The organism is Vibrio neptunius (assembly GCF_000967495.1).
Classification (GTDB): Bacteria; Pseudomonadota; Gammaproteobacteria; order Enterobacterales; family Vibrionaceae; genus Vibrio; species Vibrio neptunius.
On the sequence record NZ_JXXU01000021.1, the window covers coordinates 1 to 56,237 of the forward strand.

Genomic DNA, 56,237 nt, shown 5'->3' on the forward strand with positions numbered 1-56,237 from the left:
AGTGCGATCCCGCCCTGGGGCAGTCCCGATTTCACCAAGTTCCCAAGCACTATCACGCACGGCGGTTTGACTGCTACATGCACGCTTGCCACTAATTGAGCAAGCGTGACACTTTTTCGACCAAATTCTTGGCTTTTGTGAACCTTACACTCAGATCGAAAGTACTCGGCTCACCGCAGAGCTAATCTCCGCGTCACTGGCATTAAGGCTTAGAGAGAAAGAGACGTACTGATCACCACGCATGCTCAGTGAACGGTCGACTTCCGCCAGACAATGCATAACGCTGCCATCCAATATAAAAGACAACTCTATTTCTTTCTTGTTGATGAAACCACTGTTGCGGAATTCTATCTCCTGATAGCAACCCGATTTAGATGAGAAGTTGCTGCCTCGCAAATGCCCTTTCTCCACATCAGCCTTGACCATATTGAAACCCGCTTGTTCTATGGCGGAGATCACTTTGGAAGCGACTGGCAGTGCTTTTACTTCGACGAAATCCCGATCTTTGGGGTCAATTGCGAAATCAATATCCAGCGATGTTTCCACCCAAACATGGCACTGATTCTTTGTTGCAGTGAGTGCCGTAATTGGCGTTTCATCATCTAACTTTAATTCAAACGGAACCTGTTTATTTTCTTGAGGTTGAATGATAAACGGCTGGACCGCCTGAAGACGACCAATGGTGAAGTTCTGATAGCTTACACCGTTGTCACTCTCCACTTTCACCTCAGTACAAAGCTTGAGATTAATCGCATCAATTTGCTGCTCGACATCGCCCCCTTGAATATGAACAACGCCCTTAAGAGTGTCTCCCTGAAACACAGACATACTCTCCAGAACGGTATCTACTTTCGCAGCACCAATTCCCAGTGACGCTTTCAACTTACTAAACATAAGGTTTCCTTTTACTTTCTATGTCGTTATTGTTTCTGATTAACATGGGGTATTAGCGCGTCGCAAGATATTTCTCTGAATAATGTGTCAACTATCGTTTCGACTGCTCAATCCATCACCAGAGTTGCAATTCCATGACAGATGAATCACTATTTGTATAGTCAAATAAGCCAATTGTTAAAGCGTTATGAGTCAATCACCATTATATCTTCAAATTAAGCAATACATTACTGACAACATCGATTGCGGACATTGGCCTGTTGGGCAGCGTATATCGACAGAACTGGAGCTGACCGAACAATTTAAGGTGAGCCGGATGACCGTCAATAAGGCAATACGCGATTTAGTCGCCGAAGGTAGGCTGCAAAGGCGACCTAGAGTAGGGACGTTTGTTTGCGCTCCCGATGACAAAGCGGAATCGCCATTACTGGATATTCAGAATATTGCTGAAGAAGTGAAATTACGCGGCAAGGTCTACTCAAGTAAGGTGGTCAAGCAAGCGTCGATGCGTGCCGATGCAACCGTGGCTACCAAGTTGGGAGTGATGTTGAACAGCCCGATTTTCTATAGTGAAATCATTCATTTTGAAGACAACTCCCCTATTCAATATGAGCTGCGCTGGGTCAATAGCGCTTACGCGCCTGCTTACCTGGAACAGGACTTTAGTCAGATCACTCCAAACCAGTACCTCTCTGAAAGCTGCCCACTGAGCGCCATTGAACATACAGTCGAAGCCATAGTGGCAGACGACGAGGTGCGTACCGCTTTGAGACTTGGGGTTAATGAACCTTGCCTACTGCTCAACAGGAGAACTTGGAGTCAGGACAAGCTGGTGAGCTCTGCCCTGCTCTATCACCCCGGGACTCGATACAAATTGAGCTCCAAGGTATTACTAAGTTAGCGAATCCGATACTTTTTGCTGATCACATTTTTGCAACAAGTTCCTTGATCAATTGTCATACCTGAACAATTATTTGTATATACATTTGAACTTATGGACGTTATTACATGCTTGGAAGCGCTTCTTCATCCTTACAAACCAACCGCCGAGAGTTGTTGCTCACCAATGCAAGACTGGTTTCTATGGTCGCTGGATCGCAAGGGTATTCCGTTTCTGAGCCAAGTCACCTTTTGATTAGGGACGGAAAGATTGCGCATATCGGCGCGACCAAGCTGTCTTGCCTAAATTCATATGATTGTAAAAACCAGCTGGTCACACCCGGCTTTGTCGATTGCCACACTCACCTAGTGTATGCCGGCAACCGCGCCAATGAGTTTGAAATGCGTCTCAATGGCGTGCCATACCCAGAGATAGCCAAACAAGGTGGCGGGATTCTGTCTACGGTTCGAGCGACACGAGCTGCAAGCGAGGAAGCGCTGATTAATCTCGCCTTACCACGATTGGACGGCTTGATTCGAAGCGGCGTAACATCTGTCGAAGTAAAATCTGGCTACGGTCTAACTTTAAAAGACGAGATCAAAATGCTTCGCGCCGCAAAAGCACTAGAAGATCACCGTAAGATTAGAGTCACGACCACTTTGCTCGCGGCGCACGCATTGCCGCCAGAGTATGCCGGGAAAGCCGATGACTACATCAAGCTTGTGTGCGAAGAAATCATTCCTCTTGTCGCAGAGGAAAAGCTGGCCACCAGCGTCGATGTATTCTGCGAATCGATTGGCTTCAACTTGGCCCAAACGGAAAAGGTGTTTGCCGCAGCGAAGCAATACGGTCTCGATGTAAAAGGCCACACTGAGCAACTGTCTAACTTAGGTGGCACAGCACTAACCGCTCGCTATCAAGGTTTGTCAGCGGATCATATCGAGTATCTCGACCAAGATGGCGTCAAAGCACTCGCTGAATCAGCAACGGTTGCCACTCTGCTACCCGGGGCATTTTACTTCTTACGAGAAACCCAGATGCCGCCCATTGAGCTACTTCGTCAACACAATATTCCAATAGCTATTGCAACGGATCTTAATCCAGGTACCTCGCCTTTCTCAGATTTGACTATGATGATGAATATGGGCTGTACACTTTTTGGGCTAACGCCAGAGGAGACCTTGCGTGGCGTCACTTGCCATGCTGCTCAAGCGCTAGGCTATGGGGATAGCCGAGGGCAGATTCAGCCAGGCTTTGATGCTGACCTTGCGATTTGGGACGTCAGCCACCCAGCTGATTTCAGCTATCAGCAAGGGTTGTCACGCTTGTCGGCCCGAATAGTAAACGGAGAGCTAGAACATGTCTAACCTACCGACGACTAACCAGGATTTTCACTGGCAAGGCCGACATGACGCCGAGGATGGTGCCTTGGGTAAACGGGTCCACCACGCCATCAAGCAACTTCAAGTTGAGGATCTTGAGCCTTATCGAAACGCGGTCAGCGTTTTGGGTTTTGCCTGTGATGCAGGTGTAGCGCGAAATAAGGGCCGAATTGGAGCTAAGAAAGCACCCGACTTGATCAGACGCGCCCTAGCCAACATGGCATGGCACAAAGAAAGTGCCTTAATTGATTTGGGTAATGTCGTCTGTGAAGATGATTTGCTGGAGCAATACCAGTCAGAGTGCGCTGATGTTATCGCTGAGGCACTGCGTTCTACTCCGGTCATTACCCTTGGTGGAGGCCATGAGGTCGCTTGGGCTTCTTTCCAAGGGTTGGCTCGCTACTTGGAGTACTTAAACCCATCGAAGCCTCCTAAGATCGGCATCATCAATTTTGATGCTCATTTCGATTTGCGTGCCTTTGAAAGCAATAACGCCGATGTCAAACCCAGCTCTGGTACACCATTTAACCAAATTTATGATTACTGCCAAAAGCATCAATGGCCATTCCATTATGCTTGTTTGGGGGTAAGCAAGGCCAGCAATACACGAGCCTTGTTTGAAAAAGCCAAACAGCTGAATGTGTGGTTTGTCGAAGATAAAGATCTCTCTCATCTAAACCACATCTATCATCTAACCCAGTTGCAGCATTTCATCGATAATTGCGATTACATCTATCTGACCATAGATCTGGATGTCTTCCCCGCAGCGACAGCTCCGGGCGTCAGCGCTCCCGCCGCCCGTGGCGTCAGTATGGATACGCTGGCACTCTTTTTAGACCGAATTTTACACTATAAACAAAAATTGGTGATTGCCGACATCGCCGAGTATAACCCAACCTATGACGTCGATAGTCAAACGGCAAGGTTAGCTGCGAGGCTTTGCTGGGATATTGCCAACGCCTTTTCCGAAAAATAGAAAAAACAGAAAGGAAAGCGACCACATTGCATGAGGGCCTAGCTCTCGTGCTGGCCGCTTTCAACCTGAAAACGTGAAACACAAGGAGTCTTACCATGACGGAACGCCAAGTAGAAGATATGCGTCTCGATACCACCCGCACGATTCGCGCACCACACGGCACGGATCTGAGAGCAAAATCTTGGCTGACGGAAGCGCCGCTTCGCATGTTAATGAACAACCTGGATCCAGACGTTGCTGAGCATCCTCACTCTCTGGTGGTGTACGGTGGTATTGGCCGTGCAGCGCGAAACTGGGAATGCTTCGACAAGATTGTTGAAGTGTTAGAGCGCCTAGAAGACGACCAAACATTACTGGTTCAGTCAGGTAAGCCGGTTGGTGTTTTTCCAACGCACAAAAATGCACCACGTGTTCTTATTGCTAACTCTAATTTGGTCCCCCATTGGGCCAACTGGGAGCACTTCAATCAGCTCGATAAAGAGGGTCTGATGATGTACGGCCAGATGACTGCTGGCAGCTGGATTTACATCGGTTCACAGGGCATCGTTCAAGGCACATACGAAACCTTTGTTTCTGTAGCCAAGAAGCACTTTGATGGCAAAGCCAAAGGGCGTTGGATTCTGACAGGTGGTCTTGGCGGTATGGGCGGGGCTCAGCCTCTCGCTGCGACCATGGCAGGTTTCTCCATGATCGCGGTTGAGTGTGACGAGTCTCGTATTGATTACCGTCTGCGCACAGGCTACGTCGACAAAAAGGCTACCAGCTTGGACGAAGCACTGGCAATCATTTACGAATCTGAAGAACCTGTTTCCGTCGGGCTACTTGCCAATGCCGCAGATGTCTTCCCTGAGTTGGTCGAACGTAACATCACACCGGATGTTGTGACAGACCAAACTTCAGCGCACGACCCACTCAACGGTTATCTTCCTATTGGCTGGTCGATGAAACACGCCTCAGATCTGCGTAAGCAAGATGAAGCAGCCGTTGTTAAAGCGGCTAAAGAGTCAATGGCGATTCAGGTAAAAGCCATGCTTGAGCTGCAAGAACGCGGCGCAGCTACTCTGGACTATGGCAACAACATCCGCCAAATGGCCCTAGAAGAAGGCGTGGAGAATGCGTTTGACTTCCCGGGTTTCGTTCCCGCTTACATTCGTCCACTTTTCTGTGAAGGTATTGGTCCATTCCGCTGGGCAGCGCTATCTGGTGACCCAGAAGACATCTACAAAACCGATCAGAAAGTCAAAGAGTTGATCCCAGACAACCCACACTTACACAACTGGCTAGACATGGCTCGTGAACGTATTCAGTTCCAAGGTCTACCTGCTCGTATTTGTTGGGTTGGATTGAAGGATCGTCAACGTCTCGGCCAAGCGTTCAATGAAATGGTTAAAAATGGCGAGCTTAAAGCCCCCGTTGTTATCGGCCGCGACCACTTAGACTCTGGTTCAGTCGCCAGCCCGAACCGAGAGACTGAAGGCATGATGGATGGCTCTGATGCCGTATCGGATTGGCCTCTATTAAATGCTCTGCTGAATACAGCAGGCGGTGCTACTTGGGTATCACTTCACCACGGTGGCGGTGTCGGAATGGGCTTCTCTCAACACTCAGGCATGGTAATTTGTTGTGACGGCAGCGATGATGCCTCCGAGCGAATCGCACGCGTGCTTCACAACGATCCAGGCACCGGCGTGATGCGTCATGCAGATGCTGGCTATGACATTGCCAAGCAGTGCGCAGCAGAACAAGGGCTCGATCTACCTATGCTCAACGAAGCACTGAAGAAGCTTAAGTAAGCATACCCGAGGAAAGGAAAGACAAAATGTTAAATTTAATGCTAAAGCCGGGAAATATTAGCTTAAAAGAACTCCGTCAGGTGAGCCGTTCTCCTGCAAGATTAACCTTGGATCCAGAAGCCATTGCTGCTATTGATGAAAGCACCAAGGTAGTTGAGCAAGTGATTGCCGAAGATCGCACCGTTTACGGCATCAACACGGGCTTTGGTCTGCTGGCGAATACTCGAATTGCACCAGAAGATCTTGAGACGTTGCAAAAGAGTATCGTATTGTCGCACGCGGCTGGCATCGGTGAGTTTATGTCAGATGAAACGGTTCGCCTGATGATGGTGCTCAAGATCAACAGCCTAGCTCGCGGCTTTTCAGGTATTCGCCTTCGCGTCATTCAGGCACTGATCGATCTCGTGAACTCTCAAGTTTATCCGTGTGTACCTCAAAAAGGTTCAGTCGGTGCTTCTGGTGACCTTGCTCCATTAGCGCACATGAGTACCGTATTACTCGGTGAAGGTCAGGCACGTCATAATGGTAAGATCATCTCCGGTCTAGAAGCGATGAAAATCGCGGGTCTGGAGCCAATTACACTGGCACCTAAAGAAGGCCTCGCACTGCTCAATGGCACTCAGGCATCAACCGCTTTTGCGCTTGAGGGCTTATTTGCTGCTGAAGACCTATTTGCTTCTGCAACGACCTGTGGCGCAATGTCGGTAGAGGCAGCACTTGGCAGCCGTCGTCCGTTTGACCCTCGTATCCATCGCGTGCGCGGTCATCGAGGCCAGATGGATGCCGCACTGGCCTATCGCCATGTATTGGATGCCGATAGTGAAATCGGCGACTCGCATACTGGTTGTGAGAAAGTTCAGGATCCTTACTCTCTGCGTTGCCAGCCTCAAGTGATGGGCGCGTGTTTACAACAAATCCGCAATGCGGCTGAGACTCTGGAAGTGGAAGCCAACTCTGTCTCTGACAACCCGTTGGTTTTTGCTGAAGATGGTGACATTATCTCCGGTGGTAACTTCCATGCTGAGCCTGTCGCTATGGCTGCAGATAACCTCGCTTTAGCTATCGCTGAGATTGGTAGTCTGTCTGAGCGTCGTATGGCACTGTTGATCGACAGCGCACTCAGCAAGCTACCGCCCTTCCTTGTTGACAACGGCGGAGTTAACTCAGGCTTTATGATTGCTCAGGTCACGTCGGCGGCCCTAGCTAGTGAGAACAAAACTCTCGCTCACCCCGCCTCTGTAGACAGCTTACCCACATCGGCAAACCAAGAAGATCATGTTTCTATGGCCACGTTTGCAGGCCGACGTCTACGTGACATGGCGGAAAACACTCGCGGCATTCTTGCGGTCGAATATCTTGCCGCCGCTCAGGGGTTAGACTTCCGTGCTCCAAACAAATCATCGGCCAGAGTCGAACAAGCGAAACATATTTTGCGCGAAAAGGTCCCGTTTTATGATAAAGACCGCTATTTTGCGCCGGATATCGAACAAGCAAACAGTTTGCTTAAACTCGCCGTACACAATTCTCTGATGCCAGACGCGATTCTACCTAGCTTCTAAGCGTCTATATGAGGGCTCCCAATCGGAGCCCTTTGTGCATTTTAGTGTCAGTATTCAGTAATAAAACCACTGGATGGACCATTCAACATAATTCGTCATATATAATCCCCCTCTGTTTTGGCTATTTACCGTAAATTATGTTTTTGAAACCATATTTTTCTAACAACGACAAGCAGTTCCAGTTCACTCGTCAACAAGCAAGCCATTTTGCAAAAATGGTCGCTGGCGACTTCAACCCAATTCACGATGAAGACAATAAGCGCTTCTGTGTTCCGGGTGACCTGCTTTTCGCTGTTTTACTGCAAAAAGAAGGCGTCAGCCAGAAAATGCGTTTTGATTTCTCTGGCATGGTCAGCGAAGGCGTAGCACTTCACATCGAAAACAAGTGTGAGAAACAAGCCGCGGTTGTCGATGAAAACGGTAAAGAGTACCTGCACATGACGCGTGAAGGTGAAGTGAATCGTGACGCTGCGTTCATTGAGCATGTAGTCACCAATTATGTCCAATTCTCGGGCATGAACTTTCCACACATCATGGTTCCACTGATGGACGAGCAGCAGATGATGATCAACTGCCAACGTCCTCTGGTGATTTATGAGAGCATGGAAGTGGAATTCACTCGCTTAAACCTCTCACACCCAGAAGTAGAATTCGCAGGTGCCACGTTTGATGTTGAAGGCAAACGTGGAGTCGTGACATTAAACTTTGATTTCAAAGAAGGCGAAGAGACGGTCGGTAAAGGCGTTAAACGCATGGTTGCGAGTGGTTTAAAACCTTACAATCAAGAAGATATCGACGGTTTAGTCACACGCTTCAATGAGCGCAAAGAAGCCTTTCTAGCACAGTTCACCAAAGCAGCATAACGCAACCAAGATTTTTGAACCTAACCCCGCTCCAATGAGCGGGGTTATTTTATATCCAACGACGGACTCGCTGTTTGTAGTCCAAATAAGCCGCGCCAAAAAGTTCTTCCAGCGCGCGCTCTTCCGGACGAATCTGAAAACGATTCATGTAAAAGACAAACCCAAAAGCAAGCGCGACGCACAACACGTTTTGCAGCCAATAAGCAAGCCCGAACAATAGTAAGAACAACCCTAGGTACATGGGGTTTCTTGAGTAAGCAAACACGCCCGTATCCACCACTTGAGCCGCATCCTTTACCCTGAGAGGGTTCACCGTCGTATTCGCTTTGCGAAATTCGTAAACCCCAGCCAAACCAACAACAACGGCAATCATAAAACAGGCGAATAAAACAAACCAAGGTGCCGGTAAGCCTAGCGAGAAAGTACGGAACTCATGGCCAACATGGTTCATCACCACACCAAGAAGGATAAATAGAGCAACAGGGGGGATTTTTCTTTCTAGTTTTTCCACAGTCTTCAATAGTCTTACTGACGTTTCTAAAAAAGTAGCCCAGCTTTCAAAGCTGGGCTAGGTTTATTTATACCATTTGCAGTAGCGCTTGTAAGGGGTGCTTCGCTTTGACATCCTCAAAACGCTTAACCTGACTGCGACAGGAGTACCCTGTCATTAAGCATCGTTCTTTCGGCAGTTGCTCTAACTGAGGTTTCCAACTTAATCCATAAATGTCTCTCGACATCTGCAATTTGTCGACTTCGTGGCCAAAGGTCCCTGCCATGCCACAACAGCCTACAGGCACCGCATTCAGGCGAGAGCCAAAGTGTGCGAATATAGCTCCCCACTCTTTCTCTGCGTTGGGCATTTTGGTTTTCTCTGTACAATGAGCCAGCAAATACCAAGATTGTTGTGACCTCGCCTCAGTAACCTCAAACTCATGCAGTCTAGGTTGCAGCCATTCATGGACTGTCAGCACTTCAAAATCACCACGTTTATCGCCAAGTACTTCGTTGTATTCATCGCGATAACACAAGACTAACGCTGGATCGACACCCACCATAGCAATATCCAAATCGGCCACTTGTTGTAAGAACATCGCCGTGCTTTGGGCGCTTTTGGCAAACCGCTGTAAGAAGCCTTTAACGTGTTGGGCCTTACCGTTAGGTTTAAAAGGCAACAAAACTGGTATTTTACCAAGCTTAGTCAATAGCTTGGCAAAGTCTTCCACCACTTCAGCGTCATAGTAGCTGGTAAATGGGTCCTGTACGATCACTACATGGTTGGCTTTATCTTCATTTGACAACGCCGCCAGATATTGCAGATCAAAAGGTCGCTGGTGCTGCAATCGTGACTTTAACGTTGGCACTGACATAAGGGGTGCATCAGTGTAACCTACTGCAGAAGCGGTGAGACTTTGCACCCACTTTTGACTCAGAACGCCATTGACTAACTTCGGCACCTTCGCCATCACAGGTAGGACAGATTCTATATTCGCGACCAGATAATCTTTAGCAGGACGCTGATAGCGAGAATAGTAAATATTGAGGAATCTGGAACGGAAGCTCGGTACATCAACCTTAATCGGGCATTGACTAGCGCAAGCTTTACAGGCTAGGCAGCCACTCATTGCTTCGTAGACCTCATGGGAAAAGTCATACTCATGGCGTTTATTTAAAGAATTACGCACTCTGTCCAGCATCGACTTGATCGATGATGTTTCTTCTAATGCCTGCTTCTCTAAATCGAGGATATCAACCCCCTGCTCCGTCAGTTGGCGAAGCCACTCACGAACCAAGCCAGCACGACCTTTGGGTGAGTGGCGACGATCGGCGGTTACTTTCATCGAAGGGCACATTGGAGACGACGTATCGTAGTTAAAGCAAAGACCGTTACCGTTGCATTCCATCGCCTGTTTAAAGCTGTCCCGCACCTGAACGTCTATCTGACGGTCAAAGTAACCTCGTTTCGTGTCCGTGACCTTAACCAATTGCGCGTCGCTGTCTAGCGGCGTACAAATTTTCCCCGGGTTCATCTTATTGTTCGGATCAAATGCTGCTTTGACTCGTCTCAACTCGGTAAAAAGCTCTTCACCAAAGAATTCTGGACCATATTCAGAGCGATAACCTTTGCCATGTTCACCCCACATCAATCCACCGTACTTGGCAACAAGCTTAACCACTTCGTCAGACACTTCATGCATCAAGGCTTCTTGCTTGGGGTCGCACAAATCTAACGCTGGTCGCACATGAAGGACGCCAGCGTCAACGTGGCCAAACATACCGTAACTGAGAGATTTGGAATCCAGTAACTCTCTGAACTCGACGATGAAGTCAGCAAGGTTTTCAGGCGGTACACAGGTGTCTTCTGCGAATGCCACAGGTTTAGCTCTTCCTTTCGCTGCACCCAATAAACCTACTGCTTTTTTACGCATATTATAAATGCGACCGATGCTAGCAACATCAGTACAAATTTGGTAACCAATAATGCCAGCTTCATTGCTCTCCATCATGGCATCTAGACGCTTCGACAGGGCTTCGACCTGCTGCGCAACCTCATCGACATCTTGACCGGCGTACTCCACCATATTGATGCCCTGCATGTCCATGCCCGGGACATCGGTCAGCAAATCGCTCACGGTATGCCAGACAATGTCTTGTTTGGCGAGGTTAAGCACTTTTGAGTCAATGGTTTCCACAGAGAGCGCATTGGCTTCAACCATAAATGGCGCACTGCGCAACGCTGAATCAAAACTGTTGTATTTCACGTTAACAAGCGTGCGAGCTTTCGGAATTGGCGTAAGGCCAAGCTTAGCCTCTGTAATAAACGCCAACGAGCCCTCTGCGCCGCATAAGACTCTGGTTAAATCAAAGTTCTGCGTCTCTTCATCGATAGCATTCTTCAAATCATAACCGGTCAAGAAACGGTTCAGTGGCGGAAACTTATTGTTTATCTGTTCGCGTTTATCGCGGCACACCTGCTCTGTGACCTGCAAGGCTCGGAAAGCGTACTCCCCTTCCTCAGGGCGCCCCTGAGACATATCGGACTCAAGCACTGAACCATCGGCAAAAACAGCTTGTAAAGACAACACATGATCAGACGTTTTGCCGTACTTCAAAGAGCCTTGTCCGGAGGCATCAGTGTTGATCATACCTCCTAGCGTTGCGCGGTTACTGGTCGAAAGGTCAGGAGAGAAAAAATAGCCGTAAGGTCTGATGATGTCGTTAAGCTTGTCCTTCACCACGCCAGTCTGCACTCTTACCCAGCCTTCCTTTTCATTAATCTCCAGCACCTTATTCATGTGGCGAGACAGATCAACCACGATACCCTTAGTCAATGATTGGCCATTAGTACCCGTCCCCCCACCGCGTGGAGAGAAGGTAATACGTTCATATTGAGATTGGGTACTAAGCTTACCGATAAGAGCGACGTCTTGAGTAGACTTAGGGTGGACAACCGACTGAGGGAGCTGTTGATAAACACTGTTATCAGTCGCGACAGCCAGACGGCTGGAATATTGGCTTTCAATATCTCCGGTAAACCCCGATTGACGGAGCGCTTCCAGAAAAGTCAGTACGACGGGGTCCACATCAGATTGAGAGTGTAATCTTGGTAACATTTGCTTCCTGCCCCTACTGCGCTGATCCTATCAGCATTGGGTTCAATATAATGAGTAGTATTTTTTTGATTTTCGTCACTTTACAACATTTGAAAGAGTGAATAAAACAGAAATACAGTGTCAGAATGGCACAAATCGCAATTCTTACCCACACTTAGTAATTAGTAGTGAAATTAGTAGCGAAATTAGTAAGTGCCTTTTTATGAGCGAATCATCAATGAAAAAAAATAAAATTATCACCACAGAAGACATTCTATTAAAACTCTGTCAGTCAGTGTCTAGTGTACTGACTTCCGCAACGAGCTCAGATATCAACTATTCCGCCATGGTGCAAAAAATCACTAAAACCAGCCTGAAACCTGACTTCGGTTGCTTTGTATTGTTTGATGGTGGTTTTTCTGGATTAGTTGTTATCAACTTCACATCAAAAGCCGCTTTAGAAGTTTATACGAACTATATGCGTAACATGGGCATGCCAGAAGAAGAATTAGCGGTCCTGCACACTTCAGACGAAGTGGGTGATGTTCTGGGCGAGCTGATGAACCAATTGGTCGGTGACTTTACTAACCAAGTGAGAAAAGATCTTCAGACCAATATCACCCAAAACCAACCTAAAATGCTCACCTTAAACAAACAGGTTATCTTATCAGTCGATACCAACTTAGACCGTCCGCAAGCGCGTCGAGTCACGTTCTCGACGGAGCAAGGCAATATTTTCTACCTTGAACTCGCGATGGACAAAACTGAGTTTATTCAGCTTGAGGAATTCGAAACGCAAGAAGACGAAAGCCCAGATTCTATCCTTGAACAAGCTCAGAAAAAACTCTCATCGAAAAAAGAAGCGCCGAAAGAAGAAGCAGATCCTAACGGCAGTGACTTATTAGATGAGCTTGGTATCTAATATTGTGAGCATGTAAATCGGCGAAGCCGCTGTACTTATGCGGCTTTTCCCCGATGGCTTGCACACAGTTCAAAACAAACCTAGCTATCACATCAGCTAGGAGTTTCGTTTTAGTGTCAGAAACGTTAAAATGGTCGACTTCATTTAAGTCAGTGAGATTTTCTGTTGTCGATGGATAAACAAAAAGCCCTCAAAAAAATAGCTAAGTGTCTTGAACTTGGTAACTCAGCCAACGTTAATGAAGCGGCGAATGCGATCAAAATGGCGCATCGTCTTATGCTCAAATACGGCTTAGATAAAGATGATATTGAGTTCATCAAGATGGGGAAAACCAAATCGACGCACCTGCTGCCATCCAACGTCAGCTCTACGCTGCTGCGTATTATTCGTGGTATTAACACAAGGTTTGGCGTTGAGGCCGTGCTGACAAACCACAAAGGGTTAAAACGCGCTGAGTTTATAGGTGAAGCCGATCGCGCCATTTTCGCCGCCTTCGCATTCGACATCATTTATCGTGAACTCAATGAGCAAACAGGAAAATTCCGTAACAGCTTTGCTGGTACAGGCACCGCAACAAATGAAGTTTCTCGACGCGTCAACTCGTTTGTTTCTGGCTGGGTCGAAGGGGCATTAGAAAAGCTGCCTATCATTAGCCCAGATGACGATTCAAACAAGAAAATCGACGACTACATAGACAAAGAGTTTAAGAATATTGATCGTGAGACGTTCAAGAAACAGCTCCAAGAGGCGATGAAAAACCTGACGGAAGACTATGAAGTGGGCCTGAAAAAGGGTCGTTCAGTCTCCGTAAGTCGCCCAATTGATGGTGCACAGGCACCTAAAATGCTTCGCTAATCCTGCCCTTCTAGCACTTAATCTGGCTGAATAACCACCATTAAGGTTCAGCCAGCGTTAATATTCAGTCAAAAAATACCTCCCAAATTGACATAAATAACATTAAAGGGTTATTTCTACTTCCGCTCACTCCCCGAGTCAATTTTGTCTTCGGCGGAAAATGAAAATAATGGATACATGGAGATGTTTTCGTGAAAAAAATGACTTTGGCGCTAGCGGTGGCAATTGCGTTAACTGGCTGTAAAGCAACACAGCGAGAGAATGCAACTACAGGTGAATCAGAAACTAACTCAGCGACCAAAGGCGCTCTGCTAGGTGCTTTAGCTGGAGCTGCCGTTGGATTGGCAACAGGCGACAACGCCACTGAACGTCGTCAACACGCCTTAATCGGTGCCGCTGGCGGAGCTGCTGTTGGCGGCGGTGTCGGTTATTACTTTGATCAGCAAGAAGCAGCACTAAGAAAAGAATTACTCAACTCAGGCGTTCAGGTAGAACGAGTCGGTGACAACCAGCTACTGCTGCGTATGGAAAATGGCATCGGATTCCAAACAAGCTCGCACCGTTTAGACCCTAGTATTCACAACACTTTGCAAGGTGTCGCTAAGATTCTAGTTGAGTATCCTGATACCAGCTTAGTCATTGAAGGACATACAGACAGTACAGGCAGTGAGACAACAAATCAGTTATTGTCGGAGCGCAGAGCCGAATCCGTTCGTACCTATCTGCTATCACAAGGCGTGGCAGCAGGACGAGCGATCGCGCGCGGCAACGGCGAACGTTTCCCGCTATGCACCAATAGCAGTTCGCAAGGGCGTGCTTGCAATCGAAGAGTAGAGATTAAAATTCTACCGCTCAAATAATCGGTGAATTCTCAATAAAAAATGGCTTCTTGGGAAGCCATTTTTTATTTGTCAGATAAATACATTACACTATAAGCTAGGTACGTCAGTTTTAGTGGATTGGGAACATCTTGAAATTTATCAGCCTTTTATTGTTACTGCTTTCCCCAATCACGTTGGCAGACTCCGTTGAAGCCTTAACCAGTAAAGCTCAGAGTAATGACATAGAAGCGCAACTCCAACTCGCCAACCAATACCTCAACGGAGAGGGAGGCCAACCTTCACTTGACGACGCAATCTACTGGTTTGAGCAGGCGGCTAATAATGGTAGTAATCAAGCCATCGCCCGGTTGGCTTCTCTCTATCTTCAACCAGACAACAACAACGCTCACGAAGCAACATATTGGCTGACACAACTCGCCGTGGCAGGCAACGTAGATGCACAGTTAAATCTAGGCAAAGTGTATGAAAGCATGGCCCACTCACCAGACACATTGAGCTTGGCAGAGATCTGGTATCGCACCGCTTCACCACAAAGTGAAGACGCCGAGCAAGCCTACGCCAGAGTGTTAGAAAAAAAATTCAATGCTCGAAGAGCAAAGCTGGTTTCCTCAATTGACCAACTGCAAGTCGCTTTTGATGATTCAAGTATTCAACTCAGCCCAGTCGCCAAGAGCAAATCCAGTGCTAACCAGCGCAGTTATAACATCATCTATTCTTTGCTTGGGCTTTCAGCAGTACTTGTTGTAATAACGATCTCGCTAGGCCGAAAGGTGCGCAAACTAAAAACACAATCAACACTTTCGCACAATGACTTATCCTCCGAAAAACGAAAACTAGAGACGCAAATAAAGGACCAAAACAACCGCTTAAAACAACAGAAGAAACAGTTAGAAACCTTGTACAGGCAGTTTAAAAAACTGCAGTCATCGCAAGGTCATAACACGCCGAAACGACGTTCTGAGCCCCCTGCTGCTGAACAAAAACTCTCACTGGCGTGCGCTTTGTTTGGATTTAAAGTCGAGGCAATTCCAACTGAGAAAGAAATCAAAGTCAGATATAAGCAGTTGTGTAAGATTTATCATCCGGATTTAAAAGGTAGTGACGAGGAAATGAAACGACTTAATAGCGCGTTGAAAATCATTCTTAGCTGTGTTAATAAATAGTTACAAATTTAGGTGCGAGACGTATAAGTCGCTCACAGGTCCCATTTTAGCTCAATTGCGCAATCGATCCCCCTCCCAGTTCACGTAACAAATAGTTAACTTGGATTCCGCATATATGTCATAATCTGCGCCGAGAATAACACCTGGTAAAACAAGGTGAGGAGAAATCTATGTTTACTATCGAAGGTACTTGCGACTGGTGCAAAAAACCTAGCCTAGTTACCAAACATGAGTATATTGATGGCCTCTGCCACCACTCTTGCATAGAGTGTAACGACCTAGCCAAGCTGGACGTTCGCCAATTCAATATCGCAGAGAGTCAGCAACGTGAGCGCAGCTCTCAACCTTAGCCGTCGCAATTCGCTTTCTCGATGAGAAGAAACAGCCACCGTTTGACGGTGGCTTTGTTGTTTTAACAGTGGAGAAAGTTAACTTGCTACGGCATCAGGCTGGTTTTCGGGTGCTGCGGCAATGAAAGCGGGATGCCGACAAAGTGACGCCGTCACCTTTCGAATGATAGGGTAACGGTCCAAATCGACACTGAATCGCTCGGCATTGTATACTTGAGGGACCAAACAAACGTCGACCAAACTTATTTCATCTCCCACACAATACGCACCATGTGTCTCAGACAGTTTTTTCTCTAAACTATGAAACCCAACATCAATCCAATGGCGATACCACTGCGATTTTTGCGCCTCGTCGACTGACAACTCGTTACTCAAGTACTGTAAGACACGTAAGTTGTTGATTGGATGTATGTCTACTGCGATGTCCTGCGCCAAAGCTTTAACTAAAAAGCGACTCTGTGTTTCTAAAGGCGTTAAAAGGTAGCTTGGATACTGCTCATCTAGATAGTCTATGATAGCCAGTGATTGATTCAGCCTCACAGCTCCATCTATGAGTACAGGTACCAGCTCGCTTGCGTTGAGAGATTGAAATTGGACGGAGTGTTGCTCCCCGCCATTGTTGACCAGGTGGATAGACCGTTGCTCATAAGGCAACTGTTTTAAATTGAGCGCAATTCTCACCCTATAAGCGGCAGATGATCGCCAATATCCATACAAGGTCATTTCCGACATCAGTATTTCACCACTTTCTGATTAATCGAGCCAAAAATAGATGCCCCAAACTTGTCCTTCATTTCGATCTTGATGCGGTCACCAAACTTCATAAAGCTAGTTGAAGGCTTACCATCTCGAATCGTTTCAATCATACGGACTTCGGCAATGCACGAGTAACCCACGCCACCTTCGGCAATAGATGTGCCGTATTCCGTGCCTTGCTTGTTTGAGACCGTACCCGAGCCTACGATAGCACCCGCCGACAATGGGCGAGTTTTGGCAGCATGCGCGACCAACTCAGGAAACTCAAACGTCATATCCACACCAGCATTCGGACAACCAAATGCTTGTTCATTGTAGTACGACAATAGAGGCAGAGTGACTTTACCGCCATCCCATGCGTCACCTAATTCGTCAGGTGTTACGGCTACTGGAGAAAATACCGAGGAAGGTTTTGACTGGAAGAAGCCAAAGCCTTTTGCCAACTCATTCGGAATCAAACCACGCAGTGAGACATCATTCACCAACATCAATAAGCGAATCGAACTCGCTGCTTCTTCTGAAGTCACGCCCATAGGGACATCGTCGGTAATCACTGCGACTTCCCCTTCAAAATCAATACCCCATTCTTCACTGCCCAAAGGAATATTGTCTTGAGGTCCGATAAACGCATCCGATCCGCCTTGATACATAAGAGGATCGGTCCAAAAACTGGCGGGCATTTCTGCACCACGTGCTTTGCGAACCAGTTCAACGTGATTAACGTAAGCGCTGCCATCAGCCCACTGATAAGCGCGCGGCAATGGAGATTCACATTGGCTTTGTTCAAAAGGTATTTCGGTCACCAGTTGACCTTCATTCAAGGCTTGATAGACCTCAGCGAGTTGAGGTTCTACTTTAGACCATTGGTCGAGTGCCGACTGCAAGGTAGTCGCAATGTCTGGTACCGCTGTGCATTTAGTCAAATCTTTGCTGACCACTACCAATTGGCCGTCTCGCGTATCATTTTTCAGGGTCGCTAACTTCATTATTGTTCCCTTTTATTCTTCTGGATGTGATTTCCAACTGTAAACATATTCTGGATTTTCTACCGCGTGAGCTTCATCGCTAAAGTATAAAGCGTGCCGGGTATCGATCATCACAGCAACTTCATCGGTAAACTTCTTCTTGTATTGCTGGCCCGCTTTAAAGGCTTTCGGGTGAGGGCCATGAGTAAAACCTGCTGGATGGAAAGTGACCATGCCAGCTTCAATGTTATCCCTGCTGAAAAAATCGCCCGCGTGATAGAAAAGCACTTCATCGTAGTCATCGTTGTTATGATAGAACGGCACCTTAAGCGCACCTGGATCACTTTCAATCGGTCTTGGTACGAAGGTACAAACGACAAAACCAGCCCCTACGAAAGTGGTATGTGCTGAAGGCGGTAAGTGATAACGATGCGACATCAATGGACGAATATCTCGCCAATTCAGCTTCACAACCGATAAGTCGCCGTGCCATCCGATAGCATCGAGTGGATTAAACGGATAAGTGATCACACTCACTTGCTCGTGCCTTTTTACTTGCACTTGAGTTTGATTTTCCGAGTACTGAGCTTTGAAATGGTCATCAATTGAAGGAATTTCCAACACCGCCGGATCAAACACCGCATGATTGCCAACCATGCCTTTTTCAGGCAATGAATACACGGCATCGGTATTTTCGACCATTAGAATGAACATTGGCTCAGAAGGCTCTAGACGCCAATTCGTTGAGCGAGGAATCATGACATAATCCCCTTCGCCAACCTCTAGATGACCATAGTCACAATACAGATCCGCTTTACCCTGATGGATAAACAGCAGTTCATCCCCATCCGCGTTTCGTACAAGAAAATCCATCTTGTCATCCATACGCCAGATACGAATTTTACAGTCATTATTATGCAAGAGATTGGGCACCGCCCATGGTGAGGCCTGAGCAGCTTTCTCAACCAGATTAAAGTTAAATGCGCGAGGTCTTAACTCCCCTTCCCATTCTGTCCAACCTGTTGGTGCATGTTGGTGGTGGAAGTGAGCTGCTGGACCGAAGAATCCACTTCGGCCTGCTTCACGCTCATAAATTGCCTCTTCCGGAAAGTCGGCGTGTGCCTGCTTGGAGCACACTCCCTCCCGGTGAGGGAATGTAATCCATTTATGCATCGCTCAATACTCCTCGACGAATCTGATCTTCTTCAATCGATTCAAACAGGGCTTTGAAGTTACCTTCACCAAAGCCTTCGTTACCTTTGCGCTGAATAATTTCAAAGAAAACCGGACCAATGACCGTTTGGGTAAAGATTTGCAGCAAAATGCCATCCTTCATCGGCGCACCATCGATCAAGATCTGCAGATCTTTTAATTTCTCAACATCTTCCGTGTGGCCTTCTACTCTCGAATCGATTTTTTCGTAGTAGGTGTCCGGCGTTGGCATAAAGTCCATACCACGGTCACGCAGTGTTTGTACTGTTTGATAGATGTCATCCGTTGTCATCGCAATATGTTGGATACCTTCACCGTTGTATTCACGGATGAACTCTTCAATTTGTGATTTATCGTCTGAAGACTCATTGATTGGGATGCGAATCTTACCACATGGCGCTGTCATTGCTCGGCTAACCAACCCTGTTAGCTTTCCTTCAATATCAAAGTAGCGGATCTCTCGGAAATTACCGATACGTTCATAGAAACCAGCCCATGTATCCATGTTGCCCTGTTTAACGTTATGCGTCAGGTGGTCAATTTCATACATGCCTACGTCCGCTTCTTTCAAACGAGCTTCAGCATCGTGATAAAAATTGAAATCAACATCATAGATGCTCTGTTTTCCATAACGGTCCACGAAATACAATAGACTTTGACCGATGCCGTACACCCCAGGAATACTCAATTCCATTGGTCCGACTTCGGTTTTATACTCTTCTGCCCCGTTTGCAACCGCATGCGCCATTGCAATACCAGCATCTTTAACACGAAATGCCATTCCACAAACCGAAGGTCCGTGAATTTTGGCAAACTCCTCAGCCTGACTATGCGGTTGAGCATTAATGATGAAGCTAATATCTCCCTGGCGGTAGAGCCACGCCTCTTTAGAACGGTGCTTGGCTATCTCCGCAAATCCCAGAGAAACAAACAACGCCTTCAATTGCCCGATCCCTTCATCTGTCGCAGCGGTATACTCGACAAATTCAAATCCATCAGTTCCAAGTGGGTTGTGTGTTTGAGTCATTGTTCTTCCCTCAGTGATTGGTTACGTCCTTTGTTATTAACTTGAACTAACTTGATGACGAAGGGAATAAATACGCGTCAAATCGTTCTAGAGGCCCTTCTCAAACATTTTGTAAACAAAGCGTAACAGATAAAAAACAACACCATAAACCACTGATTTAAAAAAGATTAAATAATAAAATAGTAACATTTAATTTACATTCAATCTGTAAACCAATGAATCTGATTACCGATATGCTCCGTTTACATGCACAACGCTCTAGCAACTAGATCAGTGAAACTAAACAGACTGCCTAGTCGTAAATCTCGGATTTATCTGCAAAATGAGTAGATAAACCAAACAAGTATAAAGCGCCCAAATATCACTTTTAGTGTCTGGAAATTTCGCTTCCTACTCCCTCATTTGTTGATTTAACTCAGAGACGAAAATCTACAGGCAAGGATATGGTGAATGCCACAATTTCCGGAAAGGCTAAACAACAATGAGTGATATAAACCGCGAACGCCTGATAGCGCATTTCTTTCAGTTGATAAAGGTGAACAGTGAATCATGTAACGAGAAACAAATAGCTGAACTACTCGCTGAGCAGCTTGCTACTATCGGATTCACAGTACACAAGTTGCCTGTGCCCACAGAGGTTTCCAATGGCTTCAATATCTACGCCAGACTTGAAGGCAGCCTTGATGGTAGTATTGTTCTAAGTAGTCATATGGACACCGTCACTCCAGGGGTTGATATTGAACCTGTCATTGAAAGCGGTATCATTCGTTCCAAAGGCGATACTATTCTTGGCGGTGACGACAAGTCCGGCATTGCAGCGATCTTTGAGGCTATTCGCTGTATTCAATCTTCTGGCGTCGAACATAAAACCATTGAGATCGCTTTTACTGTCCATGAAGAAGGGGGCCTCTTTGGTTCACAGCACTTTGACATGTCATTCATCACATCACGCAATGCGATCGTTCTCGATACAGGTGGCCCTATCGGCACCATAGTCAATGCTGCACCAGGGCAACAAAAGATCGTCGCAAAAATTAAGGGGAAACCAGCGCACGCTGGCCTAGCGCCTGAACAAGGGATTAGTGCAATTCAGGTTGCCGCTGATGCCATCAGCAAAATGAAGTTACTTCGTATTGACAGCGAGACCACAGCAAACATTGGCATTGTCGAAGGCGGGAATGCCACAAATATCGTAATGCCAGAACTCAAAGTCGTTGCAGAAGCTCGCTCTCTAAAGGATGAAAAATTGGCCCAACAAGTGTCTCATATGATCGAAACATTAGAGCACACATGTCAACGATACGGAGCCAACGTGGAGATTGAATCTACCCGCGCATACAACGCTTTTGTCATTGCAGATGATCACCCGCATATTGAGTCCATCAAACTATCATTCGAAGCCATTGGCGCATTACCTTACACCAAAGGCACAGGTGGCGGCAGCGATGCCAATAACTTTAACGCGAAGGGGCTAACAACGGTTAACGTCTCAACGGGCATGGCAAAAGTTCATACTACTGAAGAATATATTGCTATTGATGACATGGTAAAAATAACACAATTTGTTAAACATTATCTAACTCATCAATAATGTCCAATTTGGAGCCAGTTTATATTCCTGGCCCCACTCTATTTTTTGTTCGAAAAATAATCAAAAAGTGATAATTTATATCTAATCGTCAAATCTAGTATTATTTTTTTAGTTATTTATAGTTAATAATATTGATAGAAAAGTATAGATGGTTAAAATGAACCGTCTCAATAACAATAAAATTGCTATTAATGTCTATAAAAACCGCATTACTCATCCTGCTTTGTACGTTTTCACCATTATTACTTGCCGATACATCGCAAAACGGAACCTCAGAACAAATTTATCATTCTGGGAGCAACTACTTATCAGAAAGCTACGACGTATTTTCACCAAACAACAAAACATTTAGGCTAATTTTAAAAGATGTTAAATCAGATAAATGTTTGGTATTCCAAAAAAGTGAAAACTCAGATTTAGTTCGTGTCTATGCCATCAACCTCAACAAGAGCCACTACGTTACTCGACCGATATCAGGCAAGATTCAAATTCGCTTTAGCGAAGACCCAAACCTCTATGATCTTACAACAAATAGACACTACATCAGACCAACCCTGACAAGATTGAGTAAAGAGAGAGATGCCGCGTTGTTTGAAAGTTTAAGCGTACAGGATGTGATGTTCGTCAAACTCGATGTGTTAGGTCAAGAACACGTGTTAAAAATCAATATTGAGGACTTAGAAGAATTACTAAAAATAGGGACATTTATCTAGATAGCTTTAATTTCATCGATGAGCTTATATGAGTATATTTCATCACCTATAAGCTCTTTAAATAACCGCCAATTCATATCGCAATCGTTTTACTTGATAACGTTCAGCTTATCGTTAATAAAAATACATTTAAAATCTCGACTATCTAACCGAATATAGAAACATCGTAATTTAAGCATATTATCGAACGCTGTATCTAAATTATGACGCCATAATCTTAACACCAAGAAAAGTAAATAGGCCTCCAGTTAAACAGTCCATGACGACTGATATTCTCTGATATATAGATTTCGCAGAGCGATGAGAAAAAGCAACGGCTAAAAATAGATGCCAAACTAATGTGATCAATGACATGGTCAGCATGATAACTACCATCATCGGAAGCGTTAAAGCTTGTGGCATAGATACCGAAAACAGACTTACGACAAAGAAACCTGTCTTAGGGTTCAGAATACTGGTTAAGAAGGCGGAAAAGAACACCTTTTTCTCGGAGGGGGCAATGGCGGAATCACTATCCAAGGCTCGACTACCACGCTTACGTTGCAATGACTTATATATCTGGCCAAAACCCAAGTAAAGCAGATACAGCCCACCGATAACTTTTAACGCTGAAAACAGTTGTGGAAAATGAGCCAGCAGTAGCACCAACCCTAAGCCACCCATAAGCCCCCAGAGCATCACGGCAACACTGACCCCTAATGCAGAAAACATCGCCAACTTACGCTCGTATTGTAAAGAGGTATTGATAGTCAGTAAAACATTGGCACCGGGAGTGATCACCGCAAGCGTCCAAATGACGGCAACATGCGCCATCACCAGTATATATTCCAAGATTCCTTCCTTTCAATTGATTGCATAATATGATCGCGCTATCCTACTCCTTTAATAACAAAGGCTCAAGCAATGGGACGTTATGATCTAATCATAAATTTCCAGGCATATTAGAGCTCTAGATAGAGTCGCAACATATCCTTGTGTTGGATGCCATCTTCAAAAATCGGCTCTGAGTAGTGGGTGAGAAAATGATCTTTCAATACCGCATCCACACGGAAACCGAGGCGTTGATAAAACTTGAGTTGATAGCCAAAACATCCCGTTCCTAGCTCAACACGTTTTACACCTGAAGACTTAAGTTCTCTTAGAGCAAACGCTAGCAAGTGGCTACCTATTCCTCTCCCGTGGCAGGTCGGCAAAACTGAAGCGTTCATTAACTCCACCAGTGATTGGCTATGCGGTAACACAACCATGACACCAATAAACTTTCCCTCATCATCCTCGGCAACAAAACATTGAGATTTTCTCAGATAAGACTGAATGTTTTCTTCGCTTGGGTCCGCTTCGAGTAATAGTGGTAATGGCACATATTCAGGCGCTATCTTCTTGTACTTCATGACCGACTACTCGCTCTCTACAACTGAATCCAATATCTTGCTAAAAGGTTGGGAAACACTTTACCCGTAATAATGTTTTCTAATTGACCGCCATTCGCTTCAATCACTTTCCGGGATGGCCAGTTATCATCATCTGCAGTCACAAGTGCTTTAGATATCCCCAGTTTACGAACTTCCGCCAAGGCTAACTTGAGCATCATCTTACCGTTACCTTGGCCTCGGAAGTTAGGGGCGATGTCATACCCGATATGGCCAGCTTCAGAAGAAAGAAATTCATTTTCAATATGATGACGAATACGAATGGCTCCACTAATATTCTGATTTTCATCAATCAACCAGAAATGGCTACAGGGGACATAACCCGGTTTTAAATCGATGCCCAAGGACTCATTGGAAAGTCGATTTACATAGCGTTCGATATCATTCACACCTTCCGCATAGTAGTCTGCGTTTTCAGGATCATTGCGCTTGAAATCAAGGTAGAATCGAGAAAATTCCTCTTTAAACTGCGATGAAGGGGGGACTAATTTCATCAATTCTGTTCCTCACTCTGAGAATTATTTTTTAGACCATATTGATAGAAAACAACTCGTTGTTCATTTATCGACTGTTTTACAAAGCCAAGCTTTTCTAAAAGCTTCAACGATGCAATGTTTGACTCATCAACACCAGCTACGATCTCTCTCCAACTACTTTTGTTCGCAATAGAGTCAATAAACCCAGCAAGCAGCTCACTAGCCAACCCTTGCCCCCAGTACTCTTCTGCAAGTAAATAGCCGATATGAGCACTACCGCTGTCTTGATAGACAAATACAAACCCTGCTAACGCACCATCATTAGCTCTCACGACGTAAAGCACGCTTTCATCATTCATTTTGCTTAACCAGCTCTCTGCTGATTCATTAGACCTGACTTGGTGAAAGTACGGTGGTAAATTCTCAACAACCTTTTCTGTTAAGGTTGCTTGAATTTCTGATAGAAAATGAGCATTGCAGTCACCATCTTTAAACTGCTTTATGGTTAACCTGTTTGTACGATATGCTTCCACCAGAGCCTCCCTTACTATTAAACTCATCTGTGTTTACGGTGCTTTTTAGCTAGCCTTTCGTTGCCCCGTTTGTAGTTGCCAGTAACTCTCGCCATCAGTTGCTGTTGGTCATGATTTGACAGCACACTAACCTTCGAAACGAAATCAGATGCCTGTTTTCCACGCAATATGGTAACAATCTTACCGTTACGCAAAATCCTCAGTTCAGCCCGATTCTCTTCAAAGGAAAAACCTAGGTCAGATACCATATTAGTACTCCTCAACTTCAAACTGGGAAGCGACTCGTCTACCCCACCCGTTTGCCAATTGCTGAATATCCTCAATACCATAGGGTTGACCTTCAATCATGCGTAGCGCAAGTTCAACACACTGTGATTCTTTCGAATAATGACGCAATACAGCTTTTACACACCACTTTATCTCTACGTGCCAACTGTTGTCCTTTTCTGCGATCAAGGTGTAAGCGCTACGGAGGATCTTCTTAGCCAACATTCTACCAATATACTTTTGGTTAGACTCATTAAGTTCATCACATGCTTGAGTAATGAAAGATGAGAGATCACCGTTGAGAGCAGAACCGATTTTCCGGTTAGGCTTTAGTCGGCTGAATTTCAGGGACAAATCATCACCTGACACACAACAACAGCAGTGCTTTAACCAAAACTGCCAGTGATGAAGTTCATTTGGAGAAAGGATTGCTTCCAAATGGCCAGGATCGAAGTCTATCTTGCTGAAAATCGTTAACTCTTGCTCTAATTTTAGTTTGGTAGCCTGAAGTTTTCGTTCGGTTTCAAGATCCAAAGGCTTAGTAAAAACAATAGATAAGTCTATATCTGAATCAAACTCAACTGCTGTGCCCCTAGCGACACTCCCATATAAATAAAGGCTATGAATTTTGCCTGCAAAAGTGTCACGTAAGCAGCTAACCACACGGTCGACTGACGGCCTAAACGCAGGCTGAATATAGGCGACTGAACAATGATTGACAATGTAACCTTGCTCATCCAACCCGTTATTGATTGGTTTCATCAAGTTTGTCATGCCACTCTTGTTGCAACATTGCCATAACTACCGTGTTCCACCAGCGCCCTTTAAAATACCGGTTCTGTTTGAATACCGCTTCTCTACGCATGCCCAAGTCAGAGCAAAGCTTAATAGCCGCACGATTTTCCTTAATCGTCTCGGCGTATATCCGATGCATATTAAGCTCACTAAACCCATAATTTGCCAAAGCCGTCGCGGCTTCATAAATCAAACCACTTCCCTGAAATGAACGGGCTATTCCACATCCCATTGACGCATTATGCTCATCTTCCAATCTCAAGCATACCGTACCAATAAAGATACCTTGCTGTTTATGCTCTATTGCAAGCTGGTAACTCCTTCTTGGTATTTCAGCAGCCTGTTGAATAAACAATTTGGTCAATTGACGGTATTTTTCTGCTTTGCTGTCCGCTTCGTCATAGAAACGTTGATACTTTTCGTCTTGAGATATCGCCACAAACGCGGCTTCATCTTCTAGCGACATGTCTCTGAGAACAAGTCTTGGTGTTTCTAGCCTAAACAATTGCTTTCCCTAAAGGTGCTTTTCCATGACAAAATTGGTCAGTACCTGACCACGCATCTCAACCTGTTGCTCTTTGACTACTTTAAACCCCATCCGCTCATAGAAAGGACGAGCAGTAATGCTCACCTCAGAGTAGAGGCGGCTGATACCCTTGTCGTTCGCAACCTTTAGCACATGCTCCATAAGCGCCCGACCAACGCCCTTACCCTGGAAAGCGTGATGACAAAAGAAATGATCAACTAATCCGGAATCTTGCAAATCGGTATACCCCGCGACTTGACCGTTCATTTCAGCGATGTAAGGGTTAATTTGGGACATTTTGTTTTTCCACCTTTCAATGTCCCATTCTTCTGGCGCCCATGCTTGCACCTGCTCTTGGCTGTAATGTTGGCGATTTATATTTCGGACTGTATAGAAAAACACCTCCCAAAGGGCTTTGGCATCTTCTGGCTGATATTGGCGGATAGTAATCATAATGCTCTCCCTAGATTGCGGGTCTTTGTTATAACATGAAAAAAGCTCGCTAATCATTAGCGAGCTTTCCCGTTAAATAGCAGCCTTTAGCTTTGCTTCAACTTCTTTTAAGACGTGGTATTCCTCTTTATCACAACCACGAACAATCGACACCCAATGATCTCCCGTTTCATCTGTTCCTTTAAACTCCGCACGCAATTCATACTTGCGCCACGTAACAAAGGCCATAACGAGGGTTAACGCTAAAGTATACAGTCCAAACTGAGGGACAAATGCCCATGTGGCAGCAGACAAGAGCAATGCTAATGACAATACTCGGACAACATTTTCTTTGATGCCTAGTCGACGAACCTCAAAACGCTTGATTTTACTCAACTTATAAGCGTCGGACTTAACCACTAATTCATTGGTAGTCAGCATAAAGTCTTGTTCGCTTACCGTTGTGCGAAAACGGAACCAATCCACTAGCTTTTTACTTTGAGTGATTTTACTCATCACCTTTCTCCATGTTATGAAAATGTACAGAAACGACGATATACATGGAGTTACTTATGGATTTAATTGGTTTTATAAAACAAACAAATGAGAAAAACAAGAATAATTATCTTAGCTTGCCAAAGGTCAGTTATAGATGAGGGAAAGGTAGTTGAATCAGGTATTAGAAGATTCTCGACAAATACTTTCACTAAACCATTCAGCGATGGCGCGAGCTCTGCCTAAATCTTCTTCACCGCTTACAGGAAGATAAGCAAAGCCTCTAAAATCAAGCTGCATGTAGCGAGCAGTAAGCTTAAAAGGTTCAATAAAACAATCTGGTAATTCATGATTGTAGCCAGTCGAGATAACAGATATTTCCGTACCTTTCAGCTGGCGTCCAAGTGGCTTTTCTATGGTCAACAGATCTGACAAGCGATCGAAGAACACTTTCAGTTGCGCCGACATGGAATACCAATAAACAGGCGAAGCGAACACAATGTGATCATAGGTGGTAAGCATGCGAATCAAAGGAATAAAATCATCGCTGCGATTTTCGTGTAGATAGTCATAGTAAGAGAGTTGGTAATCCGCTAAATCAAACACCGCAGCATTTGTCATCTCAACAAATTTATTCACCAAGTGACGCGTATTACCATCTGTTTTTGACGTACCCAAGACCACTGCTACCTTCATTAGAATTCCCTCTAGTTTAGTAAGCTAGGCCGTTTTTTCGGTGAAATGTTCACAATCGCTACATTTATAACCGTGTTTATAGAAAAACAGCGGAAAGCCTAAAAGAATAAAGACTAAAAAAGCGGGTCGCTTACCTTTGGTAAACGGCTCTAGTTTTAGGCTACCACAGTTAGGGCAATGATCTTGTGAAGTGGAACTTTCTTCAGAGCATAAAGCGTCAGAATAATCTGTATTCAGGATAATGGTCGCTTGCTCGGCATCCTCTTCCTGAACCATTAAACGAACTCCGCCAATCGCATTTGAATAGAGCCACTGGGTGTTAACGGTATGTTCGTCAGCGATACTGCTTTCAATTCCAGCGACTTCCAAGCTCGCTTTGGCAATATGAGCCTCATGAGGGAAAGAAAAACGAGCTACAACTACCATACAACCTCTCCTGCGCTAAACCATCACTCTTCGCATGCCATTTTTTCGGACGTGTCACAGTCAGCTAACGCCAACTTGTACTCTACTCTGGCACTTTCACTCAAATAGACCTCCATACCTTCAAATAGGTTCCATAGCTCTTGGCCATATTTCAACTTAAACTCTTCGCTTGCTAACACCAACTCAAGTTCATTGGCAACGGTCAGCTCACAAAACTGGTGTAACTGCTCTTCCGTCATCTCGAATACCGAGCCCGTAAATCGGTCACGAAACTGGATGAACGAATTAGAATCAAACTGCGGAAACACATAGTCCCTGTCGCAAGAGCAATAGAGATAAACCAGATCTTCTGCTTCTTGGCCAATAACTGCGGCGATTTCGCTTCGCATTGCCAGTGAAACCATACTCTCATCAAATCCAGCGGTGCCGTATGCCGCATGGAAGAGGCCTGCATTCCTGACCGTTTCGCTCGCCTGCCATTTTGCCAGCAAGCACTCTGTTCCAATCAAGTGTGATGCGAGCGAACCATTTAAATGCTGAAAGTCACCCGCTCCCAGAGATTTCAAGCGTTCAAAATGTGTATTCATCACTTATTTCCCATTAGTTCAACCATTAATCACCTTAGACATATTGTAACCAGTGACCACAAACCCCAACTCTTCATAGAGCTTTCGGGCCCGCTCATTGTTGAAAGCAACGCGCAATTTAATCTGTTTAATACCGACGTTTTCCATTTTTGCTTCCAATAGCTCGATGGCTTTGCTACCTATCCCTTTCCCTCGAAAAGCTTCGATAACGTAAAAGTCGTAGATAAATGTCGATCCTTCTTGCTGATTAACGCAATGCCATAAGTAGCCAGCCAACACGGAGGCGCCCTCTTGTTCAGAGTCGATACACAATAGTGACTGGCTCTTGGTTTCAACCCCATCGGGAAAACAACGCTCCAAAGCATGATGAGCGAGTTCAAGAGATTTTTCCGCAGCGTGGCCTTGATTCTCGGCAATATCCTGCGCATAGGCTTCAGCAGCATAGTGATAAAAACCCGCAAACTCTTCCGATCGCATTTCTCTTAGCTTAACCATATTTATCTTTTAACCTTCACCATAAACTGGTGCCATCATGATATGCTGAGGCCCGACAGGGCCGCCTAAGTACAACTCAGTTGTATCAGTGAAACCACTACTCAAATAACATCGATAGGCAGGCTCGTTTCGACAGTTCACCGTCAGATAAAGCGCGTTGACTTGCGGATAGACTTTTCCAACATATTGAGGAAGCAACTTAAGAGCTTCACGGGCGATACCTTGGCCCTGTAAATGGCGATCAATCAATAACGCTCTAATCCCAATACCATGCTGAGGACAAAAGCTGTATTTCTCGGCATAACCCATATCAAGAAGAAAGAAGCCGACAGGCTGATCGCCTTTCATAATCACGTAGGGATGTTCACTTTCTTTCAGCTCGGGGATCATTTCGCCAATGTTATCAACGGTAAACTGAGCTTGTTCAGATGTAACGCTTAATGCATGTATAAGGTGTGCTTTTTCAGCACTGTACTTTTCTATAGAAATCATAATTATCCGAATAATTTTTCCAACCAAACGGAGCTGATATAGCTTCCATTTTTCTTTGCATAGGAATCAAAAACACCCACTTCTCGAAAGCCAAACTTCTCATGCAAAGCAATTGAGGCTTCGTTTGGTAAAGCAATACCAGATAGCGCACGATGAACACCCTGCAGCTTTAACGCCTTCATAAGTGCTTGATATAATGCAGAGCCGGTACCTTGTTCTTTCGCATCAGGTACAAGGTATATTGTCACTTCTACCGTGTCCGCAAACGCCTCAGATGATCGGTATGGTTGCGAACAGGCAAATCCAACAATGTTTCCTTGATGCTCGGCCACCAATAATTGGTGCTTAGTGATAGGTGAAAATTGTTCAAACCAATTTAGACGGTTTTCCAATGTAAATGACGTTTCTTCGAAGCGAGCGTTGGTATGGGCAATGTAATAGTTGAAGATATCGGTGATTGCTTGAACATCCCTTCGAAGCGCAGTTCTAATCTTCATTTCTGAATCTCCAGAGCCTCTGCATCAATCGAGAAAGTCACCAAACCATCGCATTCGCCATATAGACTGATACCCACCTCTCGCCGCATGCCTATTTTGTTCAAAATGGTGACCGAAGGTTTGTTCGCTTCCAAAGATACACCATAGATTTTCTCGTGCTTACCAAGTTTAAATGTTGCTGCTATGACTGCCTTCGATGCTTCCGTAACGTAGCCTTTGCCCTGATATTCTGACAATAGCGCGTATCGGATATCACTGAATTCTGGGTTTTCACATACTTCAACGCCTGCGTACCCCATCTTACAATTTGGATTTTCTCTGCAACAGATGACGTAGGAACCAAAACCATATTTTCGCCAATGCGCAACCCTGTTGGCGTGATGCTGGAGTATCTCTGGTTCTGGATAGACTGCGCCCTTTGGCAAGAACTGAGTTAAACTATCTGAACTTAATACTCGCCTATAAACATCAACATCCATCTCTTCTACAGGTTTCAATACCAAGCGTTCCGTGTACAACATATTCCTTAAGTCCTGATAAGATTTGATTCAAGTACTCTACATCATATCCATTTGTGCAAGTGGGCAACAGTTTGTGATGGGTACATAGCGTATGCTCGTTAACTCGTGTGGACCTCGTCAATCCTAAACGGCTCACAAGGGGTGCCTTGATGGTACTTTAACTGCCATTTTTCACCAGTAAAAACCCAAATTGAAGCACGTTTAGTAAACAAACTTGCATTTCCATTGGCATCGATCCAGACAGATTTATACATAAGCAGTTGGACAGATGGTTCAAGAGCAACACACTCAAACGATTGTGAGTGTATCTTGCCTATTGATGGTGTCTCGCCCTTCATCATCTCTAGGATTGATTTCAGATCAAAGCTTTTACCTGAGCGCCCCACTTCAACGAAATCAGGGTGAAGTAAACGCACCACCTCAGATTCATTGTGGCGAATTTCATATTGTTGAAGCAAGACTTCTTGTTCAATCAGGAATTCCATCCGACTAGTACCTCTCATTGCATATATTTCCGTAGCCTGAAGATATCACTCCAGGCTGCCATATGAAACACGTCAATGAATAAAGAAAACTTAATGTACATTCTTCACATATCTTTATTTGCAGGCTCTGTCCCTATAAAATGCATAAAACATTTATCAACACGGATACACCATGGCAAAACTCACTCTTCAAGAACAAATGCTCAAAGCTGGTTTAGTGAATGAAAAAAAACTAAAGAAAGCCAAAAAAGGTTCAAAAAAGTCACGCGTACAAGCTCGTGAAGTCAAAGCCGCAGTTGAAGAACAAAAACGTCAACAGCAAGAGCGTGATAAAGAGCTAAGCGACCAACAAAATGAGCAGCGTCTGAACAAAGAAATTCAGTCGCAAATCAAGCAGTTGATCGAGATGAACAAAATCGATCAGAAAGAGGGAGATATTAAATACAACTTCACCGATGGAACACTCGTCAAATCCCTTTACGTTGAATCGATTATTCGCGAACAACTGATCAAAGGTATTCTTGCTATTGCCCGTCATGAAGATGGTTATGCGGTGATCCCCGGAGTCGTTGCAAACAAAATTGCACAGCGTGATGACCAGATCATTATTGAGCTCAAAGAGCCAGAATCAGAAGTGCCAGCTGAAGACGATCCATATGCAGACTATGTAGTCCCAGACGACCTAATGTGGTAAAGAAAACGCCACTCGGCAACCGAGTGGCTTTTTGACTAGCATTCTGCGAGCTATCTATCGCAGAGTTTGTACTATTTTTCCTTTGCCGTCCTTAAAATGAACTTCTGCATGCGCACCGTTCAAGAGCGCCAAGTTAGGCGGTAGATGGCCTATATCAACGTCATAGAGAACAGGGACCTTTAAGTCATTGGCAACAGAAAGGAAAGCTTCACTTGAAGTTATTGCTTTTCCACAATTATCTAAAACCGCATTCCTTCCAAATAACAGTCCACTAACCTGTTCAAATACACCTTGGTATTTTAACCCTTGTAAAGCGCGCTTTAACACTGTCGGTGGCATCTCTGCATTTTCCAAATACAGAATCAAACCATCATTTGGATAGCATTGCTTAAAACACTCAAGATCGAGATATTCTGTCCCAATCAGGTGGACCATAGTATCAAAGCAGCCTCCTATCAGACGCCCACTGAAGCTCAACTCTTCCACCTCACCCACCGCTTTCCACTGAGTTCTCTCTGTTTTATTTACGCAGCAGTTCGGATGAGTTTCGAAAGACTCACCAGAAACCTGATAGAGATCAGAAGAGAACTGCGTGATTTCAGCCCCGAATTTGGTTGTCATAACATTTAAGGTGCTTGCGGTAAGCTCATCAGTCTCAAGTGGGTTTAGCTCCATTAAATTGGAGCTATGTAACGTCGACCAACCCAATTGCGTGGTAAGCACAGAACTGATAGTACTCACATCAGAAAATCCAAATACCCATTTTGGCTTAACCTGCTTTAGTTTTTCAAAATCGAGAAGAGGCAGAATGTCCATCGCAAATTCACCACCCCAAGGAGGAACAACAGCCGAAATGGAATCATCGCACAAGAACTTCATCAACTCTTCTGATCTCATGGATGGAGTAGCACTCACATGCTTTTCGTTTTCTCTTAGACAATGACCCTCGATAACCCTATATCCGCGACTTCGAAGGTGATCCAAGACGAGGTCTAAACGTTGGTGACACTCTGGAGGAACGCCCGAAGAAAAAGCGGTGACGGCGATCTTATCCCCTTTCTGTAGAGGCTCTGGGTATTTCATATTATTCCTCTTTTTGTCTTGCCATTAGATATAACAAAATTGGTCAAACTAAAAAGGCTCATCAGAGACTGTACTCAAACCTGAGCGACTGGTGCTCTCCGACTCAAAAACCATCGATGCCCTTTTGGTTATTCTTCAGCCAATACTTTTCAATCCCCTAAGTTCCCTGATTTTGGGACCATTTTGCCAAATCTTTTCTGTCCATTTCGTACGTAAAATACGGTACAGCCATACCGCAGGAAGATTGAAGCATATTAATATCAAGGATGAATACCTGTCGAGCGGCCACGCTTTCAGGGAATAGGCTAGAGATAAGACACATTAAAACGATTGAATATAAGAAACAAGCATTGATAGGCATCACCACACAATGCTAAAAGCTAATTAATCTTGCGCATTTACTGATCTTTCACTGATGACGTTCGATCTAATTTTCCACGTAGTCCGATTAAGTTGCCAAAAGGGTCTTCTACTTGGCACATGGAAAGCCCTTTGTCTATCTCCATTGGGCCTCGATAGAGCTTCGCGCCAAGTGACTGGAAGTGAACAAGTGCCCAGTGTAAGTCTTCCACCGCCCAGTATAAAACGGTTCCTGACTTACCAGCAGACACCTTCTCATCCGCTTGTACCACCTCCAGAGAAAAGCCGTTGATATCAAGCACTGTGAAATCAAACTCTGGCAAATATATCACTTTAGACATAGGAAAGGCTTGCTGATACCACTTCAAACCTAGTTCGACGTCAGGTACATGAATCAAAACACAAGTTGGGCTCCAACTAGCCTGCCCTATTTCAACGCCTTTATTTCTCTGTCCAGCCATCGCTAGTGCTCTACAAAAATAAGACGGCTCGTATCAAACCCTCTCTCATTGGACATAGAAATAAATTTATCGATAACCGCTTGCTCTACCGTGCTTGAACGTGCTAATAGCCACAAGTATTCATTATCTGGCCCAGACACAAATGCATAATCGTAGTTATCTTTTTCAAGTTCGAAAACAACATATGAACCATAAAACGGACCGAAAAATGACACTTTCAGATAGCCTTGATCCGAATCTCGAACGAAATAGGCTTTACCTTGCGCTTCTTTCCACTCATTGAGTTGTGCGTTAAAGCCTCGGTTGATGACTTTAACGCCCCCGTCATCCTTCAGACTATATTGTGCGGTTACCTTACTCAGCCCTCGCTCAAACGAATGGTCAAGCCTTGCAATCTCATACCAATTCCCCATGTACCTATTAATGTCAAAATTCTGTACAGGTTTCACCTCGCTGGGCATTCCCAAGCAACCGCTGATAAGCAACACCGCAAATACAAAAACCGCTTTCTTCATACTACCTCCACTCTAACCAAAACGTATGAGCCAACTCTGCAAATAAACCAAATTATATACTGAGTTTAACTGTCACAAGTTCAATGAAAACAGCCTTATCCTTATCCCAGTAAGAGCGCACAACCTCCGTCGTTATTCAAATCGACTTTAATGCCAAGATTGGGCTCCGCATTTCTCACACTGAAACTGATCTTCTTCATCGATAAAAAAGCGGTTGGTGTGCTCATCGCTTTTACTCAACAATCCCATCAGGAACTCTATACAATGTCCAATTAATGACTGTGTTTGCTCGAGCTTAGAATCGACTCTGTTCATTTGTGTTAGTTGGATATGAGGGGTAAGTGATTGGCATTGTTGACAGAAATGTGGGTGCTTGATGTATTGATTATTTTTCAATGACGCAACTCATTCAGTTATAAAACACAAGATAACATAACATGTTACTAACCTTTGTGAGAAATACATCCTGTTGTCATCACACTTTGTATTTTTTCGTCAACCTTTCACTCAATCAGATGTTCAATAACTTCGGATTTTATTTGATTTAAAATGGCCAACCCGCCTTCAGATTGTGTATTTATCTCAACCCAACCGTCAGTACCCATAAATTCAGCTTCCGCATAGCTTATTTCCTGAATACTCTTAACATTAATGAGCTTGCCTTTTAATCGAAAAGTCCCTACGGATGTGTGAAGCCGTTGAATCGAAAATTCCATTTCACTTCCTTTGTCTACGACTTTAATAAGATGCACCATCTATTTTTTTTATTGGAATGTCTGTGAGTATAACACCTTCTGCCATACGCATATTGATCGCCGTAATCTGCTCATCACACTTAGGCGTTGTCACATAGTGGGTCAGGCATCCACAATGTTCGCAACGATGAAACTCGACACATTTGTCTCCCCAAATATAAAAAGCCGTAGGGTTTTCAACACAGATTATGTCTACCTCAGAAGGGGAGTAGTATGCCCACAATGCAGCATAGCGACGACAGATTGAACAATTGCACTCCCCCAATTGTGATGGTTTTGTCTGAACAGCTAACTTCACATTTCCACAATGACAACTGACTTCCATAATTCGCTTCTCCAATTCGATGTGTCTACAAGCGCTGTTCCAATGAAGGTATGCGATACAAGCAACATTGATTACAGGCCCTAACGCCATACGCGACTTTTAACTCATAAAGCCTTTGCTTACATAAGCAAATAAAAATGCATCTAAAGGTATCAAGCCAGTTCAACGTCTGTTCGCGCAATATGCTGGTCATGTATTTCAATGACAGTTTGTACATCTTGATGTGACCTATGCTCCCCGTACGAGGCAATGTACTTCGCAGAGGTTGCCTTCACAGAAGCTGCATTGTATTCCCCAAGCCATTGTTGAAATTCGTTGATACTCGATTGCTCTGAGCGCGGAAAACGGCTTGCTGGCCTAGGCATACCAATTCTCCATGGCTTTGGCGTCAGCCTTGCTCTAAAGCACTCTTGTTTTTTGCACAAATGCACGTACAAGGGGTCTACATTCAAGTCACTAAACAGAGTGTCGACAAACTTATCCGTCGGTGCATAGAGTTTGTTTGTCAGAATAAATCGAAGACCGGAATGGGTTTCGTAGACTCTGAAAGCAAGATCTGGATGGTGTTTTTGGTACGCCTCTATCAACGCTAAATAGTAACTTTTGTCCTTTTTCTCACGGCCAAACAGCTGCAAAAACCGGTCAACAAAACTTGGCGCAAACACATCAATATCTCCGAAGACAACGTTGCTGGTATTGAGTACAGCGGCCCCGTAGCCGTTACGGCTGATGATCGCTAGGGGCTCACCATCCTTGTTCTGGCGCTCTAGTAAGATCTCTTCCTTAATCACCCCCGTCCAATATTCGTAGTCATCCCCTCTCTCGTGATGACCTGAGAAAAAATCTGTCATTAAATGCCGTCGATTTTCAGCGTTAATCGCCGCTTGTTCTTGACTCTCATTCGATGAGCCCCAAACACTCAGCTTCTTTTGCCAAAATATGCTCGTCTCATTTTCGACTTCTTTTTTTGCCCAATATCTAGCGAACTTCATCTTTGCTCCGTGAATAAACATCAACACCAACATGACTTCACTCCTAGCCACTTTGTGCAAAAACAGCCAAAAGTGGTTAGTCCTAGCAAGAGATACTTATATGAAAATAAACGTTTTGCTACAAATAGTTATGTTGATTTATTGGACCTAGTTTCAAATTATCTGTCTGACCGAAAAGGTCAACACGTAATTGAGAAGAGACTTAACTTTAAAAAGGTACCTAGACGGGCTCAACAATTAGTCCAATGTCAGAAGGTAGTACTCCCCTGAGGCGTCTTTGGCTTTTGAATGACAAGTAAATCCTTGAGAATAATAAAAGTCTAACGCTGATTTATTAAGTGACATATATTTTAAGCTGAGTGTCGGGTAACGGCTTTTAGTCAGTTGTATTAGATGGCCACCAACACCTTTGCGCATGTACGCTGGTGAAACGTAGAGGTGGTGAATAAAGTTTTCTGGTTCCCATAGGGAAATGAAACCCGCGATATTTTCCTCTATGATCGCGACCCAGATTTGCTCACCTTCAACATCTTTGTCGAAGTCTGACAATTCATAATCACTGGTTTCTAACCAAATATAACTGGCTTGTCGTGATTCAAGATAGAGTTTGCGAAGTGCGGGACGAAACGCGTCCTGATAGGGTTCAATTGAGATAGAATATGGCAAATGTTCCCTCCTATCGGCTATGCACATAAAACAGACATAATCTCTCGATTGAACTTATATCGTACAGCGCTTTTACATGACACATGTCTGAGCTGTTGCTGCTTGCTCAATGCCTCTTTCAATCAAGGATACTGCATCATTACTAGTCACTGACGATATCAATTTATCCATTAAGTCAGACGCGGTCGACTCAGATGAAGACGCCACTAAACAGCTATACGCATTCGCAATACGCTCTTCAACATCAGTCAATGCCTCAGGGTTACTGAAATCAACGGTCAAGGCTTGTTCGACAGACGCCGCCATTACCTGTGCAGCTTGTGCAGCACCACCAAGGTGTTCCAGATTCAACTGCTCTAGGTCGAAAGACTCAACTTGCTGCTGAATATCGCCTACGGCTTTATTTGCAATGTCCTGCGCCTGTTCGATAGCTTTGCTAGCCTCATCACATCCAACCAGAGCACCAAGTACCATTATTACGGTTAGCATTTTTTTCACGTTGTACCTCCAAGAATGCTTCACGCTCAAAAGAAGCTTAAAACACAGATGGCCAAGTGAAAATCACAATATCGTAACGGATTGTTGAAAAGCTTGTTGTTCAACATGATACAGAGTGAACGCTAGCTCTGCGAAATTTTCTCAACAGATGGTCGGTCATATCCACGCATTGTTATTTTGGAGTCCTATCATGCATGTGAAAAACAAACAATTAAAACAAGGTAATATTGGTTACTATTTAGGTGTTTTTGGCGTTGCGCTAGTCTTAACTTGGATTGGTATTTACAAGTTTACCCCGACAGAAGCGAAGTTAATCGAACCTTTGGTGGTAAATCACCCAGCGATGAGCTGGCTTTATGACATCATTTCCGTTCAAGCGGTTTCAAACTTAATCGGCACGATTGAAATCATCGTGGCCATTGGCCTGATCGTCGGGATTAGAAATGCCAACATCGCGTATATATCTGGAATAGCGGCCGCTTTCATTTTCATAGCGACACTCAGTTTTCTCGTTACCACTCCAAATACATGGAAAGTATCCGATGGTATTGTTGTGACTAATTTCTTCTTAGTGAAAGATATCCTGTTTTTGGCGATTTCAATCAGCGTCATCGAGCGCAACAAACCTATAGCTCAAACATAAACGAACAAGGGCCCGCTTTTTCAGCGGGCCCTTGAAATAACACTTAAATTAAGTGGTATCTTTAAGCTTTCTTAACAAATTGTGCTGTTACCATCATTTCGCCAGCACCATCCACTTTGCAATCCAATTGATGATCTTTACCGTCTACAATTCGCCTGATCACAGCTTTAGTGCCTATTTTGAGGATAAGAGAGCTTCCTTTAACCTTAAGGTCTTTTGCTAAAGTGACTTTATCCCCTTCTGCGAGCTGTGTGCCGTTAGCGTCTTTGACCTTGGGAGTTTCAGTTTCAAGCACCTCATCAGGGTTCCATTCATACGCGCATTCTGGGCAAATAAGATGACTCTGGTCTTGATAAACATATTCGGACTGGCAATTAGGGCATGGAGGAAACGACATACTCAACGATTTCTCTAAAATAATTTTTCGTTATGATACTTCGTCGGTGTGGACTACGCGAGCACTTCAAGCAAGTCAGCACCGAGCTATCAACCTTTTTCAAACACAATCAGTTACGGTTAAACTTTTTTGTCATACCTTGGCTTGAAGGAGAAACTAAGCGATAACCCAGCTTCTCATAGAATTCTGGTTCATCCGCGATCATTGATACATATGACCCCTCTAGAGCAACAGAGGAAAGGTATATGTCAATATGTTCCATGATTTTTCTGCCTACACCCATGCCTTGATAACTGGGATCAACCGCAACATCCACTACTTCAAAATTACATGCACCGTCACCAACTACACGTCCCATACCGATCAGCTTTTCACCATCACGAACTGACACACCGTAAAGAGTATTAGGCAAACCAAGCTCAGCCGCTTGAAGCGACTTTGCTGAAAGGCCAGCAAGGATACGCATCTGGCAATATTCTTCAGGGCTCGGAGTTTTGTGTTCAAATATAATATCCATGGCGAGCTTTTCCTTTTCATCATTTCGCGAGAGAATACACCAATACTGTATAAACAAACAGTTATTTGTTCAACAAAAATATAATCAACCAACCGCATAGTGGACTGGTAATAAAAAATCGCCAAACGAAGATAAATGAAGCACTGATTCACTACTTAACATACGGTAAGCTGGTTTGCCTTCAACATATTTTAATCGCGTTTTAAGGTTTACGTTTATTGGCAGAACGTCTCTATATACAGCGTTTCTACTTTGTCTCTTGCCCACTGAGTGCGTCGAAGGAATTTCAATGAAGATTTAATAGAAGGGTTGTTATAAAAACAATTGATAGGAATTTCTGCATCAAGGCCTTGCCAACCATAATGCTCCTGCAAACGAACGAGGATTTTTTCAAGGGTTAAACCATGCAATGGATTATTTGGTTGTTCTTGGCTCATTGGCAATAGTGCCTACTCTAAGATAAAGGGGCAGGGATTGTAGCAGAGTACTGTCCACTTTATTGATTTAATCGCCAACCATTTCGACTGCTTTGCTGAGCAACAGATAAAATTATAGACACACCCATTCATTTAATAGACCATCGAGAAATCTTAACTCAATGAATTTAATCACTTATGCTAAGAATCTTGATTAATGGTTTTCCGATCTTCGCTCTCCTCGGCTCAGTTGCCGCGTATATGCACCCGACAATTTTTACGCCATTGAAAAGCCAAATCGTTCCTCTGCTGATGCTCATTATGCTATCGATGGGGCTAACACTATCTCTAGATGATTTTAAACGCCTAACCTCGAGCGCTAAGGCCGTTGCTGTCGGTCTCCTTCTCCAGTTTTCAGTGATGCCGCTGAGCGCCCTATTGATTGCCAAGGCGTTTGATATGAGTACAGCACTTACCATTGGTATGGTGCTGGTGGGCAGTGTTGCGGGCGGCACTGCTTCAAATGTCATTTGTTATCTTGCCAAAGGCAATGTAGCTTTATCGATAACAATGACCGCTCTTTCCACCCTACTTGGGGTCGTTATGACACCATTTTTAGTCGATGCAACACTGGGCGTTAATGTTGACGTTCCTGTCTCGCAGATGATCCTTAGCTTGATAAAAATCGTCATTGTCCCCGTCAGTGCTGGCATTTTTCTGAATCATTTTTTCCGCAACAAAATAGCCCAAATTACGCCCGTCCTTCCCTTAATTTCTATGTTTGCGATTGTGATGGCTATTTCTATCATTGTGGCGCTCAACCACAAGCACATTGCTGATATCGGCACATGGGTGGCACTAGCAGTGGTGCTGCACAACGGACTGGGACTTTTGTTGGGTTACTCAGTCTGCAAATTACTTAAGTTTGATCACACGACCTGTAAAACCATTGCGATCGAAGTAGGTTTGCAAAACTCGGGTCTGGCGACAGCATTAGCACTGAAGTTTTTTTCTCCACTCTCTGCACTACCCGCTGCTATCTTCTCAATATGGCATAACCTGTCAGGATCGATACTGGCTTATTACTGGTCTAGAAGCTCAGATACACCCTAACTCTAGGTGTGCATCGCTGAATCTATATCCAATGACGTTGCTAGTAATCAGTGCCAAATCATTAAAATCACATGACTTCTTGGGCTCCAACAGGCGGGTTGAGGAACACACTCCTTTATCTTGGCGCACTCAAACCGAAGGGGAAAGCTCAAATTGCTTTGCGACAAAGTCCAAAAAGACCTTAACTCGTTCAGGTTGGTACTGACCGCCTCGGTACAAGGCTGTCAATGGAAACGTCATCGCAGCAAAGTCTCCCTTAAGTTTTTGCAATTCTCCTCGCTGGACATAGGGTTCAGCTAGGATATCAGGCAAGTAGCTGGCCCCCATTGCCGATAAGGTTAATTGACGGATGAGCCTGGGGCTGTTGCTTTTGAAAACAGCATTGACCATCCGACTGCGCTGGGTAGTTTCCGATGTGTCCGCAATGGGCCATCGCGCAGTTGGGTGCAGGTTACTATCGATCAGACACGGTAGGGCTTCTGGCCTGTCAGCATATAAATGAGCGAGTTCCGGCGCCACGTACACGGTGCTTTGTAGAGACATGATCGGGCGGTAATGCCAACCAGAATCTTCAAGGTCACTTGCGCGAAAGGCAATGTCAATGGCCTGCTCAACCAAATCCACTTTTTTATTGGTCACCAAGATGTCAATCTGAATCTCGGGAAATTGTGCGTGAAAGTCCGGAATGAGAGGGCTAAGCAGCTCTTCAGCAAATCCTTGTGACGCTGTCACACGAAGTAACCCAGACGCGTTTTTTTTATGGGAATGGATCTGGCTGTATAGCTGATCAAATTGGGACAATAGTTGCTGTGCTTGGTGATAGTATTGCATGCCCGGAGAGCTAACAGACAGTTTACGAGTAGTGCGATGGAACAAAGTCACTCCAAGCTGCGCTTCAACTTGATTAACATACTTAGACGTTAAGGATTTAGATAAACCCAAGCGCTCGGCGGCAGCAGTAAAAGAACCCGTTTCAATTACCGCCACAACTGTTCTCATACCATCAATAGTATCCATTAATTATCAACATATTGGAAAATATCATTCTATGATAATACGGTTTTTCTAGGGCGCAAGGTGTTCTTAAATAGAGCAAACTTTATGATTAGGACATTCGATATGATCACACTTTATTGGCATCCTCTTTCTGGTCACGCCCACCGCGCTCACCTGCTTCTGGGTCTACTCAATTTAGACTTTAAACTCGTTAAGGTTGATCTGCCTGCTGGCGAACATCGGCAACCAGAATTTTTAGCTCTAAATCCCTTTGGTCAAGTACCGGTACTGGTTGATGGCAAGACGGTCATTGCGGATTCCAACGCGATATTGGTCTATTTGGCCAGCGTTTACGATGTCAAACAGCAATGGCTGCCACCCTCGCCAGTCGACCGCGCCCACATTGAGCAGTTTCTGTCCCTAGCAGCCCATAGGCTAGCAGGCTCCTTAGCCAAGCTGCGCGCCGCCAATATGTTTCACCGCCCAATCGAGGGTGATACGCTCAAGCAAGAGGGGATTACCTTGCTGACGCAGCTGGATAACTACTTATCTGACCGGCAGTGGCTGGTAGGCCTAACCCCCACTCTGGCCGATCTGGCGATTTACAGTTATACCAAGCTCGCACCTGAAGCTGGCCTAGACCTAACAGGCTACCCGAGGCTTAGCACTTGGCTTAAACGGGTCGAAGCTTTACCGCGCTTTATTCCCATGACCTTATCCAAGGTGGGGCTAAACCAAGCCATCAACGAGGCTCATTAAACCAGCAAAAAATATTCAACTCACTCTATTGTCACGGACTAATGGGCAACGCCAATACCACTACTCGCACAATCAGGGTTGACCATTCCAATCAGCAAAGGCGATTTGATGCCATCAACCAGCCAATATCAACGATGAGCAGAGAATCCCTTTTAGTTGCTTAACAAGAACTCTTCTACTTTGCTGGTCACACATAACGCGAGCGGGGAGAGCGTTCGTGGGTGACGATTCAACCCACGAAAACTCTTTCATCGTTTTATGCCGCGGTTGGCGGTTCGACAGGCAAAGTAGTGTTAGTCATTTTCGCGATCAATCCACTGACTCGCTGACGCATCTGACGACGATCAACAATCATATCGATCGCCCCATGCTCCAACAAAAACTCACTGCATTGGAAGTTTTCGGGTAGTTGTTCACGCACGGTCTGCTCGATGACCCGACGACCAGCAAAACCAATGATAGCTTTAGGCTCACCAATATTGATATCCCCAAGCATCGCTATGCTGGCAGAGACACCACCAAATGTTTGATCAGTGAGCACCGAAACATAGGGCAACCCATGGCTCGACAGTCGGTTAAGCGCTGCGCTGGTCTTAGACATCTGCATTAGCGACATCAATGATTCTTGCATCCGCGCGCCGCCACAAGCCGAAAAACACACTAAGCCGCAATTGGCATCAATTGCGGCTTCTACTGCTTTGACAAATCGAGCACCAACCACTGCACCCATAGACCCTGCCATAAATGAAAACTCGAAAGCGCACGCAACCACCGGCATCCCAAACAATGCACCTTTGATGACCACTAGGGCATCCGTTTCACCCGTGGCTTTCTGTGCCTGAGCGATACGATCTTTGTAGTGTCTCAAGTCCTTGAAGTTCAACAAGTCTTGCGGTTCCAAGTCTTGCGCGAGTTCCACTCGAGGTTCTTTGTCTAAAAAGCTGTCCAACCGACACCGCGCTTTGATTCTCATGTGATGATCACACTTAGGACACACACCCAAATTTTCTTGCAACGCTGGTCGGTAGAGAATTTGGTCACAAGAGGAGCATTTAGTCCAGACGCCCTCTGGAATTAATGTTCGACGAGTACTAATTTTGTTTTTTCTATCAAAGAGGTTTTCTAACCAACCCATGGGAACCTTTTTCCAATAACTCATAAATCAACCATTGTATAAGCCAATTATTGATAATAAAGTGGGCTTTATTGATTTAATAATCCAACATTATGGGATTAATAGTGCTAGATAAAATCGACCAACAATGGCTCAACAGCTTTCACTGCGTTTACGAAAACAACAGTTTCAAACGGGCGGCTGAATTGCTAGGGTTGCCTTCTTCCAACATCAGTCGCCACATCGCTTTGCTGGAAGAGTGCTTAGACACTCGGTTGTTTCATAGAACAACACGGCGTGTCAGTCCAACAGACGCAGGGGAACACCTTTATGTGCGAACCCAGCCTCTTTTGAACAAACTCAATGACGCACTTGAAGAAGTGACCCAATATTCTCAGCAAGTGCAAGGGCAACTAAAAGTGCTCATGCCCGATTCGCCCGCATTGTCTGAGGCCGTTGTCTCATTCTGCCATCAACACCCCTCCATTTCTTTGTGCTGCGACACCAGCATAAGCCCCAAAGATGACCTTCTGGATGGCTTCGATATTGTCATCAGCTTTCAACGCGGGAAGCTAACAGACTGCAACTGGGTGGCAAAAGAAATCATCCGGTGGAAAAGTGTCGTGGTGGCTTCTCCGGCATGGCTTGAACGATACCCAGCGCCGTTTCATACCACCGACTTAAGCCGCGTACCCTGCATCACGACCTATACTGCGTTAAATGGTAGCCCTTGGGTATTTGAGAATGCCACCGGTGAATTAATCACGCAGAAAGTGCACTCGACGTTCAAGGTCAATAGCGGCCACCTCGCCAAAACAGGCGCTCTTGCAGGACTGGGAGCTTCCTTACTACCCATCGAGTTCTGCCAGCAGGAATTAAACGCAGGCACTTTGGTTCAAATAGACATGGAGTACCCTCCAGCGGATTTGGTGCTATACGCCTTTTATGCCTCACGAAAGCATCTCGCGAAGAAAATACCCATATTTATTAAACATTTACAAAGTCAATCTACGGTTCACAAACAGCTTTAGTCTGTACAAGATACCAAAGGGGCGTTTCAGAAATGAACAAAGAAAAGGGTAAGTGGAAGAGAATCAACGAAATAGGCGCCCTTAATAGGACGCCGCAAGTTAACTCACAAAATCGTCACGCCATGTGCGGGAACCCACATAAAAGTATGAAACTCATACGTCACGATCACATCGTGTAGATCATCAGGTCGACTAGCATCGAGTCCCGATACAGGTCCAAGGTTGACCGTCCAGCACGCATGAGTCGGATCAGTAATGGGTTGGCCAGCAAAGTCAAAGTTGGTGACCTGATCCCCTCCATCTTTCTGTGACCAGTGGATAACACGACGCTCATAGTCCACTAAATCAGCACGGACCCAGTGATAATCCCCACCCCACTGTGCTTGAGGATCACCCTGGAAGCCAGATTCCGGTGGCGAAAATACTAACGCGACAAAATGCCCATCCACTCCTTGTCGATACTTAGGGTCGTCGAATAAATCGTCAAGAGTTTGATGTGGCAAGGCTACTAAACCATCGAGTTCCGCATTGCGCGTAACAATATCTGCCGTCATCGCCGTGGACCATGGCGTCGACCCTGCACTAGCGCGCCCCGGCTGTGGAAATGAATTCGAGGCAATGTTGGTGCCGTAGGCATAGCAATTGTTATTGGGCTGGTTCTTATACGACATGAAATTGCCATCACAATTACGCGCAGGATCATACGCAGTAGAACGGCCAAATACTGTCGGGCCATATTGAGCAACAGGACCCCACTCTGCGTTAGGCGGCATAATGGTAGTCGGTGCAACAATGCGCCCTTGTGTCAGCAGCAAAGAACCGTGGTAAGGACAATTGGGTGTGATGCGTCCGCTGTACTTGATTCGTGTCATGGGTGACTCCTTTCAGAAGGATAAAGTTGCACGGACACCTGTTGGTCCGCATAGTTATAAACGGTCAGCTTGATTTTTGTCAGTTGCGGAGTGGACGAAGAGTCGCTCAGCTCTAACCAAGAGGCTGCGCCGCTGGAATGGCCAGTCTGGCTGGCCCACAAGGGGACCTGATCTCGACTGTAAAACACCAGGTTGCCGTCATTTTGCATCGTCAAAGTACCAGGCAACGCTTCTGTCGGTAGAGGTTCTGGTAATTGCCACAGGAGTTCGTTGTCACTGTTGCGAACCAGGCGAGGTCCATGATTAGGATCATTGTACAAACTAGCCATGCCATCAAACGTCATCAGGTGTTCCCCGGGTAGCAGACTCGGATTAACTCGGCTGTCGAGGCGGTTTGTGTTTTGCATTTCTCCCGCCCAATTGGTCTGAAACAGACGATTGACAGTCCCTTCAGGCCAGCCATGCAGTTTCTCCAACGCCAACAGCACGGTTAACTTGACCAAGCCAGCCATCGGCGTCATATCTGCAGATGAAACAACCCCGACCTGAGGCAACCAGGCTCCGGCTGCATAAGCACTATTATTGACAGTTCCAGCAATCACCTGACTGGCGTCGACGAGTATTACACCTTGTTGATGCGCAGCAGCTAAGGCCTGATAGATCGCCCCTTTGGATGGTTCATCTGGACAACCTGAGGGAAAGTTCCCTTCACCATAGGATTCGAGAATGATTCCTCGCGTTCCTGCCGAGACCAACGCGTCAACGATTTGAGCCAAAAAAGCTTGAGGTGGAGCGATTCGATAAGGCGCGGGGAACGCATTAAGCTGGCTCACCAAGCTGGTGTTCATCTGTACACTTAGATCATTAATTTGCGCACGTAGGCTATCGCGAACCGAAGGGTTGTCAAGACTGACAGCGTGATTGACAGGGCCTGGCAAACACCGTTGATTCTCAATGGTAAAGGCCACCCCCGCTTCTGCCAAGTACGGATAATTGGGCGATTCAAAGGCATTAAACTCACTGGCGTTTGTTTTGAGTACTCGGTTACCACGATACAGCCGATTTTGAAAATAAACCCCCACTTCTGCAATTCCCGTCCGCGCTGCTGCAATCGCACCGCACAAGTTCTGATATGCGTCGGTGTTGAAATTAAGCTGGCAAGGCATGCCATCAGTTTGATGAAACAGCGGCACTTGTGAACCAGTGACGATCACAGGCTTGCTCAATACCGCCACCCCGACACCTCGTTCGTTCAGGCCATTAAGTAAAAAGCTCAGCGCCGCGCCGGAAAAGTCCATACTGTCTGTTCCATGCAAGACCACAAACCCATCCATTTCCTCATAATGTGCCAAAATGGCTTCAGCCATAATGCACCAATCGCTCGGCTGCAGGTTAGTGCTGTCTAGCGTGTGAGTCGATGAACCTGGAAACGCGACATCGACTAAATAGTGGAGTTGGATCTCTGGAAATTCGGCCCGAATGACAGGATCGACCCATACATTGCAGGCTTGAGCAAAGGCCGACGCGCTCATTGGTGCAAGTGGTTCACCGACACAACTGATGGTGCCGCCAGTGTTAATGATACCAATATTCATAGTTGCTCCTTATTGACCACGCATGCACTGGGTTCAACGATAATGTCTAATTTGGTCATAGTGGCGTCTCCTGAAAGGACTGCAATGGCTGAATTCGAGGATTTCCATTGACCTGATATCGACACCTAGGTCGTCCCCTGTCAAGGGAGAACACGGCAGTGGCTTGAGTGAAAAATTCGCTGCCAATGAACTCAGTTTCTCGACAGATAGAGAGTTCGGTTTGACCATAGTATTGGTCAGACAACAACTGCTCGACTCCAGTCTGATTCGGCGAGAGCTGAAGCATCGATTCAGCTCGATTCAGACGTAAATAGGTGCTGTGATTGGCTGGATAATGGACGGAGTCAGGTTGCAATCGAAAGTGGTTGGTTGACACGAAAAAACCTTCGTCACGACAAATGGTACGCACGGGCCGCTGGTTGAAGGGGTTAGGCATGTATTCAATGAAAATTGCTACTTTTCGCGTGTGAGTATCGTCGGCCCAACCAGTGATCAGTGCGATATCCGGCGCAGGAAACGGCGTGGCCCTCCCCATGGATAAATAAAACTGCGTCAGATGCATTGCAGCCTCGGTGGCATTGGTATAGTCGCGTATTGTGGCTTCGTAGGCTTCAAAAAGTGCCTGTACTTCTCCTTGATTGGTGGAATAGTTAGCCGCAGTGGTAGTGTAAGAATCTGCGGCCACAAAGCTAACGCCTGCATCGTTTGATCCAGCCCAAATCCCTTCACTGCCATCGCGTGTCATGGCGATGTAAGATTCCACTCCGTTTTGACCAGGTCGCACTTGTGGTTGGTGAAAGTGCGTCACTGGAATGAGATCGCACTGTTTAAAGGTAACCAGTTGATTGCCGTCAAAAACGGCCCCTATGGTACACATAATGAGACTCCTTTCTTGGACGAGCTCTATCGAGCCTGACCCTGGGACCCAGGGCCTAACGTCAGAAGTCTAGTTAATAAACGGGGCGATGATTATGCATGAGATCACATATCAAAGTGCACATTTTGAAACATCAAGCTGTCTTGAAAACCGCCGTTGTTGTTCCATTTAAGAACTCATTGACAAGAAGAAGAATCCCCTCATTGACATGGTTTGATTGTTTATGGACAAGCCCGCGAGATCACACTGCAGTAGACTCCCCACTCACCGCTTTGAAGTGCTCAATGCCATGCTCAAACTGGTCATCACTCAAATCGATCAGGCGTGGTATCTTGACACCGTTAGTCGTACTCAGATGCTCGTGGATAAGGCCTTGCAAGTGACCATGCTGAAGGAAGCAAAACGGCGGACTCTGCGCGACTTGAACCTCTAGTGCACGCCTAACCGCATTACACCTAGCAGGCAGTGACTCGTGTGTATCTGGGGCGCTCTCCAACCAAAGTTCAATCACATTTTCTCCAGAGGTTGATTGATAACGCACCAGTAGTGCGTTCTGGAGGAAAGTCAGCCCCTCCAGCGTATTCAAAACAAACTCTGGGTAGAGGTTTTGCCCCCTAATTTTAAACTGTTGGTCAATACGACCAACGATCGCCCCAAGCCTCGGTGATGTTCGTCCACAAAGACAGGGGGCTCGGTAAAGACCACTAGCAATATCACCTGTCGCATACCGCACAGCCGCGAAACCGCGAGGTTGGGTCAGTGTCGTGACTACCACCTCGCCAGGCTCGCCTTCAGGAACTGGTAACCCCGTCTGAGGGTCAAGTAGTTCGACGTACAAATACTCATCGTGGATGTGGAAACCTTGATGCTGCTGACACTCGAAGCCGATTGACCCAATTTCGCTACAGCCGTACTCGTTGATGTAGGTCTCAAACTGCCACCAGGTTTGTACTTTATTCACCGTCGCGGTAGGTTGAAACAACGCATCAAACGTCGGGCATGCCGCAAAATAAGCTTTACGAGGCAGGGGAACATGCTTAGGGAAATCGGGGCCGAGTTCGGCAGCCATCTCCTCAAGAAACAAGGGGTTGCCTACGATAGCGTCAGGGCGATGGTAGTTGAGAATATCGACCACCCTCTGCACACGCTGAGGAGAACAACGAAAAACACTGATCCCAAGTTGCTTAGCAGCTTGGTTAATGAGTGGCCCCAACGTAAACATATCGTTGTTACTTAATGTCTGAAGCAGACGGTCTCCCGATTGCAAACCCAGTTCACGTAGCACCCGAGTGATAGAGTCGACCCAGACCATTTCTTGCAAGCGATGGACGGGCACATCGACGGGGCGTCCAGTCGTCCCTGATGAGCTAACGTAATCGACAGCATCATCACGGTCCATAATCTCTGTCCAATGATCACGCAGATGCGTTTTACGTACCACTGGCAAGTCCGACAACTGTGTCTCCTCCAAGCCCGTTGAGGTTTGTTGCCCCCAGTGCTTTCGGTAAAAAGAACGTTCAGAGGCATAAGAAATCGCACGCCGCATCTTATCCGGACTCATTGTTCCACCTCGTGCATAATTGAAGAACGTTTACGAAACACTGAGACAGCCGAATACATGTAAGCACGTTCCACTTCGCTCAGTTTCGCACTGAGCGAATGATCTAAGCACAAATCTGCGGGCCAAGTAGTGGCACCCTGCCCCATCATAGAGCGGTTCACTATCACAGCACCTCGCGGTAAGCTGTGCACCAATCGCTGCAAAAAAGGGCCAACGGCCTGTCTGGGCACGCACTCCATTGCGTTTGACAAAGCCAACTTGTTGAATTGACCTTGCTGCTCCGGCCGAACCACCCATTTGGTCAGATCTTCCGTGACGATGTTTAGTCGGTCTAAATTGGCCTTCACCTTGTCGTACACGCCTTCTTTTAGGTAGGCAGCTCCAGCAAGATCAGGTGGGTTGCGACCAAATAGGAGTTGCGTCATTAGCGGATTGTGTTTGAGCAAGGTGGTGTCAAACGCGCGAGCAATTTTGCGTCTAAGATGTACCGCAGGCGACTCATGTTTTTCCAGCGCTCGAGAAAACCCTTCACCATACACCCGACGCAGCGTTATGTTGTTGACACATAGAGCTAAAAATGTGCGCCAACGCTGCGTGTCGAAGTGTTGGCGATAAAACTCTCGCTGTTCCTCAAGGGTCTCTATTGCCATCAATGCGTCAAACAGATTGGGCGAATGAGTCACATAGTGCAGGATTCGTCCCGTCCAAACGCTGAGTCGATCAGTGCGACCGGCTTGATTGACCCCTTTGGCCACCAAATTGAGATGCTTATTCCAATAATCCTCAACATCTGGGCTGAGATTGGATTTCAGGGTTGACCATCCATCCAGACGGTCACTGCTTGACGCAGGTAAATCGCCCAAAAATTCGCGGCAGGCTTGTCGATCCCAATGGGTAATAGCCGCACACTTTAGTGCCAATAAGGCTGACTGACTAGCATTGATATCTATGGCGGTCACCTGCTGAGGTGCCTCGGCCAAAAACCGCAATGCCGAACAGCCTCCTGAAGTGATTGTCAGTACTCTGTCATGAGGACTTAGAGCCAAGGCCTGGAGGTCCACCGACACATCTTCTCTGACTTGACCGTATAGAAGTGGTAGTGTCGAAGTCTGGGAAGTCGATAGCGCATACAATCCCCCCATCAGTTCGCCTCCTTCGGAACAAGATCAGCCATAAGCTTGGTACGTCGTCGAGCATGTTGCTTTAGCCCAAGCAAGGCCAGTGCGGCCAACACACTAGGCACGAGCAACACTTGAAAAATGTCCTGATAGCCTAGTCCCCACTGAAGTAAACTCGCTCCCATCATAGCACCAGCGATTCCTCCTGCTCTTCCCATGCCTAGCATCCAAGATACCCCGGTTGCTCGCGCTGACGTTGGGTAATGGAGCGCAGCAATGGACCCCATCGACGCTTGAGCACCATTCATCACAGTACCAGCCAGCAAAATAGCCAGTCCCAGCCAATAGATATCTGACAGGTAAGCAATAGAGAATAAAAATACACCAGTCATGAAGTAATTGAACGCAACGATATAATGCGGCGTGAGGCGATCCATTACCCAACCCGACACAAGAGTACCGACAGCACCACCCAGCGGGAACAAGGCAGTGAGTAGCGCCGCATGGCGTAGATCATAGCCTGCCTCTCCGATCAAGATTGGCATCCAACTGGTGACGACATAAAAAATCAGCAACCCCATGAAGTAGGCAAGCCAGAGCAAAAGTGTCGCCCCCAATCGAGAACGCGCCACGATGACTCCAACAGGATTTCCGACTGACTGACGAGGAGCGGTATTCGCAATGCGGTGCGGCCAAGCATGACCTAGTAATCGCTTTAGCGTTTTCGTGATGGCCTGATGAGCTTCCGGCTTTTGTAGCAAAAACAATACGCTCTCTGGTAGCCAGCGGCAAAGAGGAATAAACAGCAACAGTGGCAGCGCTCCACCCAACAGAAATACGCTCTCCCAGCCCCAGTGAGGCACCATCCAAGAGGCCAGTACCCCGCTCATTGCAGCACCAAACGGGAAGCCACAAAAGACCGCATTGACCATGAAAGCCTTGTGTCGCTCAGGAGCAAACTCAGACACTATAGTCAAGGCGTTCGACATGGCTGCACCTATCCCCAGTCCAGTACCAAATCGCCACCAAGCAAGCTCAGCAACAGAAGTTGCTTGAGTGGTTGCTAAACAACACAAACCAAAAATTAGCACCGAGACCAGAATGATTGGCTTCCGGCCAAGACGATCAGACAAAGGTCCAGATGCTAAGGCTCCCAGTGCAAGCCCAACTAACGCAGCGCTCATGGCCAGTCCCAGGTCTGATTTTTCAATCCCCCACTCTTGGAGGATCTGAGGGGCCACATACCCCATCAAGGCCGTATCAAAACCATCCAAAATCAGTATGGCTAAACACAAAAATAACACAGAAGCGTGGAAAGCATTCCACTTCGCGGTTCTAACCGCGTGAGAAATTTGAGTTGAAGCGGTTTCGCTCATAACAACACTCATGATCCTAAGTTAAGCGGGGTGATGATGTCACCCCTATTTATCACTGGACATCCAGTTCAAATTGACGACGGGCACGACGGGAATCGTCATGGTCGTAAGGCGGCACCTTGAACGTTTGCAATTCACTACTGTCAATAGGCTCAAATGCGGCAATTGGCTGGCGGCCAGCTATGGTGACACGCTCCATATGACGATGATTAGGGTAATAATCATGCACCGCTGCGTGCTGCACTGAGCGGTTGTCCCAAAGGACCAACATGTTCGGCTGCCAACGATGGCGATACTGATACTCCAGCACTGACGTAACTTGAAACAGTTGTGCCAGTAGAGCATCACTATCTCGTTGACTCATGCCTTGGATTGCCCGAGTGTAGCTTTGATTGATGAACAACGCGCGTTTGCCTGTCGTCGGATGTTCAGTGACAATAGGGTGCGCAATCGGTGGGTATTCAGCTTCTTTTTGGCGCAGCATTGCTTGGCCCGAAGGCGTATTGGGGAACAGGAACTTATACGGCGAAAAATCGTGGATCGCTGATAATCCCTGAACATACGTCTGCATCTTGGTCGACAAAAAATCGTAGGCGGTGGTCATACTACTGAAGCAAGTGTCGCCTCCTATCTCGGGCACCACGCGAGCATAGAGCATGGTCGCTTTGGGTGGGGCAGCTTTGTAAGACTCATCCGAGTGCCAGCGATCGGTCAAGACAGGCGGGTTACCATCTTTATAATCAAACACAATCAGCTCTGGGTGCTGTTCACTGTTTTCAGCAAAAGGATGCACTGTCAATTGACCAAAATAGCGTCCTACCCGAAGAATATCTTCGGAAGACAACGTCTGATTGGGGAATACCAAAACTTGGTGCTCGGCAAGCGCGTCTTCCAGTTGTTGGATCACATCCGTTGATAACGGTTCATGCATAGAAATACCGCTGATCTGAGCGCCAAAAAATGGGCTGAGTTTAGTCAACGAGAAATTAGGGGTACTGCTCATGTTAGACTCCTTTGGCCATCTCAGGCGATGGGTAAGACGAGGACGAAGTAACGCGACGTGTGGCGCAGGCGAATAACAACACGCAACACATCATCATGGGTAAAAACGCGCTGGAAGGCCGTTGCGTTGCGTCCCACCAGACACCACTGACCACAGGCGTGATGACCGCGCAGGTGTAACCAACGGTAAGCATCAATGAAGACACGCGATGCACTTCTTCTTTTGGACTCACTGCACTGGGCAGGCCAAGCATCAGGATCAGCACTATCGCGGAGAAAAAGCCTATCACGGCTGATGCAGCAATCACCGCACTCGATGGCAAGATCACCAACAACAATAGCGCCGCCAACAGCCCAAATGCAGAGACTAAATAGGGCCAGCGAGCATGTGCCACTGAAGGTTTGGCCAACAAAAGCAGTAAAGAAGCTGGTATTTGACCCAGATTCAACGCGATTAAGGCGCTAGCGATTTGCGACGCCAAGCCAATTTCGTCCAAATACCTTGGTAAGAAGAAATTGGTAGCGAAATAGATTGCACAGACACAGCCCATCATGAGACCTAACTTCCATACCTCGCGCCGTCGGAAATCCGGCCACCAAATGTTTCGTTTTCCATTACGTTGTGCAGCTTGGCTTCCATCTGGTGCACCCAAGTAAAAAACAAACGCAATCATCCATGCGACAGCGCCCCAAGCCATATAGGCCTCTCGCCAACTGCCAAGCCAAGGTACCAAAACAGTGTTAGTTAGCGCGACCGGGAACACTTCCCCACCCAACAGCAGTCCATTGACGTAGATAGCCGTAGCAAACACAACATGTTTGGGATACCAATGGGCTACAATAGTTGGCAGCGCAGGTTGCATCAAGGCAACGCCGAGACCAGTCAGAGCGGTGGCCAGATACAAGAAGGTTGCGCTGTCTGCTCCCCCTCGGAGGGCAGAACCTAGTCCAGTGATGAGCAATCCAACCGCCACTGTTTTGACAGCGCCCGTTTTGGTGATCAGCAGAGCACCGAGCATTGCAGCCGCGGCGAATAGCACTGGCGGGATCCCTGAAATCACGCCAACCTGAGTTTCACTTAACCCTAACGTCGCATGGATGTCCGAGATCACGGGTGGTGTAGCTAAGATCGTCAATCGGGTACCTGCTCCGGCCAACCAGAGCAAGACTAAACCTAACCAACCCCTACCCCACTGGGAAATCGGGCCACTATGCGACGGGCTCATGAGACACTCCTTCTGAAGAAAGGGGCGCGATGGCGATCGCTTCGCGCTCAACAAACTGTGCCACTTGCTCTTCCGTGAATCCTAACGTTTGGGTGAGCAAATCATAAGTGTGCTCACCATGACCGGGCGCGACAGCTCGCACGGCTGCACCATCCGGATGAGCACTCATTTGCATTGGTTGGCCCAGTAAGACATAGGATCCCCACTGAGGATGTGTCATAGGGTGGACCATGTTGAGTTCACGCATTTGTGGTTGATTCATGGCTTCCTCTACGCTGAGTACGGGGCCAGATGGGATCCCACGGGCGTTGAGCTGTTCAATAAGCGAAGCACTTTCCCACTGACGTGTCGCCGCATTGATGACCGCCATAAGCCCATGACGATATTGGTGACGGGCTCTCACATCCCGATACTCAGGTTGCTGATCCAGTGGTCCCAATGACAACACCTCACACAACACACGGAACTTATCGTCTTCTGCGGCCGCTAGCGTGATCGTTCCATCCTGAGTATGTACTACGCCCGTCGGCATCAATGTTGGGTGGTCGTTGCCCACACGTTCAGGTTCCTGTCCATCATGGAGCCAACGCGCAACCTGAAAATCCATCATAGCCAAGGTGGATTCAAGTAGTGACGTCGTGACCCACTGACCCTGTTGAGTGCGTTGCCGCTCATACAAGGCCATCAAGACGACGATCGCCAAATTCATACCGGCACTGACGTCCGCCATCGCAACCCCAGTTCGTAGCGGCCCTGACGTATCAGTCCCCGTCACTGACATCAGCCCTGACATACCTTGAATGATTTGGTCAACGGCTGGGCGTGTCGCCAGAGGTCCTTGCTGGCCGAAGCCACTGATACTGCCACAGATGATGGTTGGGTTCAGAGCCTTAAGCGAAGCATAGTCCACTCCAAGACGAAACTTCACCTCAGGACGGAAGTTTTCCAAAACAACATCCGCCTTGGCGACCAAACGCTTGAGGATCGCCTGACCATCGGAAGATTTAAGGTCGACCGATAGGCTCCGCTTGTTACGGTGTAAGTTTTGATAGTCGAAGCCCTCTCTCGGCCCCCCCATACTGTCACCTAGGTCGGTCGGTTCTTCGATTTTGATCACTGTAGCCCCCCAGTCAGCAAGCAGACGCGAAGTAACAGGGCCAGCGCGATGGCGCGTGAGATCAATGACCGTCAGATCAGCCATTGGTAATGCGTTCATAATACGTATCCTTTTCCAATCCTCTATAAGGGGTAGACCAACGAATCGGTGATGACATCTGGTTCGCAAATCACCAACCGTTCCGTGAACCTAGCGTCTTGATCGTCCAAACGCAGCTTGTCATGTGTCGTTACCGTGACCAACAGGCGTGCTTCATCGTGATTGAGGCTCTCATGCACGGATAAACTAGTGTCAACCGAGACCCACATTACACCACCTTCACGTCGCATGTCCGTGATGTGAATGTAGGACAGGGCGTGCTGTTGGCGGCGTTGACGAAAATAAATTGAGCTCAGTAGAGCACAAGCACGGTCATGAGCCATGCCCTGATTGTCGCAACGAACAAAACACAGGGGCCAACCCCGCTGAAGATTTTCCCGTGACGTGATGCGATAAGAAACGTTAGGGTCAAGCATGTCGACCCACTCCATTAAATGCTGCTGCTCTAAGGCCCGGTGGTACTGGGCATAAAACGCGTTCACACGTTGCTGTACTATCGGTTCAATAGATTTAAGATCCACACGCTATCCCTTTTTGGTAATACCGATAGAAGGCACGGATCGCCGACTCGGT

At 46.2% G+C, this 56,237-nt stretch carries 66 protein-coding genes and 1 pseudogene (1 of these 67 running past the window's edge); 18 read left to right on the plus strand and 49 right to left on the minus strand.

Annotation, left to right across the window (positions count from 1 at the left end; translation table 11 throughout):
* Window positions 1–150 precede the first annotated feature (150 nt).
* Window positions 151–894 (minus strand): sporulation protein, encoded by a 744-nt coding sequence (locus TW84_RS07895; RefSeq protein ID WP_045975116.1) that lies wholly within the window; start codon window positions 892–894, stop codon window positions 151–153.
* Window positions 895–1,081: 187 nt separating this feature from the next.
* Here TW84_RS07895 and hutC point away from each other — a divergent pair, with 187 nt between their 5' ends.
* From hutC to TW84_RS07925, 6 genes are all read left to right on the plus strand, one after another.
* On the plus strand, window positions 1,082–1,795 hold the full coding sequence (gene hutC, locus TW84_RS07900; protein ID WP_045975117.1) for a histidine utilization repressor: 714 nt from the start codon (window positions 1,082–1,084) through the stop codon (window positions 1,793–1,795).
* Between the two features lie 107 nt (window positions 1,796–1,902).
* Window positions 1,903–3,141 (plus strand): imidazolonepropionase, encoded by a 1,239-nt coding sequence (gene hutI, locus TW84_RS07905; RefSeq protein ID WP_045975118.1) that lies wholly within the window; start codon window positions 1,903–1,905, stop codon window positions 3,139–3,141.
* On the plus strand, window positions 3,134–4,132 hold the full coding sequence (gene hutG, locus TW84_RS07910; RefSeq protein WP_045975119.1) for a formimidoylglutamase: 999 nt from the start codon (window positions 3,134–3,136) through the stop codon (window positions 4,130–4,132). The genes hutI and hutG overlap by 8 nt, the downstream gene beginning before the upstream one ends.
* 95 nt (window positions 4,133–4,227) lie before the next feature.
* Complete coding sequence (hutU, locus tag TW84_RS07915) at window positions 4,228–5,925, plus strand: urocanate hydratase (protein ID WP_045975120.1); 1,698 nt, start codon at window positions 4,228–4,230, stop codon at window positions 5,923–5,925.
* A 26-nt stretch (window positions 5,926–5,951) separates the two neighbouring features.
* Window positions 5,952–7,484 (plus strand): histidine ammonia-lyase, encoded by a 1,533-nt coding sequence (gene hutH, locus TW84_RS07920; protein ID WP_045975121.1) that lies wholly within the window; start codon window positions 5,952–5,954, stop codon window positions 7,482–7,484.
* 137 nt (window positions 7,485–7,621) lie between these two features.
* Entirely contained in the window at window positions 7,622–8,347 is a 726-nt protein-coding gene (locus TW84_RS07925; RefSeq protein WP_045975122.1) for a DUF3581 domain-containing protein, read from the plus strand.
* A 49-nt stretch (window positions 8,348–8,396) separates the two neighbouring features.
* On the opposite strand, the gene TW84_RS07930 is transcribed toward TW84_RS07925, so the two are convergent.
* Window positions 8,397–8,858, minus strand: coding sequence for a methyltransferase family protein (locus tag TW84_RS07930; RefSeq protein WP_045975123.1), 462 nt, complete (start codon window positions 8,856–8,858; stop codon window positions 8,397–8,399).
* A 67-nt stretch (window positions 8,859–8,925) separates the two neighbouring features.
* Complete coding sequence (gene ydiJ, locus TW84_RS07935) at window positions 8,926–11,958, minus strand: D-2-hydroxyglutarate dehydrogenase YdiJ (protein ID WP_045975124.1); 3,033 nt, start codon at window positions 11,956–11,958, stop codon at window positions 8,926–8,928.
* Window positions 11,959–12,175: 217 nt separating this feature from the next.
* Between ydiJ and TW84_RS07940 the strand changes: the two genes are divergently transcribed.
* The 5 genes from TW84_RS07940 to TW84_RS07960 all read left to right on the plus strand — a co-directional run bounded on the left by TW84_RS07940 (window position 12,176) and on the right by TW84_RS07960 (window position 16,069).
* Window positions 12,176–12,859: a DUF3334 family protein gene (locus tag TW84_RS07940; protein WP_045975125.1), complete on the plus strand. Its 684-nt coding sequence runs from the start codon at window positions 12,176–12,178 to the stop codon at window positions 12,857–12,859.
* Window positions 12,860–13,030: 171 nt separating this feature from the next.
* The gene (locus tag TW84_RS07945) at window positions 13,031–13,714 is read left to right on the plus strand and encodes a DUF2786 domain-containing protein (protein WP_045975126.1); all 684 of its coding nucleotides are present in this window, start codon (window positions 13,031–13,033) and stop codon (window positions 13,712–13,714) included.
* 191 nt (window positions 13,715–13,905) lie between these two features.
* A complete protein-coding gene (locus TW84_RS07950) occupies window positions 13,906–14,574 on the plus strand; it encodes a YiaD family glycine zipper/OmpA-like lipoprotein (protein ID WP_045975127.1) in 669 nt (222 codons plus the stop codon).
* 110 nt (window positions 14,575–14,684) lie between these two features.
* The gene (locus tag TW84_RS07955) at window positions 14,685–15,719 is read left to right on the plus strand and encodes a J domain-containing protein (RefSeq protein ID WP_045975128.1); all 1,035 of its coding nucleotides are present in this window, start codon (window positions 14,685–14,687) and stop codon (window positions 15,717–15,719) included.
* 170 nt (window positions 15,720–15,889) lie between these two features.
* Window positions 15,890–16,069, plus strand: coding sequence for a hypothetical protein (locus tag TW84_RS07960; protein ID WP_045975129.1), 180 nt, complete (start codon window positions 15,890–15,892; stop codon window positions 16,067–16,069).
* Window positions 16,070–16,147: 78 nt separating this feature from the next.
* On the opposite strand, the gene maiA is transcribed toward TW84_RS07960, so the two are convergent.
* From maiA to hppD, 4 genes are read right to left on the minus strand one after another with little or no spacing between them, the layout of a single operon-like run.
* Window positions 16,148–16,801, minus strand: a complete 654-nt coding sequence (gene maiA, locus TW84_RS07965) for a maleylacetoacetate isomerase (RefSeq protein ID WP_045975130.1) — start codon at window positions 16,799–16,801, stop codon at window positions 16,148–16,150.
* Complete coding sequence (locus tag TW84_RS07970) at window positions 16,801–17,811, minus strand: fumarylacetoacetate hydrolase family protein (RefSeq protein ID WP_045975131.1); 1,011 nt, start codon at window positions 17,809–17,811, stop codon at window positions 16,801–16,803. Before TW84_RS07970 ends, maiA begins: the two co-directional genes overlap by 1 nt.
* A 12-nt stretch (window positions 17,812–17,823) precedes the next feature.
* Window positions 17,824–18,963, minus strand: coding sequence for a homogentisate 1,2-dioxygenase (locus tag TW84_RS07975; RefSeq protein WP_045975132.1), 1,140 nt, complete (start codon window positions 18,961–18,963; stop codon window positions 17,824–17,826).
* Window positions 18,956–20,029, minus strand: coding sequence for a 4-hydroxyphenylpyruvate dioxygenase (gene hppD / locus TW84_RS07980; RefSeq protein ID WP_045975133.1), 1,074 nt, complete (start codon window positions 20,027–20,029; stop codon window positions 18,956–18,958). Before hppD ends, TW84_RS07975 begins: the two co-directional genes overlap by 8 nt.
* 481 nt (window positions 20,030–20,510) lie before the next feature.
* Between hppD and TW84_RS07985 the strand changes: the two genes are divergently transcribed.
* The gene (locus TW84_RS07985) at window positions 20,511–21,620 is read left to right on the plus strand and encodes a M20/M25/M40 family metallo-hydrolase (protein WP_045975134.1); all 1,110 of its coding nucleotides are present in this window, start codon (window positions 20,511–20,513) and stop codon (window positions 21,618–21,620) included.
* Window positions 21,621–21,811: 191 nt separating this feature from the next.
* Entirely contained in the window at window positions 21,812–22,333 is a 522-nt protein-coding gene (locus tag TW84_RS07990; protein WP_045975135.1) for a hypothetical protein, read from the plus strand.
* A gap of 201 nt (window positions 22,334–22,534) precedes the next feature.
* Here the strand turns inward: TW84_RS07990 and TW84_RS07995 are convergent, their stop codons facing one another.
* From TW84_RS07995 to TW84_RS08075, 17 genes are all read right to left on the minus strand, one after another.
* On the minus strand, window positions 22,535–23,164 hold the full coding sequence (locus tag TW84_RS07995) for a LysE family translocator (protein WP_045975136.1): 630 nt from the start codon (window positions 23,162–23,164) through the stop codon (window positions 22,535–22,537).
* Window positions 23,165–23,274: 110 nt separating this feature from the next.
* Window positions 23,275–23,724: a GNAT family N-acetyltransferase gene (locus tag TW84_RS08000; protein WP_045975137.1), complete on the minus strand. Its 450-nt coding sequence runs from the start codon at window positions 23,722–23,724 to the stop codon at window positions 23,275–23,277.
* A gap of 17 nt (window positions 23,725–23,741) precedes the next feature.
* Window positions 23,742–24,257 (minus strand): GNAT family N-acetyltransferase, encoded by a 516-nt coding sequence (locus TW84_RS08005; RefSeq protein WP_045975138.1) that lies wholly within the window; start codon window positions 24,255–24,257, stop codon window positions 23,742–23,744.
* Window positions 24,257–24,772: a GNAT family N-acetyltransferase gene (locus TW84_RS08010; protein ID WP_084720202.1), complete on the minus strand. Its 516-nt coding sequence runs from the start codon at window positions 24,770–24,772 to the stop codon at window positions 24,257–24,259. Before TW84_RS08010 ends, TW84_RS08005 begins: the two co-directional genes overlap by 1 nt.
* 23 nt (window positions 24,773–24,795) lie before the next feature.
* Window positions 24,796–25,020: a hypothetical protein gene (locus TW84_RS08015; RefSeq protein WP_045975140.1), complete on the minus strand. Its 225-nt coding sequence runs from the start codon at window positions 25,018–25,020 to the stop codon at window positions 24,796–24,798.
* A 1-nt stretch (window position 25,021) separates the two neighbouring features.
* Window positions 25,022–25,813 carry a nucleotidyltransferase domain-containing protein gene (locus TW84_RS08020; protein WP_240478152.1) on the minus strand — a complete coding sequence of 264 codons (792 nt, stop codon included), beginning with the start codon at window positions 25,811–25,813 and terminating at the stop codon, window positions 25,022–25,024.
* Window positions 25,785–26,339, minus strand: coding sequence for a GNAT family N-acetyltransferase (locus TW84_RS08025; protein ID WP_045975141.1), 555 nt, complete (start codon window positions 26,337–26,339; stop codon window positions 25,785–25,787). The genes TW84_RS08020 and TW84_RS08025 overlap by 29 nt, the downstream gene beginning before the upstream one ends.
* Window positions 26,340–26,348: 9 nt before the next feature.
* Entirely contained in the window at window positions 26,349–26,813 is a 465-nt protein-coding gene (locus TW84_RS08030) for a GNAT family N-acetyltransferase (protein WP_045975142.1), read from the minus strand.
* Window positions 26,814–26,885: 72 nt separating this feature from the next.
* Window positions 26,886–27,308: a DUF6232 family protein gene (locus tag TW84_RS08035; protein ID WP_045975143.1), complete on the minus strand. Its 423-nt coding sequence runs from the start codon at window positions 27,306–27,308 to the stop codon at window positions 26,886–26,888.
* A 156-nt stretch (window positions 27,309–27,464) separates the two neighbouring features.
* A complete protein-coding gene (locus tag TW84_RS08040) occupies window positions 27,465–27,983 on the minus strand; it encodes a flavodoxin family protein (protein WP_045975144.1) in 519 nt (172 codons plus the stop codon).
* A gap of 24 nt (window positions 27,984–28,007) precedes the next feature.
* Complete coding sequence (locus TW84_RS08045; protein ID WP_045975145.1) at window positions 28,008–28,409, minus strand: putative signal transducing protein; 402 nt, start codon at window positions 28,407–28,409, stop codon at window positions 28,008–28,010.
* A gap of 23 nt (window positions 28,410–28,432) precedes the next feature.
* Entirely contained in the window at window positions 28,433–28,996 is a 564-nt protein-coding gene (locus TW84_RS08050; RefSeq protein ID WP_045975146.1) for a DUF6817 domain-containing protein, read from the minus strand.
* A gap of 18 nt (window positions 28,997–29,014) precedes the next feature.
* Window positions 29,015–29,491, minus strand: coding sequence for a GNAT family N-acetyltransferase (locus TW84_RS08055; RefSeq protein WP_045975147.1), 477 nt, complete (start codon window positions 29,489–29,491; stop codon window positions 29,015–29,017).
* A gap of 9 nt (window positions 29,492–29,500) precedes the next feature.
* The gene (locus TW84_RS08060; RefSeq protein WP_045975148.1) at window positions 29,501–29,983 is read right to left on the minus strand and encodes a GNAT family N-acetyltransferase; all 483 of its coding nucleotides are present in this window, start codon (window positions 29,981–29,983) and stop codon (window positions 29,501–29,503) included.
* Window positions 29,984–29,985: 2 nt separating this feature from the next.
* On the minus strand, window positions 29,986–30,480 hold the full coding sequence (locus TW84_RS08065) for a GNAT family N-acetyltransferase (RefSeq protein WP_045975149.1): 495 nt from the start codon (window positions 30,478–30,480) through the stop codon (window positions 29,986–29,988).
* Window positions 30,477–31,001 carry a GNAT family N-acetyltransferase gene (locus TW84_RS08070; RefSeq protein WP_045975150.1) on the minus strand — a complete coding sequence of 175 codons (525 nt, stop codon included), beginning with the start codon at window positions 30,999–31,001 and terminating at the stop codon, window positions 30,477–30,479. Before TW84_RS08070 ends, TW84_RS08065 begins: the two co-directional genes overlap by 4 nt.
* A gap of 98 nt (window positions 31,002–31,099) precedes the next feature.
* Complete coding sequence (locus tag TW84_RS08075; RefSeq protein WP_045975151.1) at window positions 31,100–31,486, minus strand: nuclear transport factor 2 family protein; 387 nt, start codon at window positions 31,484–31,486, stop codon at window positions 31,100–31,102.
* A 172-nt stretch (window positions 31,487–31,658) separates the two neighbouring features.
* Here TW84_RS08075 and TW84_RS08080 point away from each other — a divergent pair, with 172 nt between their 5' ends.
* The gene (locus TW84_RS08080) at window positions 31,659–32,180 is read left to right on the plus strand and encodes a DUF2058 domain-containing protein (RefSeq protein WP_045975152.1); all 522 of its coding nucleotides are present in this window, start codon (window positions 31,659–31,661) and stop codon (window positions 32,178–32,180) included.
* A gap of 54 nt (window positions 32,181–32,234) precedes the next feature.
* Here the strand turns inward: TW84_RS08080 and TW84_RS08085 are convergent, their stop codons facing one another.
* The 9 genes and pseudogenes from TW84_RS08085 to TW84_RS08125 form a co-directional block, all read right to left on the minus strand.
* Entirely contained in the window at window positions 32,235–33,263 is a 1,029-nt protein-coding gene (locus TW84_RS08085) for a S66 family peptidase (RefSeq protein WP_045975153.1), read from the minus strand.
* Window positions 33,264–33,311: 48 nt separating this feature from the next.
* Window positions 33,312–33,570, minus strand: a pseudogene (locus tag TW84_RS25035) (pyridoxamine 5'-phosphate oxidase family protein); the annotation flags it as partial.
* A 91-nt stretch (window positions 33,571–33,661) separates the two neighbouring features.
* Entirely contained in the window at window positions 33,662–34,084 is a 423-nt protein-coding gene (locus tag TW84_RS08090; RefSeq protein WP_045975154.1) for a VOC family protein, read from the minus strand.
* A gap of 2 nt (window positions 34,085–34,086) precedes the next feature.
* Entirely contained in the window at window positions 34,087–34,599 is a 513-nt protein-coding gene (locus TW84_RS08095) for a lipocalin family protein (RefSeq protein ID WP_045975155.1), read from the minus strand.
* Between the two features lie 503 nt (window positions 34,600–35,102).
* Window positions 35,103–35,315 carry a hypothetical protein gene (locus tag TW84_RS08105; RefSeq protein WP_045975208.1) on the minus strand — a complete coding sequence of 71 codons (213 nt, stop codon included), beginning with the start codon at window positions 35,313–35,315 and terminating at the stop codon, window positions 35,103–35,105.
* Window positions 35,316–35,337: 22 nt separating this feature from the next.
* A complete protein-coding gene (locus tag TW84_RS08110) occupies window positions 35,338–35,679 on the minus strand; it encodes a GFA family protein (protein WP_045975157.1) in 342 nt (113 codons plus the stop codon).
* 152 nt (window positions 35,680–35,831) lie between these two features.
* Window positions 35,832–36,671: a hypothetical protein gene (locus TW84_RS08115; RefSeq protein WP_045975209.1), complete on the minus strand. Its 840-nt coding sequence runs from the start codon at window positions 36,669–36,671 to the stop codon at window positions 35,832–35,834.
* A 237-nt stretch (window positions 36,672–36,908) separates the two neighbouring features.
* Complete coding sequence (locus TW84_RS08120) at window positions 36,909–37,337, minus strand: GNAT family N-acetyltransferase (RefSeq protein WP_240478153.1); 429 nt, start codon at window positions 37,335–37,337, stop codon at window positions 36,909–36,911.
* Window positions 37,338–37,409: 72 nt separating this feature from the next.
* Window positions 37,410–37,835: a hypothetical protein gene (locus TW84_RS08125; RefSeq protein WP_045975158.1), complete on the minus strand. Its 426-nt coding sequence runs from the start codon at window positions 37,833–37,835 to the stop codon at window positions 37,410–37,412.
* A 190-nt stretch (window positions 37,836–38,025) separates the two neighbouring features.
* Here TW84_RS08125 and TW84_RS08130 point away from each other — a divergent pair, with 190 nt between their 5' ends.
* Window positions 38,026–38,478, plus strand: coding sequence for a DUF417 family protein (locus TW84_RS08130; protein ID WP_045975159.1), 453 nt, complete (start codon window positions 38,026–38,028; stop codon window positions 38,476–38,478).
* A gap of 61 nt (window positions 38,479–38,539) precedes the next feature.
* Here TW84_RS08130 and TW84_RS08135 read toward each other — a convergent pair whose 3' ends face one another.
* From TW84_RS08135 to TW84_RS08145, 3 genes are all read right to left on the minus strand, one after another.
* On the minus strand, window positions 38,540–38,875 hold the full coding sequence (locus TW84_RS08135) for a zinc ribbon domain-containing protein YjdM (RefSeq protein WP_045975160.1): 336 nt from the start codon (window positions 38,873–38,875) through the stop codon (window positions 38,540–38,542).
* 109 nt (window positions 38,876–38,984) lie between these two features.
* A complete protein-coding gene (locus TW84_RS08140; RefSeq protein ID WP_045975161.1) occupies window positions 38,985–39,392 on the minus strand; it encodes a GNAT family N-acetyltransferase in 408 nt (135 codons plus the stop codon).
* Between the two features lie 215 nt (window positions 39,393–39,607).
* Window positions 39,608–39,829: a VF530 family protein gene (locus TW84_RS08145; protein ID WP_045975162.1), complete on the minus strand. Its 222-nt coding sequence runs from the start codon at window positions 39,827–39,829 to the stop codon at window positions 39,608–39,610.
* A 177-nt stretch (window positions 39,830–40,006) separates the two neighbouring features.
* Here TW84_RS08145 and TW84_RS08150 point away from each other — a divergent pair, with 177 nt between their 5' ends.
* Window positions 40,007–40,921, plus strand: coding sequence for a bile acid:sodium symporter family protein (locus TW84_RS08150; protein WP_045975163.1), 915 nt, complete (start codon window positions 40,007–40,009; stop codon window positions 40,919–40,921).
* A gap of 129 nt (window positions 40,922–41,050) precedes the next feature.
* Here TW84_RS08150 and TW84_RS08155 read toward each other — a convergent pair whose 3' ends face one another.
* Window positions 41,051–41,938 carry a LysR family transcriptional regulator gene (locus TW84_RS08155; RefSeq protein ID WP_240478154.1) on the minus strand — a complete coding sequence of 296 codons (888 nt, stop codon included), beginning with the start codon at window positions 41,936–41,938 and terminating at the stop codon, window positions 41,051–41,053.
* Window positions 41,939–42,040: 102 nt separating this feature from the next.
* On the opposite strand from TW84_RS08155, the gene TW84_RS08160 reads away from it, so the two are divergent.
* Window positions 42,041–42,676, plus strand: coding sequence for a glutathione S-transferase family protein (locus TW84_RS08160; RefSeq protein ID WP_045975164.1), 636 nt, complete (start codon window positions 42,041–42,043; stop codon window positions 42,674–42,676).
* Between the two features lie 256 nt (window positions 42,677–42,932).
* Here TW84_RS08160 and accD read toward each other — a convergent pair whose 3' ends face one another.
* On the minus strand, window positions 42,933–43,811 hold the full coding sequence (accD, locus tag TW84_RS08165; protein ID WP_045975165.1) for an acetyl-CoA carboxylase, carboxyltransferase subunit beta: 879 nt from the start codon (window positions 43,809–43,811) through the stop codon (window positions 42,933–42,935).
* Window positions 43,812–43,915: 104 nt separating this feature from the next.
* Between accD and TW84_RS08170 the strand changes: the two genes are divergently transcribed.
* Window positions 43,916–44,821, plus strand: coding sequence for a LysR family transcriptional regulator (locus TW84_RS08170; protein ID WP_240478155.1), 906 nt, complete (start codon window positions 43,916–43,918; stop codon window positions 44,819–44,821).
* A 104-nt stretch (window positions 44,822–44,925) separates the two neighbouring features.
* Here TW84_RS08170 and TW84_RS08175 read toward each other — a convergent pair whose 3' ends face one another.
* The 11 genes from TW84_RS08175 to TW84_RS08225 form a co-directional block, all read right to left on the minus strand.
* Entirely contained in the window at window positions 44,926–45,693 is a 768-nt protein-coding gene (locus tag TW84_RS08175; RefSeq protein ID WP_045975167.1) for a hypothetical protein, read from the minus strand.
* Entirely contained in the window at window positions 45,690–47,288 is a 1,599-nt protein-coding gene (locus TW84_RS23725; RefSeq protein WP_052707897.1) for an asparaginase domain-containing protein, read from the minus strand. Before TW84_RS23725 ends, TW84_RS08175 begins: the two co-directional genes overlap by 4 nt.
* 55 nt (window positions 47,289–47,343) lie before the next feature.
* Window positions 47,344–48,165 (minus strand): C45 family peptidase, encoded by an 822-nt coding sequence (locus tag TW84_RS08185; RefSeq protein ID WP_045975168.1) that lies wholly within the window; start codon window positions 48,163–48,165, stop codon window positions 47,344–47,346.
* Window positions 48,166–48,406: 241 nt separating this feature from the next.
* Complete coding sequence (locus tag TW84_RS08190; RefSeq protein WP_045975169.1) at window positions 48,407–49,726, minus strand: phenylacetate--CoA ligase family protein; 1,320 nt, start codon at window positions 49,724–49,726, stop codon at window positions 48,407–48,409.
* A complete protein-coding gene (locus tag TW84_RS08195; protein ID WP_045975170.1) occupies window positions 49,723–50,868 on the minus strand; it encodes a DUF3419 family protein in 1,146 nt (381 codons plus the stop codon). The genes TW84_RS08190 and TW84_RS08195 overlap by 4 nt, the downstream gene beginning before the upstream one ends.
* Complete coding sequence (locus TW84_RS08200; protein ID WP_045975171.1) at window positions 50,868–52,220, minus strand: MFS transporter; 1,353 nt, start codon at window positions 52,218–52,220, stop codon at window positions 50,868–50,870. Before TW84_RS08200 ends, TW84_RS08195 begins: the two co-directional genes overlap by 1 nt.
* 52 nt (window positions 52,221–52,272) lie before the next feature.
* Complete coding sequence (locus tag TW84_RS08205; RefSeq protein ID WP_045975172.1) at window positions 52,273–53,223, minus strand: TauD/TfdA dioxygenase family protein; 951 nt, start codon at window positions 53,221–53,223, stop codon at window positions 52,273–52,275.
* Window position 53,224: 1 nt separating this feature from the next.
* Complete coding sequence (locus TW84_RS08210; protein ID WP_045975173.1) at window positions 53,225–54,448, minus strand: MFS transporter; 1,224 nt, start codon at window positions 54,446–54,448, stop codon at window positions 53,225–53,227.
* Entirely contained in the window at window positions 54,432–55,664 is a 1,233-nt protein-coding gene (locus TW84_RS08215) for a CaiB/BaiF CoA transferase family protein (RefSeq protein ID WP_045975174.1), read from the minus strand. The genes TW84_RS08210 and TW84_RS08215 overlap by 17 nt, the downstream gene beginning before the upstream one ends.
* A gap of 23 nt (window positions 55,665–55,687) precedes the next feature.
* Window positions 55,688–56,185, minus strand: coding sequence for a nuclear transport factor 2 family protein (locus tag TW84_RS08220; protein ID WP_045975175.1), 498 nt, complete (start codon window positions 56,183–56,185; stop codon window positions 55,688–55,690).
* Window positions 56,175–56,237, minus strand: the end of a protein-coding gene (locus tag TW84_RS08225) for an aromatic ring-hydroxylating oxygenase subunit alpha (RefSeq protein WP_045975176.1). 1,137 nt of this gene lie beyond the right edge of the window; 63 of the gene's 1,200 nt are visible here — the last part of the coding sequence; its start codon lies off the right edge, out of view; the stop codon is at window positions 56,175–56,177. Before TW84_RS08225 ends, TW84_RS08220 begins: the two co-directional genes overlap by 11 nt.

What these genes read in the sequence shown, in the direction of transcription:
- TW84_RS07945 (WP_045975126.1), top strand. Translation starts at nt 13,031, where the DNA reads ATGGATAAACAAAAAGCCCTCAAAAAAATAGCTAAGTGTCTTGAACTT.
- TW84_RS07895 (WP_045975116.1), bottom strand. Translation starts at nt 894, where the DNA reads ATGTTTAGTAAGTTGAAAGCGTCACTGGGAATTGGTGCTGCGAAAGTA.
- TW84_RS08110 (WP_045975157.1), bottom strand. Translation starts at nt 35,679, where the DNA reads ATGGAAGTCAGTTGTCATTGTGGAAATGTGAAGTTAGCTGTTCAGACA.
- TW84_RS08130 (WP_045975159.1), top strand. Translation starts at nt 38,026, where the DNA reads ATGCATGTGAAAAACAAACAATTAAAACAAGGTAATATTGGTTACTAT.
- TW84_RS08155 (WP_240478154.1), bottom strand. Translation starts at nt 41,938, where the DNA reads ATGGATACTATTGATGGTATGAGAACAGTTGTGGCGGTAATTGAAACG.
- TW84_RS08050 (WP_045975146.1), bottom strand. Translation starts at nt 28,996, where the DNA reads ATGAATACACATTTTGAACGCTTGAAATCTCTGGGAGCGGGTGACTTT.
- TW84_RS08195 (WP_045975170.1), bottom strand. Translation starts at nt 50,868, where the DNA reads ATGGGGGGATTGTATGCGCTATCGACTTCCCAGACTTCGACACTACCA.
- TW84_RS08040 (WP_045975144.1), bottom strand. Translation starts at nt 27,983, where the DNA reads ATGAAGGTAGCAGTGGTCTTGGGTACGTCAAAAACAGATGGTAATACG.
- TW84_RS08115 (WP_045975209.1), bottom strand. Translation starts at nt 36,671, where the DNA reads ATGAAGTTCGCTAGATATTGGGCAAAAAAAGAAGTCGAAAATGAGACG.
- TW84_RS08090 (WP_045975154.1), bottom strand. Translation starts at nt 34,084, where the DNA reads ATGGCTGGACAGAGAAATAAAGGCGTTGAAATAGGGCAGGCTAGTTGG.
- TW84_RS08070 (WP_045975150.1), bottom strand. Translation starts at nt 31,001, where the DNA reads ATGTTGTACACGGAACGCTTGGTATTGAAACCTGTAGAAGAGATGGAT.
- hutH (WP_045975121.1), top strand. Translation starts at nt 5,952, where the DNA reads ATGTTAAATTTAATGCTAAAGCCGGGAAATATTAGCTTAAAAGAACTC.
- TW84_RS08140 (WP_045975161.1), bottom strand. Translation starts at nt 39,392, where the DNA reads ATGGATATTATATTTGAACACAAAACTCCGAGCCCTGAAGAATATTGC.
- TW84_RS08085 (WP_045975153.1), bottom strand. Translation starts at nt 33,263, where the DNA reads ATGAAATACCCAGAGCCTCTACAGAAAGGGGATAAGATCGCCGTCACC.
- TW84_RS08160 (WP_045975164.1), top strand. Translation starts at nt 42,041, where the DNA reads ATGATCACACTTTATTGGCATCCTCTTTCTGGTCACGCCCACCGCGCT.
- TW84_RS08055 (WP_045975147.1), bottom strand. Translation starts at nt 29,491, where the DNA reads ATGGTTAAGCTAAGAGAAATGCGATCGGAAGAGTTTGCGGGTTTTTAT.
- TW84_RS07970 (WP_045975131.1), bottom strand. Translation starts at nt 17,811, where the DNA reads ATGAAGTTAGCGACCCTGAAAAATGATACGCGAGACGGCCAATTGGTA.
- maiA (WP_045975130.1), bottom strand. Translation starts at nt 16,801, where the DNA reads ATGTCGGAAATGACCTTGTATGGATATTGGCGATCATCTGCCGCTTAT.
- TW84_RS08015 (WP_045975140.1), bottom strand. Translation starts at nt 25,020, where the DNA reads ATGGTATCTGACCTAGGTTTTTCCTTTGAAGAGAATCGGGCTGAACTG.
- TW84_RS08065 (WP_045975149.1), bottom strand. Translation starts at nt 30,480, where the DNA reads ATGAAGATTAGAACTGCGCTTCGAAGGGATGTTCAAGCAATCACCGAT.
- TW84_RS08210 (WP_045975173.1), bottom strand. Translation starts at nt 54,448, where the DNA reads ATGAGCCCGTCGCATAGTGGCCCGATTTCCCAGTGGGGTAGGGGTTGG.
- TW84_RS07990 (WP_045975135.1), top strand. Translation starts at nt 21,812, where the DNA reads ATGTCTATAAAAACCGCATTACTCATCCTGCTTTGTACGTTTTCACCA.
- TW84_RS07940 (WP_045975125.1), top strand. Translation starts at nt 12,176, where the DNA reads ATGAAAAAAAATAAAATTATCACCACAGAAGACATTCTATTAAAACTC.
- TW84_RS07960 (WP_045975129.1), top strand. Translation starts at nt 15,890, where the DNA reads ATGTTTACTATCGAAGGTACTTGCGACTGGTGCAAAAAACCTAGCCTA.
- TW84_RS08185 (WP_045975168.1), bottom strand. Translation starts at nt 48,165, where the DNA reads ATGTGTACCATAGGGGCCGTTTTTGACGGCAATCAACTGGTTACCTTT.
- TW84_RS08020 (WP_240478152.1), bottom strand. Translation starts at nt 25,813, where the DNA reads ATGACAAACTTGATGAAACCAATCAATAACGGGTTGGATGAGCAAGGT.
- TW84_RS07975 (WP_045975132.1), bottom strand. Translation starts at nt 18,963, where the DNA reads ATGCATAAATGGATTACATTCCCTCACCGGGAGGGAGTGTGCTCCAAG.
- TW84_RS08000 (WP_045975137.1), bottom strand. Translation starts at nt 23,724, where the DNA reads ATGAAGTACAAGAAGATAGCGCCTGAATATGTGCCATTACCACTATTA.
- TW84_RS08080 (WP_045975152.1), top strand. Translation starts at nt 31,659, where the DNA reads ATGGCAAAACTCACTCTTCAAGAACAAATGCTCAAAGCTGGTTTAGTG.
- TW84_RS08005 (WP_045975138.1), bottom strand. Translation starts at nt 24,257, where the DNA reads ATGAAATTAGTCCCCCCTTCATCGCAGTTTAAAGAGGAATTTTCTCGA.
- TW84_RS07925 (WP_045975122.1), top strand. Translation starts at nt 7,622, where the DNA reads ATGTTTTTGAAACCATATTTTTCTAACAACGACAAGCAGTTCCAGTTC.
- TW84_RS08105 (WP_045975208.1), bottom strand. Translation starts at nt 35,315, where the DNA reads ATGGAATTTTCGATTCAACGGCTTCACACATCCGTAGGGACTTTTCGA.
- hppD (WP_045975133.1), bottom strand. Translation starts at nt 20,029, where the DNA reads ATGACTCAAACACACAACCCACTTGGAACTGATGGATTTGAATTTGTC.
- TW84_RS08215 (WP_045975174.1), bottom strand. Translation starts at nt 55,664, where the DNA reads ATGAACGCATTACCAATGGCTGATCTGACGGTCATTGATCTCACGCGC.
- TW84_RS08045 (WP_045975145.1), bottom strand. Translation starts at nt 28,409, where the DNA reads ATGGTAGTTGTAGCTCGTTTTTCTTTCCCTCATGAGGCTCATATTGCC.
- TW84_RS08145 (WP_045975162.1), bottom strand. Translation starts at nt 39,829, where the DNA reads ATGAGCCAAGAACAACCAAATAATCCATTGCATGGTTTAACCCTTGAA.
- TW84_RS08190 (WP_045975169.1), bottom strand. Translation starts at nt 49,726, where the DNA reads ATGAGTCCGGATAAGATGCGGCGTGCGATTTCTTATGCCTCTGAACGT.
- hutI (WP_045975118.1), top strand. Translation starts at nt 1,903, where the DNA reads ATGCTTGGAAGCGCTTCTTCATCCTTACAAACCAACCGCCGAGAGTTG.
- hutC (WP_045975117.1), top strand. Translation starts at nt 1,082, where the DNA reads ATGAGTCAATCACCATTATATCTTCAAATTAAGCAATACATTACTGAC.
- TW84_RS08030 (WP_045975142.1), bottom strand. Translation starts at nt 26,813, where the DNA reads ATGATTACTATCCGCCAATATCAGCCAGAAGATGCCAAAGCCCTTTGG.
- TW84_RS08075 (WP_045975151.1), bottom strand. Translation starts at nt 31,486, where the DNA reads ATGGAATTCCTGATTGAACAAGAAGTCTTGCTTCAACAATATGAAATT.
- hutU (WP_045975120.1), top strand. Translation starts at nt 4,228, where the DNA reads ATGACGGAACGCCAAGTAGAAGATATGCGTCTCGATACCACCCGCACG.
- TW84_RS23725 (WP_052707897.1), bottom strand. Translation starts at nt 47,288, where the DNA reads ATGAATATTGGTATCATTAACACTGGCGGCACCATCAGTTGTGTCGGT.
- TW84_RS07985 (WP_045975134.1), top strand. Translation starts at nt 20,511, where the DNA reads ATGAGTGATATAAACCGCGAACGCCTGATAGCGCATTTCTTTCAGTTG.
- TW84_RS08200 (WP_045975171.1), bottom strand. Translation starts at nt 52,220, where the DNA reads ATGAGCGAAACCGCTTCAACTCAAATTTCTCACGCGGTTAGAACCGCG.
- accD (WP_045975165.1), bottom strand. Translation starts at nt 43,811, where the DNA reads ATGGGTTGGTTAGAAAACCTCTTTGATAGAAAAAACAAAATTAGTACT.
- hutG (WP_045975119.1), top strand. Translation starts at nt 3,134, where the DNA reads ATGTCTAACCTACCGACGACTAACCAGGATTTTCACTGGCAAGGCCGA.
- TW84_RS08035 (WP_045975143.1), bottom strand. Translation starts at nt 27,308, where the DNA reads ATGAGTAAAATCACTCAAAGTAAAAAGCTAGTGGATTGGTTCCGTTTT.
- ydiJ (WP_045975124.1), bottom strand. Translation starts at nt 11,958, where the DNA reads ATGTTACCAAGATTACACTCTCAATCTGATGTGGACCCCGTCGTACTG.
- TW84_RS08175 (WP_045975167.1), bottom strand. Translation starts at nt 45,693, where the DNA reads ATGACACGAATCAAGTACAGCGGACGCATCACACCCAATTGTCCTTAC.
- TW84_RS08095 (WP_045975155.1), bottom strand. Translation starts at nt 34,599, where the DNA reads ATGAAGAAAGCGGTTTTTGTATTTGCGGTGTTGCTTATCAGCGGTTGC.
- TW84_RS08135 (WP_045975160.1), bottom strand. Translation starts at nt 38,875, where the DNA reads ATGTCGTTTCCTCCATGCCCTAATTGCCAGTCCGAATATGTTTATCAA.
- TW84_RS08205 (WP_045975172.1), bottom strand. Translation starts at nt 53,223, where the DNA reads ATGAGCAGTACCCCTAATTTCTCGTTGACTAAACTCAGCCCATTTTTT.
- TW84_RS08150 (WP_045975163.1), top strand. Translation starts at nt 40,007, where the DNA reads ATGCTAAGAATCTTGATTAATGGTTTTCCGATCTTCGCTCTCCTCGGC.
- TW84_RS08060 (WP_045975148.1), bottom strand. Translation starts at nt 29,983, where the DNA reads ATGATTTCTATAGAAAAGTACAGTGCTGAAAAAGCACACCTTATACAT.